The sequence below is a fragment of the Streptococcus sp. 2021WUSS109 genome (genome assembly GCF_044427305.1).
In the GTDB taxonomy this organism is placed as follows: domain Bacteria; phylum Bacillota; class Bacilli; order Lactobacillales; family Streptococcaceae; genus Streptococcus; species Streptococcus suis.
In genome coordinates this window covers 57672-115342 of sequence record NZ_JAOTGF010000003.1, presented here as the reverse complement: position 1 = coordinate 115342, position 57671 = coordinate 57672, and the positions used below count along the sequence as shown (strand labels likewise).

54 protein-coding genes and 2 pseudogenes (2 of these 56 cut by a window edge) are annotated in these 57671 nt (G+C 38.9%); 48 read left to right on the top strand and 8 right to left on the bottom strand.

Annotated features, from left to right (window positions below; translation table 11 throughout):
• From glmS to ODU37_RS02075, 5 genes and pseudogenes are all read left to right on the top strand, one after another.
• A protein-coding gene (glmS, locus tag ODU37_RS02095; RefSeq protein ID WP_105105926.1) for a glutamine--fructose-6-phosphate transaminase (isomerizing) crosses the window boundary here: on the top strand, positions 1–488 show its end. Its footprint begins 1324 nt before the window's first position; only the last 488 of its 1812 coding nucleotides appear in the window; its start codon lies beyond the left edge, outside the window; its stop codon occupies positions 486–488.
• 160 nt (positions 489–648) lie between these two features.
• Complete coding sequence (locus ODU37_RS02090; protein ID WP_002940990.1) at positions 649–1290, top strand: amino acid ABC transporter permease; 642 nt, start codon at positions 649–651, stop codon at positions 1288–1290.
• A gap of 9 nt (positions 1291–1299) precedes the next feature.
• Positions 1300–1932, top strand: a complete 633-nt coding sequence (locus ODU37_RS02085) for an amino acid ABC transporter ATP-binding protein (protein WP_009909533.1) — start codon at positions 1300–1302, stop codon at positions 1930–1932.
• A 26-nt stretch (positions 1933–1958) separates the two neighbouring features.
• Positions 1959–2789 carry an amino acid ABC transporter substrate-binding protein gene (locus tag ODU37_RS02080; protein ID WP_044759813.1) on the top strand — a complete coding sequence of 277 codons (831 nt, stop codon included), beginning with the start codon at positions 1959–1961 and terminating at the stop codon, positions 2787–2789.
• A 442-nt stretch (positions 2790–3231) separates the two neighbouring features.
• Positions 3232–3516: pseudogene (locus tag ODU37_RS02075) on the top strand (ISL3 family transposase); the annotation flags it as partial.
• A gap of 528 nt (positions 3517–4044) precedes the next feature.
• Here the strand turns inward: ODU37_RS02075 and ODU37_RS02070 are convergent.
• On the bottom strand, positions 4045–4680 hold the full coding sequence (locus ODU37_RS02070; RefSeq protein ID WP_024383062.1) for an MBL fold metallo-hydrolase: 636 nt from the start codon (positions 4678–4680) through the stop codon (positions 4045–4047).
• A gap of 107 nt (positions 4681–4787) precedes the next feature.
• On the opposite strand from ODU37_RS02070, the gene ODU37_RS02065 reads away from it, so the two are divergent.
• The 4 genes from ODU37_RS02065 (at position 4788) to proC (ending at position 10592) form a co-directional block, all read left to right on the top strand.
• A complete protein-coding gene (locus ODU37_RS02065; RefSeq protein ID WP_105242708.1) occupies positions 4788–7256 on the top strand; it encodes a bifunctional DnaQ family exonuclease/ATP-dependent helicase in 2469 nt (822 codons plus the stop codon).
• A gap of 161 nt (positions 7257–7417) precedes the next feature.
• Positions 7418–8494 carry a glutamate 5-kinase gene (gene proB / locus ODU37_RS02060; RefSeq protein ID WP_105135138.1) on the top strand — a complete coding sequence of 359 codons (1077 nt, stop codon included), beginning with the start codon at positions 7418–7420 and terminating at the stop codon, positions 8492–8494.
• A gap of 64 nt (positions 8495–8558) precedes the next feature.
• A complete protein-coding gene (locus ODU37_RS02055) occupies positions 8559–9797 on the top strand; it encodes a glutamate-5-semialdehyde dehydrogenase (protein ID WP_105242707.1) in 1239 nt (412 codons plus the stop codon).
• 9 nt (positions 9798–9806) lie between these two features.
• Complete coding sequence (gene proC, locus ODU37_RS02050) at positions 9807–10592, top strand: pyrroline-5-carboxylate reductase (RefSeq protein WP_105242706.1); 786 nt, start codon at positions 9807–9809, stop codon at positions 10590–10592.
• Positions 10593–10614: 22 nt separating this feature from the next.
• Here proC and ODU37_RS02045 read toward each other — a convergent pair whose 3' ends face one another.
• Entirely contained in the window at positions 10615–11019 is a 405-nt protein-coding gene (locus ODU37_RS02045; protein WP_011922106.1) for a TetR/AcrR family transcriptional regulator, read from the bottom strand.
• 126 nt (positions 11020–11145) lie between these two features.
• Here ODU37_RS02045 and ODU37_RS02040 point away from each other — a divergent pair, with 126 nt between their 5' ends.
• Entirely contained in the window at positions 11146–11997 is an 852-nt protein-coding gene (locus ODU37_RS02040; protein ID WP_014636868.1) for a DegV family protein, read from the top strand.
• Between the two features lie 98 nt (positions 11998–12095).
• On the opposite strand, the gene ODU37_RS02035 is transcribed toward ODU37_RS02040, so the two are convergent.
• Positions 12096–13355, bottom strand: coding sequence for a PLP-dependent aminotransferase family protein (locus tag ODU37_RS02035; RefSeq protein WP_105242705.1), 1260 nt, complete (start codon positions 13353–13355; stop codon positions 12096–12098).
• A gap of 128 nt (positions 13356–13483) precedes the next feature.
• Here ODU37_RS02035 and yaaA point away from each other — a divergent pair, with 128 nt between their 5' ends.
• The 17 genes from yaaA (at position 13484) to ODU37_RS01950 (ending at position 31010) form a co-directional block, all read left to right on the top strand.
• Positions 13484–14218, top strand: a complete 735-nt coding sequence (yaaA, locus tag ODU37_RS02030; protein WP_105242704.1) for a peroxide stress protein YaaA — start codon at positions 13484–13486, stop codon at positions 14216–14218.
• A 101-nt stretch (positions 14219–14319) separates the two neighbouring features.
• A complete protein-coding gene (locus ODU37_RS02025) occupies positions 14320–15759 on the top strand; it encodes an LCP family protein (protein ID WP_398580410.1) in 1440 nt (479 codons plus the stop codon).
• 16 nt (positions 15760–15775) lie between these two features.
• Entirely contained in the window at positions 15776–16465 is a 690-nt protein-coding gene (locus ODU37_RS02020) for a YveK family protein (protein WP_024393626.1), read from the top strand.
• Between the two features lie 9 nt (positions 16466–16474).
• Positions 16475–17170, top strand: a complete 696-nt coding sequence (locus tag ODU37_RS02015; RefSeq protein WP_172055320.1) for a tyrosine-protein kinase — start codon at positions 16475–16477, stop codon at positions 17168–17170.
• Positions 17171–17207: 37 nt separating this feature from the next.
• Positions 17208–17939: a capsular polysaccharide biosynthesis protein Cps4B gene (gene cps4B / locus ODU37_RS02010; protein ID WP_172062406.1), complete on the top strand. Its 732-nt coding sequence runs from the start codon at positions 17208–17210 to the stop codon at positions 17937–17939.
• A 29-nt stretch (positions 17940–17968) separates the two neighbouring features.
• The gene (locus ODU37_RS02005) at positions 17969–19795 is read left to right on the top strand and encodes a nucleoside-diphosphate sugar epimerase/dehydratase (RefSeq protein WP_172055324.1); all 1827 of its coding nucleotides are present in this window, start codon (positions 17969–17971) and stop codon (positions 19793–19795) included.
• Between the two features lie 204 nt (positions 19796–19999).
• Positions 20000–20602 carry a sugar transferase gene (locus ODU37_RS02000; protein ID WP_105139283.1) on the top strand — a complete coding sequence of 201 codons (603 nt, stop codon included), beginning with the start codon at positions 20000–20002 and terminating at the stop codon, positions 20600–20602.
• Positions 20599–21453 carry an NAD-dependent epimerase/dehydratase family protein gene (locus ODU37_RS01995; RefSeq protein WP_105140340.1) on the top strand — a complete coding sequence of 285 codons (855 nt, stop codon included), beginning with the start codon at positions 20599–20601 and terminating at the stop codon, positions 21451–21453. Before ODU37_RS02000 ends, ODU37_RS01995 begins: the two co-directional genes overlap by 4 nt.
• Complete coding sequence (locus ODU37_RS01990; RefSeq protein WP_172055326.1) at positions 21450–22454, top strand: hypothetical protein; 1005 nt, start codon at positions 21450–21452, stop codon at positions 22452–22454. Before ODU37_RS01995 ends, ODU37_RS01990 begins: the two co-directional genes overlap by 4 nt.
• A gap of 16 nt (positions 22455–22470) precedes the next feature.
• Positions 22471–23022 (top strand): DapH/DapD/GlmU-related protein, encoded by a 552-nt coding sequence (locus ODU37_RS01985; protein WP_172055328.1) that lies wholly within the window; start codon positions 22471–22473, stop codon positions 23020–23022.
• Entirely contained in the window at positions 23007–23819 is an 813-nt protein-coding gene (locus tag ODU37_RS01980; protein ID WP_172055330.1) for a glycosyltransferase family A protein, read from the top strand. The genes ODU37_RS01985 and ODU37_RS01980 overlap by 16 nt, the downstream gene beginning before the upstream one ends.
• A 153-nt stretch (positions 23820–23972) precedes the next feature.
• A complete protein-coding gene (locus ODU37_RS01975; RefSeq protein WP_248026108.1) occupies positions 23973–25061 on the top strand; it encodes a glycosyltransferase family 4 protein in 1089 nt (362 codons plus the stop codon).
• A gap of 21 nt (positions 25062–25082) precedes the next feature.
• Positions 25083–26222, top strand: a complete 1140-nt coding sequence (locus ODU37_RS01970; protein WP_248026110.1) for a glycoside hydrolase family 99-like domain-containing protein — start codon at positions 25083–25085, stop codon at positions 26220–26222.
• Between the two features lies 1 nt (position 26223).
• Complete coding sequence (locus ODU37_RS01965; protein ID WP_248026112.1) at positions 26224–27072, top strand: NAD(P)-dependent oxidoreductase; 849 nt, start codon at positions 26224–26226, stop codon at positions 27070–27072.
• Positions 27062–28177: an EpsG family protein gene (locus tag ODU37_RS01960; RefSeq protein WP_248026114.1), complete on the top strand. Its 1116-nt coding sequence runs from the start codon at positions 27062–27064 to the stop codon at positions 28175–28177. Before ODU37_RS01965 ends, ODU37_RS01960 begins: the two co-directional genes overlap by 11 nt.
• Before the next feature lie 39 nt (positions 28178–28216).
• On the top strand, positions 28217–29275 hold the full coding sequence (locus tag ODU37_RS01955; protein ID WP_248026116.1) for a glycosyltransferase family 4 protein: 1059 nt from the start codon (positions 28217–28219) through the stop codon (positions 29273–29275).
• 298 nt (positions 29276–29573) lie between these two features.
• Complete coding sequence (locus ODU37_RS01950; protein WP_248026118.1) at positions 29574–31010, top strand: flippase; 1437 nt, start codon at positions 29574–29576, stop codon at positions 31008–31010.
• A gap of 717 nt (positions 31011–31727) precedes the next feature.
• Here ODU37_RS01950 and ODU37_RS01945 read toward each other — a convergent pair.
• Positions 31728–32624, bottom strand: coding sequence for a tyrosine-type recombinase/integrase (locus ODU37_RS01945; protein WP_248026121.1), 897 nt, complete (start codon positions 32622–32624; stop codon positions 31728–31730).
• Between the two features lie 95 nt (positions 32625–32719).
• Here ODU37_RS01945 and ODU37_RS01940 point away from each other — a divergent pair, with 95 nt between their 5' ends.
• A complete protein-coding gene (locus ODU37_RS01940) occupies positions 32720–33049 on the top strand; it encodes a toll/interleukin-1 receptor domain-containing protein (protein WP_105135149.1) in 330 nt (109 codons plus the stop codon).
• Positions 33050–33554: 505 nt separating this feature from the next.
• On the opposite strand, the gene ODU37_RS01935 is transcribed toward ODU37_RS01940, so the two are convergent.
• Positions 33555–35006 carry an SIR2 family protein gene (locus ODU37_RS01935; protein ID WP_105135151.1) on the bottom strand — a complete coding sequence of 484 codons (1452 nt, stop codon included), beginning with the start codon at positions 35004–35006 and terminating at the stop codon, positions 33555–33557.
• Between the two features lie 217 nt (positions 35007–35223).
• On the opposite strand from ODU37_RS01935, the gene aroA reads away from it, so the two are divergent.
• The 5 genes from aroA (at position 35224) to rlmD (ending at position 40581) form a co-directional block, all read left to right on the top strand.
• Complete coding sequence (gene aroA, locus ODU37_RS01930; RefSeq protein ID WP_398580409.1) at positions 35224–36504, top strand: 3-phosphoshikimate 1-carboxyvinyltransferase; 1281 nt, start codon at positions 35224–35226, stop codon at positions 36502–36504.
• Positions 36505–36512: 8 nt separating this feature from the next.
• Positions 36513–37004, top strand: a complete 492-nt coding sequence (locus tag ODU37_RS01925; protein ID WP_024393608.1) for a shikimate kinase — start codon at positions 36513–36515, stop codon at positions 37002–37004.
• Entirely contained in the window at positions 36995–37822 is an 828-nt protein-coding gene (gene pheA, locus ODU37_RS01920; protein ID WP_105242702.1) for a prephenate dehydratase, read from the top strand. The genes ODU37_RS01925 and pheA overlap by 10 nt, the downstream gene beginning before the upstream one ends.
• Before the next feature lie 11 nt (positions 37823–37833).
• Positions 37834–39156, top strand: a complete 1323-nt coding sequence (locus tag ODU37_RS01915; RefSeq protein ID WP_105242701.1) for an LCP family protein — start codon at positions 37834–37836, stop codon at positions 39154–39156.
• A 66-nt stretch (positions 39157–39222) separates the two neighbouring features.
• Entirely contained in the window at positions 39223–40581 is a 1359-nt protein-coding gene (gene rlmD / locus ODU37_RS01910) for a 23S rRNA (uracil(1939)-C(5))-methyltransferase RlmD (RefSeq protein ID WP_105135154.1), read from the top strand.
• A gap of 80 nt (positions 40582–40661) precedes the next feature.
• Here the strand turns inward: rlmD and ODU37_RS01905 are convergent.
• Positions 40662–40917, bottom strand: a pseudogene (locus tag ODU37_RS01905) (transposase family protein); the annotation flags it as partial.
• Between the two features lie 225 nt (positions 40918–41142).
• Here ODU37_RS01905 and glf point away from each other — a divergent pair.
• Positions 41143–42255, top strand: a complete 1113-nt coding sequence (gene glf, locus ODU37_RS01900) for a UDP-galactopyranose mutase (protein ID WP_105242700.1) — start codon at positions 41143–41145, stop codon at positions 42253–42255.
• A 96-nt stretch (positions 42256–42351) separates the two neighbouring features.
• On the opposite strand, the gene ODU37_RS01895 is transcribed toward glf, so the two are convergent.
• Positions 42352–42897 carry an NADPH-dependent FMN reductase gene (locus ODU37_RS01895; protein WP_105242699.1) on the bottom strand — a complete coding sequence of 182 codons (546 nt, stop codon included), beginning with the start codon at positions 42895–42897 and terminating at the stop codon, positions 42352–42354.
• 62 nt (positions 42898–42959) lie between these two features.
• Entirely contained in the window at positions 42960–43409 is a 450-nt protein-coding gene (locus tag ODU37_RS01890) for a MarR family winged helix-turn-helix transcriptional regulator (RefSeq protein WP_105242698.1), read from the bottom strand.
• 301 nt (positions 43410–43710) lie between these two features.
• Here ODU37_RS01890 and ODU37_RS01885 point away from each other — a divergent pair, with 301 nt between their 5' ends.
• The 14 genes from ODU37_RS01885 to ODU37_RS01820 all read left to right on the top strand — a co-directional run.
• Complete coding sequence (locus tag ODU37_RS01885) at positions 43711–44208, top strand: DUF5590 domain-containing protein (RefSeq protein WP_029752458.1); 498 nt, start codon at positions 43711–43713, stop codon at positions 44206–44208.
• Positions 44205–45386 (top strand): pyridoxal phosphate-dependent aminotransferase, encoded by a 1182-nt coding sequence (locus ODU37_RS01880; protein WP_248019142.1) that lies wholly within the window; start codon positions 44205–44207, stop codon positions 45384–45386. Before ODU37_RS01885 ends, ODU37_RS01880 begins: the two co-directional genes overlap by 4 nt.
• A gap of 14 nt (positions 45387–45400) precedes the next feature.
• Positions 45401–46747, top strand: a complete 1347-nt coding sequence (asnS, locus tag ODU37_RS01875) for an asparagine--tRNA ligase (RefSeq protein ID WP_024377171.1) — start codon at positions 45401–45403, stop codon at positions 46745–46747.
• A 207-nt stretch (positions 46748–46954) separates the two neighbouring features.
• Positions 46955–48274, top strand: a complete 1320-nt coding sequence (locus ODU37_RS01870; protein WP_248019141.1) for an MATE family efflux transporter — start codon at positions 46955–46957, stop codon at positions 48272–48274.
• Positions 48275–48324: 50 nt separating this feature from the next.
• Entirely contained in the window at positions 48325–48702 is a 378-nt protein-coding gene (locus ODU37_RS01865; protein WP_002937263.1) for a RidA family protein, read from the top strand.
• A gap of 21 nt (positions 48703–48723) precedes the next feature.
• Positions 48724–49611 carry an RNase adapter RapZ gene (gene rapZ / locus ODU37_RS01860; protein WP_014736013.1) on the top strand — a complete coding sequence of 296 codons (888 nt, stop codon included), beginning with the start codon at positions 48724–48726 and terminating at the stop codon, positions 49609–49611.
• On the top strand, positions 49608–50582 hold the full coding sequence (locus ODU37_RS01855; RefSeq protein ID WP_024400159.1) for a YvcK family protein: 975 nt from the start codon (positions 49608–49610) through the stop codon (positions 50580–50582). Before rapZ ends, ODU37_RS01855 begins: the two co-directional genes overlap by 4 nt.
• A complete protein-coding gene (gene whiA / locus ODU37_RS01850; RefSeq protein ID WP_002937252.1) occupies positions 50579–51496 on the top strand; it encodes a DNA-binding protein WhiA in 918 nt (305 codons plus the stop codon). Before ODU37_RS01855 ends, whiA begins: the two co-directional genes overlap by 4 nt.
• A 286-nt stretch (positions 51497–51782) precedes the next feature.
• Positions 51783–52478 (top strand): Crp/Fnr family transcriptional regulator, encoded by a 696-nt coding sequence (locus ODU37_RS01845; protein WP_024400157.1) that lies wholly within the window; start codon positions 51783–51785, stop codon positions 52476–52478.
• Between the two features lie 261 nt (positions 52479–52739).
• The gene (gene arcA / locus ODU37_RS01840) at positions 52740–53969 is read left to right on the top strand and encodes an arginine deiminase (RefSeq protein WP_014736009.1); all 1230 of its coding nucleotides are present in this window, start codon (positions 52740–52742) and stop codon (positions 53967–53969) included.
• Positions 53969–54409 (top strand): GNAT family N-acetyltransferase, encoded by a 441-nt coding sequence (locus ODU37_RS01835; protein WP_002941721.1) that lies wholly within the window; start codon positions 53969–53971, stop codon positions 54407–54409. The genes arcA and ODU37_RS01835 overlap by 1 nt, the downstream gene beginning before the upstream one ends.
• Before the next feature lie 18 nt (positions 54410–54427).
• The gene (gene argF, locus ODU37_RS01830) at positions 54428–55441 is read left to right on the top strand and encodes an ornithine carbamoyltransferase (protein ID WP_172013456.1); all 1014 of its coding nucleotides are present in this window, start codon (positions 54428–54430) and stop codon (positions 55439–55441) included.
• 117 nt (positions 55442–55558) lie between these two features.
• Positions 55559–56506 carry a carbamate kinase gene (arcC, locus tag ODU37_RS01825; protein WP_172013457.1) on the top strand — a complete coding sequence of 316 codons (948 nt, stop codon included), beginning with the start codon at positions 55559–55561 and terminating at the stop codon, positions 56504–56506.
• A gap of 428 nt (positions 56507–56934) precedes the next feature.
• Positions 56935–57671, top strand: the beginning of a protein-coding gene (locus ODU37_RS01820; protein ID WP_024413009.1) for a YfcC family protein. Its footprint extends 766 nt past the window's final position; the window shows 737 of its 1503 coding nt (coding positions 1–737); it begins with the start codon at positions 56935–56937; its stop codon lies beyond the right edge, outside the window.

Sequence of the window (57671 nt, the reverse complement as noted above, 5' to 3'; positions counted from 1 at the left end):
AGGCCAGCTTGTCAGAAAAAGATGTGATTGCTGAAAAAGTTGAAAAACTCTTATCAACCACTCGCAACGCATTCTATATCGGTCGTGGTAGTGACTACTACGTTTCTATGGAAGCCAGCTTGAAATTGAAAGAAATTTCATACATCCAATGTGAAGGCTTTGCGGCTGGTGAATTGAAACACGGTACCATTTCATTGATTGAAGATGGTGTTCCAGTCTTGGCCTTGATTTCAAATCATCCACACCTTGCAAGCCATACTCGAGGCAATATTCAGGAAGTAGTGGCGCGTGGTGCCAATGTCTTGACAATTGTAGATGAAGCAGTAGCTAAGGAAGAAGATGACATCACTGTTACAACTGTTCATCCATTCTTGTCAGCGATTGCTATGGTCGTTCCGACACAGTTGATTGCATACTATGCGACATTGCAACGCGGTTTGGATGTTGATAAACCACGTAACTTGGCTAAGTCTGTTACTGTTGAATAAGAAGAAAAGGTTCGAATTTCGGACCTTTTTTCAAATCAATGAAAAAATATACAAAATTTTATTAAATTTTATTAAATTTATTAAAAATTCTGAAAAATTCTTTGAAATTAAGGATATTTTTTGATATACTAGAACCTAATAATTCTTTTAGGAGAGCTCTATGGATTATGTTTTGGAAGTTCTGCCCAGTCTACTAAATGGTGCAGCAGTCTCCTTGCAAGTATTTTTTCTAGTATTGATATTATCCTTGCCATTAGGAGCTGTTTTCGCTTTTTTAATGCAGATTAAATTTAAACCCTTACAATGGTTATTGCATTTCTATGTATTAATTATGCGAGGAACCCCCTTGCTTTTACAATTAATTTTTGTTTATTACGTTTTACCAAGTGTGGGTATTACATTTGACCGAATGCCTGCTGTGATTCTGGCCTTTACGCTCAACTATGCGGCCTATTTCTCTGAAATTTTCCGTGGTGGTATTGAAGCTATTCCAAAAGGTCAGTATGAAGCGGCTAAGGTATTGAAATTTACCCCTGTTCAGACCATTCGCTACATTGTCTTACCACAGGTCGTGAAAATTGTCCTACCAAGTGTTTTCAATGAAGTCATGACTTTGGTAAAGGATACTTCTTTGGTCTATGCACTTGGGGTTAGCGATTTGTTGTTGGCTAGTCGTACTGCTGCCAATCGTGATGCCAGCTTGGCGCCTATGTTTATCGCAGGTGCAATCTACCTATTGATGATCGGTGCGGTAACACTGATTTCGAAACAAGTAGAAAAGAAATTTGATTATTATAGATAGGAGGAAGTCATGTTAGAGTTACGCAATTTGTCAAAACGCTTTGAAGATAAACAGATTTTCTCCAACTATGATTTGGTCATTCCCGAAGGGAAAATTGTTGCCATCGTTGGTCAATCTGGCGGTGGTAAGACAACTCTTTTACGGATGTTGGCTGGTTTAGAGACTATTGATTCAGGAACTTTGATGTACAATGGTCAAGAACTGCCATTAGAGGAGTTGGGAAAACGACATTTGCTGGGCTTTGTCTTCCAGGACTTCCAGCTTTTCCCGCACCTATCCGTATTGGAAAACTTGGTTCTCTCTCCTATGAAAACGCAAAATATGTCGCGTTCAGAGGCGGAAGACAAGGCCCTTAAACTCTTGGATACTCTTGGACTTGCTAACCACGCAACTGCCTACCCGTTTTCATTATCGGGCGGACAGAAACAACGTGTGGCTTTGGCGCGTGCGATGATGATTGATCCTGAGATTATCGGCTATGATGAACCAACTTCGGCCCTAGACCCTGAATTAAGAAAAGAAGTTGAGAAACTGATTCTTGAAAATAGGGCTACTGGAATCACGCAAATTGTGGTCACCCATGATATGCAGTTTGCTGAGAATATCGCAGATGAAATCATCAAAATTGAACCGAAACACTAAGAAAAGGAACAAATATGATGATGAATATTAAAAAAATGATGCTTGGAGCTCTTGCTCTTGTAACTTCTTTAACTCTTGTTGCTTGTGGCTCCAATGATTCGGCTACTAAGTCTGATAATTGGACAGCCTACGAGTCTGAAAAATCCGTTACGATTGGCTTTGATAAGACCTTTGTTCCAATGGGATTTGAACAGACAGATGGTTCTTACACAGGTTTCGATATTGACTTGGCTAATGTAGTCTTTGAAAAATATGGAATTACTGTAAAATGGCAACCAATTGACTGGGACTTGAAAGAAACCGAATTGAATAACGGGAATATTGATTTAATTTGGAATGGTTATTCTATTACAGATGAGCGTAAGGAAAAAGTTCTCTTCACAAATCCCTACATGGATAACCAACAAGTTCTTGTAACCAAAAAATCTTCCAATATTAGCCAAGTATCTGATATGAAGGATAAGATTTTAGGTGCGCAAGCAGGTTCATCTGGCTATTCAGTATTTGAATCACAACCAGCTATTTTGAAAGATATTGTTCAAAATAACGATGCAAGTCAGTATGCGACCTTCAATGAAGCCTTGATTGACTTGAAAAACGATCGTATTGATGGCCTCTTGATTGACCGTGTGTATGCAAATTATTACTTGCAACAAGAGGGAATTATTGCAGATTACAACATCATTGATGCAGGTTTTGAAAATGAAGCCTTCGCAGTCGGTGCTCGTAAATCAGATACTACACTCGTAGAAAACATTAATAAGGCATTTGCTGAATTATATAAAGAAGGTAAATTCCAAGAAATTTCCCAAAAATGGTTTGGTGAGGATGTTGCAACCGATGCAGTAAAAAACTAATAATGTAGGCAAAAGTGACTGAACAAGACATCCATGATGGTTGCGCCCTCATCCACAGAATCAATGAAAAGAACTCGTGAAAACGGTGGGGGGCTACCCCAATATCATTAACTTAAGATTCTACTCCAATATTTGTTGGATAGGATCTTTTTATTATATGATTTTTAGTCCGTCATGATCCGTAAAGTATGTGACAAATAAGCCGAGGATGGGCAAAAAATGGTCCTATAATTTCTGTAGCGGGTAAAACCACTATGGAGCCTTTTAAATGTAAAAGTCCCATATGACCTATAATGAAAAGCGACAAAACTTACATTAGAAAGAGGCCATATGGAATAAATCAAGAGTTAGGAGAGTGACTCTTGATTCCTGAGCCTAGAAATAGAAAAGCGAAGATCTTATTACAAATTTTCTTGGAATAGAAGACAAAAATATCGCTATCATGACTGAATATGATGTGGAAACTCACTTAGATTGTGTGTCCCCAATGTCCTGCCTGAAAGGGACAAATAGTGAAATACGACTTCCAAAGAGCATCTAAAATCCTTTGCTTAGAAGCAGCTGATAATCCTCTCTCCTTATCCATCTTAGAAAGCGTCGGTTCAAGTGTAAAGAATGCGGGAAAATGGCTGTCGCTGAAATTCACTTATTAAAAAACGACCAAATCTCTGTTGCTATTAACCAGAAAAACACCCAATTACTACTCGTTGAGAATCAAGCAATGAGTAAGCAATGTTCACCTGATACTATTGTCATCAAGGATAGCTTTTCCATCCTGTTCGAAACTATAAAGTAAGAGTTTTTGAAGGAAGGCAGATATTGGTTGCAATGTATTGAAACACTTGTGGTTCCATGGTTTCGAAGGTTACTCTATCTGGCTATATTCTGAACTATGTTATTACACCAGTTTCTGATTATGTAGTGAATTGCTTGTTGGAAAGCTATCAGTAATCTGTGATTTTAGCAGATTTAGTCAGGAGTTTAAAGACAACTTGGAACAGAAGGATAGAACATGGAAGGAGTTAATTAGTATAACAAATGGAGATTATTAGCCATGAGGCGAACCATTGAAACTCGTTTTTTTGAATCATAAGCTTTGTTTGATATAGAACAACTCTTTGCCAGAGGACTGATCGGATTACAGCTACGGATTGCACAAATCCTACTGACTTATAATCTAAGCTATTTTGATTTTAACTAGTAGCACGGGTAAAAAACCTGCCTGGTTCAATCAGAACTAGGCAGGTTTTCTTTGTCATCTAAAGAATGGATTGAAATTTTTCTCATGTCCAACGCTGGTATTTTGACCGTGACCTGGATGGACAGTGTAGTGGTTTGGCAGGGTGAAGATATGCTCTCTGATGCCAGTAATCAGGTCATCAAAGTTGCTGGTTGGCAGGTCTGTACGTCCCACAGTTTCGCGGAAAAGTGCGTCTCCAGTGATGACACATTCATCCTCTGGGAAGATAAAGGAAACACCACCAATAGAGTGACCTGGTGTTGGAACTACCTTGAAATGAAAACCGTCAAACTGGTAGTCTTCTTGGTATTGGAAGATTTTTTCAGCAGGTCGGCAGACTACATTCTCCATATCATCATGACGAGGTAGACCTGATAGATTCATCTCTGGTGTATAGAGCCAGCTGGCTTCGCTTTCAGCCACATAGACAGGCGGGAAATTGTAGGTCTCACGCAGAATGTCCAAACTCATAATATGGTCATAGTGAGTGTGAGTCAGGAGAATAGCCGAAATTGGTTTTCCGATTTTTTCGATAGTTGCTTGAATTTTTGTCCAGTCACTCCCAGGGTCAATGATAATCAGATGGGTATCATTTTCAAGGTAGTAGGTATTTTGAAAAGCGACAGGATTGACAGATTTGTGAATAATCATTCTTTTTCCTTCTTCTAACAGTTACTGATGTTACTAGTCTAACAAAAAAACACGCCTTCTTCATGGAATTTGTTTGGAGCTTTTTCCATGAGAGGGAATATGCTATAATGAACAGTATGAAAGACACAAGAACAAGCAATCGGTATGCCGTTGTAGATTTGGAAGCAACTGGTACAGGTACCGATGCAAAAATCATTCAAATCGGGATTGTTCTCGTTGAAAATGGAGAAATCATTGACAGTTACGCAACGGACATCAATCCCTATGAGCTACTGGATGACCATATCAAGAATCTGACAGGGATCACAGACCAACAGCTAAGTCAGGCTCCGGATTTTGGTCAGGTAGCAAGTACCATTTATGACATGATTGGAGATGCTATTTTTGTAGCCCATAATGTCAAGTTTGATGCTAATCTCTTGGCAGAAGCACTCTTTTTTGAAGGCTATGAACTGTTGACACCGCGTGTAGATACGGTAGAATTATCACAGCTATTTTTTCCGACTTTTGAAAAATATAGCTTGGGAAACCTTGCAGAGCATTTGGAACTTGGTTTGGACCAGGCACACACGGCCATATCAGATGCCATGGCTACGGCGCGCTTGCTCATCAAAATTCAAGAGAAAATAAAGAGCTTACCCAGGTCTATCGTTGAAAAGATTCTTGATTTGGCGGACAATCTGCTCTTTGAATCCCGTCTGGTCATTGATGAGATGGTGCCTGTTCTGTCAGAAAATCTATCATACGATTTAGAATCTATTCATGACTTGGTCTTGAAAAAGCCAGAAGAAATCAAGTCAGCCTACCGATTATCTGAAGATTTTTCGACCAATATTGCCCTTCTCGGCTTGCATGAACGAAAAAAACAAACTGCTTTTGCTCAAGTAGTAGAAAAACGCTTGGTTGACGAAGAAAAAGTGCATTTTATCCAAGCGCAGGCAGGTTTGGGGAAGACTTACGGTTATCTCTTGCCTTTACTTGCTAAGTCAGACCAACCTTTATTGGTCACCGTACCGACCAAGCTCCTTCAAGAGCAGATTATGGAAAAGGAAGGGAGCAAGCTTAAAGAGATATTTCGTATTCCTATAGTCTCTCTAAAATCGCCCAAGCATTTTATCAAGTTAGACAACTACTGGAAAACCCTGCAGAGGCAGGATGATAATCGCCTGGTCAATCAATTCAAAATGCAGGTGCTTGTCTGGTTATGCGAAACTACGACAGGCGATTTGGATGAGCTTAAGCAAAAACAACGCTATCAAGTTTACTTTGATGAGATTGCCCACGATGGGAAATTGGAGCCTGAAAGTCTTTTCTGGGGCTTGGATTTTTGGCAACGATTGAACCAACAAGCTCTCTCTAGTAGACTGCTCATTACCAACCACGCTTACTTTCTCAGCCATCTTAAGGATCAAGATCCTCTCATGGATAAGCGTCTGGTGGTGATTGATGAAGCTCAAAAGTTTCTCTTGGCTGCTGAAAATCTAGCGACGGCTTCGCAAGATTTGACAAGTATGTTACAAGTATTGCAAAGTAAAAAGGACAGAGCGATGACTATTTTGGACCAACGTTTGTATGAGTCGTGCCAGTTTGAACTCAACCACTTTTTGAGTCGTTTTCGTCAGCATGGTCAACGAGAGGTTCAAAAGGCTGAACTTCATCAACTTGGTCAGAACCTGGAGGAGCTTGGAGATGTTGATTTGAACGACTTGCATCAGCTCATAGACTATTACGATACCTTTTGGTTGGAGGAGAAAAATTTAGAAGAAAAGCGGCTTGCCTATTTGCGGGGCTCCAAGGACAGCCTCCTAAATGCGACCAACTACCTGCCAGATACTAAGATTTTCTGCATCAGCGCAACCTTGACCATCAGCAAAAAGGTCAGTCTGGCGGATTTGCTGGGCTTTGAGCGGGTCACCTTGGATTTGATACCGACTCAAACTGTGACCGACCAGCAGCTGCTTTTTCCGACTCATCTCCCCGATATCCTCGCTTGGACCAAGGAGGAGCATGCAGCTTATTTGGCTACTACTTTAGGAGAAATAGCAGAGCTGGGACGACCGATTTTGGTCATGTTCACATCGATTTCTCTGCTCTTGCAGGTGTCGGATTTGTTAGAAGACAATAACATTCCCCACCTAGCCCAGCACAAGCATGGACAGGAAATGACTCTCAAACGTAAATTTGAACGAGGGGAATGCCAAATTTTACTCGGCACAGGTGTATTCTGGGAGGGCGTTGACTTTGCCAGTCAGAATCAATTGATTCAGGTTATTACAAGGCTCCCATTTGACAATCCAAAGGACCGGTTTGTACAAAAAATCAATCACCATCTGCGTGAAGAAGGGAAAAATCCATTTTATGATTACAGCCTGCCTATGATGATGATTAAGCTCAAACAAGCCATCGGTCGTACCAATCGCCATGACAAACAAGATTCACTAGTCTTGGTTTTGGACCCGCGTGTTTACACCAAACGCTATGGACAGCAAATTCTGTCCTTCTTTGAGAAAGATTATTCAATGTTAAGTGTGGATGCGAAAGAAATAGAAGGAGCTATTCAAGATTTTTTTGAATAAGTTGAAAGGGAGCCACAAGGCTTCCTTTTGTTTCCAGCGTTTTTTTAATGCTACTCATGATTAGGAATCTATTCCCTCTCTCCTTGCCGAATAACAGTGATTTTCTTTATGATTAAAATATGGTATAATTTTCCAAATATTAGTTTTTGTGAGAAGAGATTATGACAGAAAAAACAATTGTATTTAAGGTCGGGACAAGTTCTCTGACGCAAGAAAATGGGAGTTTGGACCGTATCAAAATCGCTCGGATTACCAATCAGCTGGCACAGTTGCACCAGAAGGGTTATCAGATTGTACTAGTAACATCTGGTTCGATCGCTGCTGGTTTTCGGAGATTGGGCTTTGACAAGCGGCCGACTAAGATTGCGGAGAAACAGGCTTCTGCGGCCGTTGGTCAAGGCTTGCTGATTGAGGAATACACGCAGAACCTGATGAAAGACGGCATTGTGTCAGCTCAGATCTTGTTGACTCAGGATGATTTTGCGGATGCCAGAAGGTATCAGAATGCCTCTCAAGCCTTGCAGGTCTTGCTCAAACAACGTGCTATTCCTATTATCAACGAAAATGATACCATTGCCATTGAGGAGATTAAGGTGGGGGATAACGATACTTTATCTGCCCAGGTGGCTTCACTCTTGAAAGCTGACCTCTTGGTGCTCTTGACGGATGTGGATGGACTTTACACTGCCAATCCCAACAGCGCTCCGACTGCCCAGCACTTGCCTGAAATCAAGGAAATTACGGAAGATTTATTTGCCATGGCAGCAGGAGCTGGCTCGTCCAACGGAACAGGTGGCATGACCACCAAATTGCAGGCGGCCCAGATTGCGACCAAGTCAGGCGTGCCCGTCTTTATCTGCTCTTCAAAAGAGGATACCGCCCTCTTACAGGCGGTCACCCAAGCCAATCGTGGAACGCTCTTTTTAGCAGATGACCATGCCATGAACCAACGCAAGCAGTGGATGGCCTTCTATGCTCGGACAGACGCGGCGGTTGAAGTGGATGCAGGAGCGGTTGATGCCATGTTGCACCAGGGCCGCAGTTTGTTAGCTACTGGTGTCAAAGCCCTCGAAGGAGACTTTGAAGTGGGCCAGGTCGTAGAAGTTTACAGCCAAGCAGACCATCGTTTGATTGGTAAAGGTCGGGTCAAACTGTCCTCCAAGGACTTGCAGGACCAGTTGGCAAATGGCAGAGCAGAGGGCGTGTTGATTCACCGCAACGATTGGGTTAGTTTATAGTCATTCAGTTTATCTCGATTATGTTGACGAACGAGTAAACTGAATGACTAAATAGGAGAAATTTATGACAACAACACAAGTATTATTAGATAGTTTATTGGTCCACAAGGCTTCTATCAACCTAGCGACAACAGAACAGAAAAACCAGGCCTTATCAGCAATGGCAGACCAGTTGGTTGCTCAGACTGAGGCAATCCTAGAAGGCAATGCCATCGATATGGAAAATGCCCAAGGCAAGATTAGCCAGGTGATGCAGGACCGTTTGCTGCTGACAGAGGAACGGATTGAAGCCATGGCAGATGGTATTCGGGCCTTGATTGGCTTGCCAGATCCTGTCGGATTAGTCTTGGAAGAATCTACTCGGGCAGACGGCTTGAACATTTGCAAGAAATCCATTCCCTTTGGTTTGGTGGGAATGATTTACGAAAGCCGACCAAACGTGACTTCAGATGCCGCTGCCTTGGCCATCAAGAGCGGAAATGCAGTCATCTTGCGTGGTGGCAAGGAAGCTTTTCATTCGGCCCAGGCTATTGTCACAGCCCTCAAAGCTGGTTTGGAGCAGGTTGGCCTATCACCTAAGGTCATCGAGCTAGTCCAAGATACCAGTCGTGCCTCTGCGACCGAGTTGATGACTGCCCAAGGCAAGATTGACCTCTTGGTGCCACGTGGCGGTGCAGGACTCATTCAAGCCATAGTAGAAAATGCGACTGTGCCAGTTATTGAAACAGGAACAGGTATCTGCCATGTCTATGTGGACAAGGATGCGGACTTGGACAAGGCTTTGCGGATTGTGGTCAATGCCAAAACCAGTCGTCCCTCAGTCTGCAATGCGGCGGAAGTCTTGTTGGTCCATGAGGAAATTGCCAGCCAATTCCTACCTCGCTTGGAAGAAGCTCTGGCTGGTCAGGTGGAATTACGTGCTGACAGTCAGGCTCAGGCTCTTCTCAACCAATCTACACCGGCAGGTGAGCAGGATTTTGATACAGAATTTCTGGACTTTATCTTGGCGGTCAAGGTCGTTTCAAGTGTAGAAGAGGCTATCAGCCACATCGCTCAACACTCGACAGGGCACAGCGAGGCGATTGTGACGGAAAACAGCCAGACAGCAGAGTGTTTCACACTTTATGTCGATTCAGCAGCAGTCTATGTCAATGCCTCGACCCGCTTCACAGACGGTGGCGAGTTCGGTCTGGGCTGCGAGTTGGGCATTTCCACCCAGAAGATGCACGCCCGTGGTCCAATGGGAATGCGTGAAATGACCACCTACAAGTACATCATCACAGGCGACGGCCACATTCGTTAGGAGGACAAGATGAAGATTGGATTTATCGGACTGGGCAATATGGGAGCGGCTCTGGCCCAAGCGGTCAGCCAGCAGCCAGATACCCAGCTCCTCCTCAGCAACCACAACCCAGAAAAAGCCCAGGCTCTTCAAGAGAAGGTAGGCGGTCAGCTTTTTTCTAATGGACAAATAGCAGAGCAGGCCGAGATTATTTTCCTTGGGGTCAAGCCTCACCTGATTCAGACAGTCTTGTCAGGCTTGCAGGACCAGATTAGCCAGAATCCATCAGCTATCTGGATTTCCATGGCAGCAGGAGTGCCCCTTGACAGCCTGGCAGCATTTGTGTCGGCAGATAAAGTCATCCGTATCATGCCCAACACACCAGTCGCTATCGGCCAAGGCATGACAACCTATAGCTTGGTCAATCAAGAGCTCGCTCCGCTATTGGAACAAATCCTAGAAAAATCAGGCAAGGTCCAGCAGGTGCCAGAGAGCCTGATCGACGCAGCAACGGCTATCGCAGGTTGCGGACCAGCCTTTGTCTATCAGATGATTGAGGCTTTGACCGATGCCGGTGTGCAAAACGGGCTCACAGCTCAAGATGCCAAGGTTTTGGCGGCCCAAACCCTAGCAGGAACTGCTCAGATGGTCTTAACCAGCGACAAGCACCCAGCCCAGCTGAGACAGGAAGTGACGTCGCCAGGCGGCTCGACTATCGCAGGCGTGGTAGCTCTTGAAAAAGAAGGCTTCCGTTACGCCATTATCAAGGCAGTCGCCGCCGCCCTCAAAAAGACTAGAAAATTAGGCAAAAAATAGAAGACAGCAAAAAACGGGACTTTTAATCCCGTTTTGTTTTTTCCTTGATCCATTGACTGACGTTGGACAGGGCCTTGCTTTGCTCTGCCTTGCGTTTTTGTTCCTGGACAAAATCTGCAAAGCTTTGCTTGACGCCGTCCTTTTGAACCTTGTCCTGCAAATCATGCCATTTCTTTTTAAGGTTGCTAGAAGTCCGTTCGTAGTAGTCTTCAAGGATTTCTTCCTTGGACTTGTAATTGCGGTAGAAGGCATTGCGTGACACACCAGCTTTTCGGACCAATTCAGATACCGAAATTTGCTTGAGCTCCTTTTTCTCTAGGAGAAATAGCAGAGCAGTTTCTATTGATTCCTTAGTCAGTTGATTTGCTTCTTTATTTGATTGATAGAGGTTTTTCAAAGATTGGGGTGAAATTTTACGACCTGCCATAGTTTTCCTTTTCCGAGTGTCACATCTGAAAGAAAATGCTTTCAGATAGGGTAGTTTAATGATATAATTGTAAGTAAATAGAGATTTATTGTCAAATAAAAAAGTAAAATTGGAAATGAGAATATTATGACAAAATGGAAAATCGTTGCAGATTCGGGCTGCGACTATCGTCAATTAGCTAATCTAGCTCCGGACACTGAATTTATTAGTGTGCCACTTACCATCCAAGTTGGAGAACAAGCATTTGTTGATGATGCAAGCTTGGATATTGATCACATGATGGAGGTGATGGAAGCATCTAAGTCTGCAGCGGGGTCTGCGTGCCCAAGTCCGCAGGCTTATCAGGCAGCTTTTGAGGGAGCTGAGAACATTATCGTTGTGACGATTACAGGAGGGCTATCAGGTAGTTTTAATGCGGCACGAGTAGCTAGGGATATGTATATCGAAGAGCATCCGAATGTCAATATCCATTTGATAGATAGTTTGTCAGCCAGTGGGGAAATGGATTTACTTGTTGACGAAATCAATCGCTTAATTGGTGCAGGACTAGATTTTCCACAAGTAGTAGAAGCGATAACTCACTATCGGGAACACAGTAAGCTCCTCTTTGTTTTAGCGAAGGTTGATAATCTTGTTAAGAATGGAAGACTGAGCAAATTGGTAGGCACTGTCGTTGGTCTTCTCAATATCCGTATGGTTGGTGAGGCAAGCGCTGAAGGAAAATTAGAGTTGCTTCAAAAGGCGCGTGGTCATAAGAAATCTGTGACAGCAGCCTTTGAAGAAATGAAAAAAGCAGGTTATGATGGTGGTCGAATTGTCATGGCCCACCGCAACAATGCTAAGTTCTTCCAACAATTCTCAGAGTTGGTAAAAGCAAGTTTTCCAACGGCTGTTATTGATGAAGTTGCAACATCAGGGCTATGCAGTTTTTATGCTGAAGAAGGTGGACTTTTGATGGGCTATGAAGTGAAAGCGTGATTCACAGAGTAACAATTTTGGGATGTAATTTCCACTATAGAATAATCCCCCTCGTCTTTTAAGTTCGAGGGGGATTGTTTGTATGAGGTTATTAAATTTCATTCATTCAAATATCTTATGAATTGCTCCAGTTTATCTGCAAAATCTTGTTCAAAGAAGATCTGTAAGAAATCAGCTTTCTGTCCGCTGAAATAATAACATTTTCCAAACTTGTGTTGGATGCTAGGAGAAAGAATCCCCTTGCTTAGCTGAAAGGTCACGCTCCCTTTGGAAATTTGATACGGGATGTTCAAAGCGTATTTCTCTAAACAATCTTTTATTTTATTCCACTGAGCGTGATAAATATGATGAAGATGCTGTGTGTTCCGTGCAAACATACCGTTATCAATATAGAGCGAGAGAGCTTTTTGCATAATAAGATTGGTATCGTAGTCGATTAGACTCTTATGTTTGATGAAGGTATCACGTAGCTGATTAGGAAGGCTGATTGCACCGATTCGGAGGGCAGGAAAGAGTGTCGGTGTAAAAGATTTTATATAGATGACATGATTATCTGTATCAAGATAGTGTAAAGGTAGGCTATGACTAGAGTCGAAATCTGCTAAATAGTCATCCTCAATGATGTAGACATCGTATTGCTTTGCTAATTTTACGATGGCTGTTTTTGTTGCTATATCATAAGTTGAACCGAGAGGGTTGTGCAAGCGAGGAATTGTGTAGAAAAACTTAATTTTTCCAGTTTGGAAGATACTTTCCAATTCTTCTAGGTCAATTCCATCTAAATCCCGTTCAATTGTTTGATAGGGGATTCCTTGATGTCGAATGAGCTCTATCATTCGTGAATAGGTAGGGTTCTCTATCAAGATTTCCGTTTTTCCAGCCAAGGTTTCCATTTGTGTGAGAATATATAGAGCTTGTTGACTACCAGCTGTGATAACCAGCTGGTCTTTTTTTGTATAGACATGATAGTCCATTAACAGACTTTGAACGGAGGAAATCAATTCTGCCAATCCCTCTTGCTGGTGATAGTAGTTGAATAGGTAATTTTCCCGGCCAATAAGACTTTCGTTTAGACAAATCCGAAAATCTTCATAGGGTAATTCTTGAAAGTCTGCAGGATTGAGCTCTACAGTATGGTCTTGGAAATCTCTATCTTCTAAGATATAATAACCGCTTTTTTCGACAGCGTAGATCTTATTTTGGTATTTTAATTCCAACATAGCCTTTTGGACAGTGTCTTTGCTACAATGATATTGCTCGCTGAGTTGACGGATAGAAGGTAATTTCTCTCCACGTTTGAATCGATGTTCCTCTATTCCAGCCAAAATATCTTGGATGATAACTTGATATTTTTTCATCTAGGCCCCCTTTTTTATAGACTATGTTACTAGCTAGTATATAGGAAAAGTTGCAGAAAGACAATATATGAATGATGGGGTTGAGGTTCAGGTTCAGGAATTAAGCTACTATATGGTATAATTAAGTGATGAAAATAATTATACCTAATGCAAAAGAAGTAAATACAAATCTAGAGAATGCCTCGTTTTATCCCTTGTCTGATCGAAGCAAGCCAGTGCTGGCTGCCATAAGTCAATTTGATGTAAAAAAGCTGGCTGCCTTCTATAAGTTGAATGAAGTAAAGGCTGAGTTAGAAGCTGACCGTTGGTATCGAATCAGGACAGGTCAAGCAAAAACCTATCCAGCCTGGCAGTTATATGATGGTCTCATGTATCGTTATATGGATAGGCGAGATATAGATTCGAAAGAAGAAAAATACCTACGTGACCATGTTCGTGTAGCGACAGCCTTATACGGATTGATTCATCCTTTTGAATTCATTTCACCTCACCGCTTAGATTTTCAAGGGAGCTTAAAGATAGGCAATCAGTCTTTGAAACAGTACTGGCGACCGTATTATGACCAAGAAGTTGGTGATGATGAACTGATTCTCTCACTGGCTTCGTCAGAATTTGAGCAGGTGTTTTCTCCACAGATTCAGAAAAGATTAGTTAAAATTCTTTTCATGGAAGAAAAAGCAGGTCAGCTAAAAGTTCACTCAACTATATCAAAAAAAGGCAGAGGAAGATTGCTGTCCTGGTTGGCTAAGAACAATATTCAGAAATTATCGGACATTCAAGATTTTAAGGTGGATGGCTTTGAATATTGTGCTTCCGAATCAACGGCAAACCAACTTACCTTCATACGATCAATCAAAATGTGAAATTATGAACAAGATAACGTTTTCTGATGTCAAGCGTATCTAGAAAAATCTTGATTTCTATGGTATAATGGGTAAGTTATAAGTAAAAAGGAAGGTTGTTTATGAAAAAGAGAAGCGGACGGAGAAAATCGTCTAAGCTTAAGTCGGTAAATTTTGCGCTTTGGGTGTTATATGCCATTATTCTATGTCTGTTCTTAGTGACTATGTATCGCTATAACATCCTAGATTTTCGGTATTTGAACTATATTGTAACAATCCTGTTGATAGGGGTTGCAGTATTGACTGGCTTGTTGATGTGGCGTAAGAAAGCACGCATATTTACAGCACTCGTACTTATTTTTTCACTGGTCATCACTTCTGTCGGAATCTATGGAATGCAAGAAGTTGTTAAGTTTTCGACACGACTAAATTCAAATTCGACATTTTCAGAATATGAAATGAGCATCCTCGTCCCAGCAAATAGTGATATTACAGATGTTCAACAGGTCACTAATGTACTTGCTCCGGCTGAATACGATCAAGACAACATCACTGCTTTATTAAATGATATTTCCAAAATGGAGTCTACTCAATTAACTACAAGTCCGACGACCTCTTATCTAACAGCCTACCAAGCTATGCTAAATGGTGAGAGTCAAGCAATGATTTTCAATGGAGTTTTTACCAATATTTTAGAAAATGAGGATCCAGACTTCTCTTCAAAAGTGAGGAAAATATATAGTTTCAAAGTGACTCAGACTGTTGATACAGCTACTAAGCAGGTGAGTGGAGACAGTTTTAATATCTATATTAGCGGCATTGATACATATGGCCCAATTTCGTCTGTTTCGCGTTCAGATGTTAATATTATTATGACTATTAATCGTGCTACACATAAGATTTTATTGACAACTACTCCACGAGATTCTTATGTTGCTATCGCAGATGGTGGGCAAAATCAATACGACAAATTAACTCATGCTGGTATTTATGGTGTCAATGCCTCTGTGCATACCTTGGAAAATCTTTATGGTATCAATATCAGTAATTATATCCGTCTCAACTTTACATCCTTCCTACAGTTGATTGATTTGGTTGGAGGTATCGATGTAGAAAACACCCAAGAGTTCACAAGTGGTGAACACACTTTCCCAGTGGGAACAGTACACTTAAATGCAGAGCAAGCGCTAATCTTTGTTCGTGAGCGGTATTCGTTGGCTAATGGTGATAATGACCGTGGTAAAAACCAAGAAAAAGTCATTGCAGCACTTATAAAAAAATTGAGCTCACCAGAGAATTTACGTAATTATCAAGCTATTTTAAATAGTTTAGAAGGATCTATTCAAACGGATCTAAGTATTGAAACAATTATAGGCTTAGTTAATACGCAATTAGAAGCTGGCACACAATTTACAGTGGAGTCACAAGCGCTAGTTGGAAATGGTCGAACAGACTTGCCTTCTTATGCCATGCCGGATTCACAACTTTATATGTTGGAAATAAACCAAGAAAGTTTGGAACAAACAAAGGCTGCTATTCAGTCAGTATTGGATGGAAATTAAAAAATAGGGAGAAAACATGAATAATCAAGAAATGAATACAATCGAAATTGATATTTTACTCTTACTGAAAACGATTTGGAGAAAAAAAATCATTATCCTTCTGCTGGGACTATTAGGTGCAGGGTTAGCTTTTGCTTATAGTAGTTTTTTGGTAACGCCGCAATATGATTCGACAACTCGTATCTATGTAGTTGGGCAACATGCTGAAGCTGGCGCGGGATTGACAAATCAGGATTTACAAGCTGGGTCTTATTTGGTAAAAGACTATAAGGAAATCATCCTATCACAAGATGTACTGACACAGGTGGCTACAGAGTTGAATTTGAATGGGAACCTAAAAGAAAAGGTTTCGGTTTCTATTCCTGTTGATACTCGTATTGTTTCTATCTCCGTGCGTGATTCGAACCCGAATGAGGCTGCTCGCATCGCAAATAGCCTCCGTAGTTTTGCGGCACAAAAAATCATCGAAGTTACAAAAGTGAGCGATGTTACAACACTCGAGGAGGCTGTCCCAGCAGAGGAGCCATCAACTCCTAATACCAAACGCAATATCTTGCTTGGTTTATTAGCCGGCAGTGTCTTGGCAACAGGTCTCGTGTTGGTTATGGAAATTTTAGATGACCGTGTAAAACGTCCTCAGGATATCGAAGAGGTAATGGGATTGACATTGCTAGGTGTAGTGCCAGATTCGAAGAAATTGAAATAGGAGAAAAATATGGCGACATTAGAAATTGCACGTACGAAGAAAGAATTAGTAAATAAGACGGAAGAATATTTTAACGCTATCCGTACGAATATTCAACTCAGTGGGGAAGATATTAAAGTGGTTGGTATAACTTCTGTCCAATCAAATGAAGGAAAGAGTACAACAGCAGCTAGTCTTGCTATTGCCTATGCTCGTTCTGGCTACAAGACAGTCCTGGTTGATGCCGATATTCGAAACTCAGTGATGTCAGGTTTCTTTAAGCCAATTACGAAAATTACTGGTTTAACTGATTATTTAGCAGGAACTACTGATTTATCTCGAGGGCTATGTGAAACAAATATTCCGAATTTAACAGTTATCGAGTCTGGTAAAATATCACCAAACCCAACTGCCCTTCTACAAAGTAAGAATTTTGAGAACTTATTAGCTACTCTTCGTCGGTATTTTGACTATGTGGTTGTAGATTGTCCACCTCTAGGGATGGTAATTGATGCTGCAATTATTGCTCAGAAGTGTGATGCAATGGTCTTAGTAGCAGAGGCAGGACATGTTAAACGTTCAGCCGTGAAAAAAGTAAAGGAACAGTTGGAGCAAACAGGAACACCGTTCTTAGGCGTTATCTTGAACAAGTATGATATTGCAACTGAGAAATATGGTGATTATGGAAATTATGGTAACTATGGAAATTACGGTAAAAAAGCTTGATTTTTATTATATGAGCTTTGATTAAGTAGGTGTTAGTATGATTGATGTTCATTCGCATATTATATTTGGTGTGGATGATGGTCCAAAGACAATTGAAGAGAGTCTAGATTTGATAGGAGAAGCTTATCGTCAGGGGGTTCGCTTCATAGTTGCTACTTCTCATAGACGAAAAGGGATGTTTGAAACTCCTGAGAAAATTATTATGACTAATTTTGTTCAAGTAAAAGAGAGAGTTAAAGTAGCTTATCCAGAAATGACTTTATGTTATGGAGCGGAACTTTACTATAATAAGGATATACTACGTAAACTCGAAAAAAAGGAAGTTCCAACTCTTAATGGAACGCGCTATATTCTCCTAGAATTTAGTAAGAATACTCCTTGGAAAGAAATCCAAGAGGCTGTGAATGAAGTAATGTTACTTGGACTGACTCCACTACTTGCCCATATAGAGCGTTATGATGCTCTGGCATTTCAGTCAGAGCGAGTAGAAGAGTTAATCGACAAGGGGTGTTATACTCAAATTAATAGCAGCCATGTGTTAAAACCAAGTTTAATTGGTGACCGAGCAAAAGAGTTTAAGAAACGGGCACGGTACTTTTTAGAGCAGGATTTGGTGCACTGTGTGGCTAGTGATATGCATAATTTATCAAATAGACCTCCGTTTATGAGAGAGGCTTATAAGTCAATAACAGAGGAATTTGGGGAAGATAGAGCAAAAGCTTTATTGAAAAAGAACCCTCTTATGTTATTAAAAAACCAGGTGATTTAAGCTGGTTACTCTAGATTTTGGAGAAAAAAATGGATTTAGGAACTGTTACCGATAAACTGTTAGAGCGTAATAGCAAAAGATTGATACTTATATGCATGGATACTTTTCTCATTGTAGTTTCCATGAATTTGAGTAGACTGTTCTTGGATATTATTATTGACATCCCAGATAAACGTTTCATTCTTGCAGTTTTATTTGTATTGATATTCTATCTGATTATTTCAGTTAGATTAAAGATTTTTTCGTTAATTACGAGGTATACCGGTTATCAGAGTTATGTAAAAATAGGGTTGAGCTTGATATCTACTTATTCATTATTTTTAATTATCTCAACGATTTTATGGCAGAGTTTTAGTTATCGCTTCATCTTAGTATCCTTATTTTTGTCATATGTATTGCTCATTACCCCAAGGATTGTTTGGAAAGTCTTGCATGAGACACGAAAAAATGCTATTCGTAAGACGGATAGCTCACTGCGAATTTTGGTGGTAGGTGCTGGAGATGGTGGAAATATTTTTATCAATACCGTCGAAGATCGAAAATTGAATTTTGAAATTGTCGGCATAGTCGATCGTGATCCAAATAAACTTGGAACATTTATCCGTAACACCAAAGTTTTAGGAAATCGCAATGATATTCCACGCTTAGTAGAAGAATTGGCAGTTGATCAAGTAACGATTGCTATCCCTTCCTTAAATGGTAAGGAGCGAGAGAAGATTGTTGAAATCTGTAATACTACAGGAGTGACTGTCAATAATATGCCTAGTATTGAAGATATTATGGCGGGAAACATGTCTGTTAGTGCCTTTCAGGAAATTGACGTAGCAGATCTTCTTGGTCGACCAGAGGTTGTTTTGGATCAGGATGAGTTGAATCAGTTTTTCAAAGGGAAAACAATTCTTGTCACAGGAGCAGGAGGCTCGATTGGTTCAGAGTTATGTCGTCAAATTGCTAAGTTTACGCCTCAACGATTGTTGTTGCTTGGACATGGGGAAAATTCAATTTACCTCATTCATCGAGAGTTACTAGAGAAATATCGAGGTAAGATTGAGTTCGTCCCTCTCATCGCAGATATTCAAGACAGAGAGTTGATTTTTAGTATAATGTCTGAGTATCAACCTAATGTTGTTTATCATGCTGCAGCACATAAGCATGTTCCTTTAATGGAATATAATCCACATGAAGCAGTAAAGAATAATATTTTTGGAACCAAGAATGTGGCTGAAGCAGCTAAAGCAGCTAGGGTTGAAAAATTTGTAATGGTTTCGACCGATAAGGCAGTCAATCCACCAAATGTTATGGGGGCGACTAAACGGGTAGCAGAAATGATTGTTACTGGCTTAAATGAAACAGGACAAACACAATTTGCTGCAGTAAGGTTCGGAAATGTTTTAGGTAGTCGTGGAAGTGTTGTTCCTCTATTTAAGGAACAAATCAAAAAAGGTGGTCCAGTTACCGTTACTGACTTTAGGATGACTCGTTACTTCATGACTATTCCAGAAGCCAGTCGTTTGGTTATCCAAGCAGGACATTTGGCAAAAGGCGGAGAAATCTTTGTCTTGGATATGGGTGAGCCTGTACAAATTTTGGAATTGGCAAGAAAAGTTATTCTGCTGAGTGGTCATACTGAGGAAGAAATTGGAATTGTTGAATCAGGTATTCGTCCTGGGGAAAAACTCTACGAGGAATTACTATCAACAGAAGAACGTATCAGCGAACAGATTTATGAAAAAATATTTGTAGGTCGCGTTACAAATAAACAATCGGATATTGTCAATTCATTTATCAATGGATTACTCCAAAAAGATAGAAATGAATTAAAAGATAAGTTGATTGAATTTGCTAAACAAGAATAAGAAAGTAAAAAAATATTTTTACTTTCCTAGAGTTTAAACGATGTTTAGGCTCTAGGATGGTTGAAATACTTAATGAATATAATATTGGAGAGTCGGTTCCAAGATATTTAAAATTTAGTAAATTTGCTTTACATTATTAGGAGACTATCGGCTTTTATAGATGTGAATGAGTTGATAAGAATAAAATGAAAAATGGAGATGAAAATGTATCCAATTTGTAAGCGCATTTTAGCAATCATTATTTCAGGAAGTGCTATTGTTATTCTAAGTCCAATCTTATTATTGATTGCATTGGCAATTAAATTAGATTCTAGAGGTCCGGTACTATTTAAACAAAAACGAGTTGGTAAGAATAAAAAACACTTCATGATTTATAAATTCCGCTCTATGTATGTAGATGCTCCAAGCGATATGCCAACCCATCTTTTGAAGGATCCTACAGCGATGATTACAAAAGTAGGAGCTTTTCTACGAAAGACTAGTCTCGATGAATTACCTCAGCTATTCAATATTTTCAAAGGAGAAATGGCCATTGTTGGTCCACGTCCAGCCCTATGGAATCAATACGATTTGATTGAGGAACGAGATAAATATAGAGCAAATGACATTCGTCCAGGTCTGACTGGTTGGGCTCAAATTAATGGCCGTGATGAGTTAGAGATTGATGAAAAGTCAAAATTAGATGGCTACTATGTTGAGAATATGGGGCTTCTGCTTGATATTAAGTGTTTTTTTGGAACGTTTATTAGTGTAGCAAAAAGTGAAGGTGTCGTCGAAGGCGGAACGGGGCAGAAAGGGAAGTCATGAAAAGAGTATTGATAACAGGAGCAAACTCATATATTGGAACTTCGTTTGAAGAATACGTAAAAAATAAGGATAGCAATTTTGAAATTGATACCCTTGATTTATTAGATTCAAATTGGGAAGAGTTTGATTTTTCAGGCTATGACTCCTTGTTTCACGTGGCTGGAATCGCACATTTTTCAAAAGATGAAAGTCAGAAACAACTTTACTATGATGTTAATACAGAATTAACCCATAAAGTTGCCTCCAAAGCTAAACTGTCGAATGTACAACAATTTATCTTTATGAGCAGCATCATCGTCTATGGTGATAGTTCAAGTTCAGAAAGGATTATTACTAGAGAAACAGTTCCAAGTCCTTCTGATTTTTATGGAGATAGTAAGTGGCAAGCAGAAAAAAAACTGTCAGGCTTAGCCAATGATGACTTTAAAATTGTTATCGTTCGTCCTCCGATGATTTATGGAAAAGGATCGAAGGGAAATTATCCTAAACTTTCAAAGTTGGCTCAGAAAACACCAGTTTTTCCTAAAATTTTGAATTCTCGAAGTATGCTACATATTGACAATCTTTGTGAATTTATCCTACAGGCTATTGAAAGAAAAATAGAAGGCGTCTATTTTCCACAAAATTCAGAATATGTTACCACATCTGACCTGGTAGGTAAGATTGCTGTGGCACATCATAAAAAAATCTATTTCACCAAATTATTCAATCCAATTATTAGACTATTTTTCGGATTAGATACGGTGAAGAAAGTATTTGGAAATCTTGTTTATGAAAAAGAGATGAGTCGTTATGACTTTGAATATCAGGTAATCGACTTTGAGGAATCAATAAAAAATACAGAATTATGATAGAACAAAAATTAAAGGGGAAAAGAATCTTATTCATTGCACTTCCTGGTTATTCCAAAGGTATGAAGGAAAAAATGGAAGATATGGGTGCGGAGGTTATCCATATTAATGACAAACCGAAGGATACTTTTCTAGGTAAGGCTCTAGGAAGACTAGGTTTGGGTTTCTACGAGAATATTATTAATGATTACTATGCTGCCGAATTGTCAAAAATTCGAGAAAAAAACTTTGACTACATATTAGTTATTCGTGGAGAGTACACCCCTAAAGACAGTTTGGAAAGGATGCGTTCCTATTTTCCAACTGCCAAAATGGTTCTCTATATGTGGGATAGCTTAGTAAATAATAAATTTATTCGTGCAAAGTGGGAATATTATGATAAAGTTTATACTTTTGATAGGATAGACTACCTCAATCATAAAGAATCAATTGATTTTTTACCTTTATTCTATTATGAGGATTATTTGCCAAAAGATACAGGCGTTACAGAATATAAATATGATATGTCCTTTATTGGAACAGGCCATGAAGATCGGGTAAAGATTGTAAAAGCATTAACACATCAGTTAGAAAATAAGCAACGTAACGTATTTTCTTATTTTTTCATCCCACACAAATTAGTGTACTACCTTAATAAAATCAAAAATCCCTATTTCAAATATGTACGGATGGAGGATGTAGAATTCAAGCAATTACCATTTGAAAAATTATATGAAATATACTCTCAATCAAAGTGTGTAGTTGATATTGAAAGCTCAAAACAAAATGGACTGACCATGAGGACAATTGAAATGATCGGTCTGGAGAAAAAACTGATAACGACAAATAAAGATATTGTTCATTATGACTTTTTCAATCCAGATAATATAATGATTCTAGATAGGAAAGACCCTGTTATTGATTTAGAATTCATAGACAAACCTTATATTCCACTAGATGAAAAGATAAGAACTAAATACAGTTTACACGATTGGATACTAAATGTACTTGAAATAACCTAAGGAAAGGTAAGTAAAAATGATAAAAAAAGTTTTTTGGTTTTTGCGATTAGTGTTCTTAAAACCTTTTTTTAAATCTGTCGGAAAAAATTCTTATCTAGGACCAACAGTGGCTACCCATGGTTTAAAGGGAGTTTCCATTGGCAATCGAGTGAGAATTTATCCAGGAGCCAGAATGGAAACTCATAGTAATGGAGAAATTTTGATAGGGGACAATTGTTCTATTGGACAAAATTTTCATGTTACCTCAACCAATGGATCATTATATATAGGTAATAATACAACTATTTCGGGAAATGTATTTATCACAAATATTGATCATGAATATCAAGAGATAGGTAAACCAATTCTTGAGCAACCATTAAAATACAGTAAAACTCGGATTGGAGACAATTGTTTTATTGGTTTTGGTGCCTCAATTCAAGCAGGTACAGTATTGGGAAAACAATGTATCGTTGGTACAAATGCAGTGGTACGTGGGACTTATCCAGACTATTCAGTGATAGTAGGTGTTCCGGCCAAAGCTATCAAGAGATATAATGAGGAGACAGGGGATTGGGAAAAAATATAGAGAAAGCATCTATCTCAGTGATTATTCCTGCTTATAATGCAGAAAAGGTGATAGCTAGAGCATTAGAGTCCGTTCGGTTACAAACTCGCCTAGACTATATCAATGAGATTATTGTGGTTAATGATGGCTCGGTAGATGCAACCGTAGCGGAAGTTGAACGTTATGCACAAAACTATCCAAACCTTACTATTCATCTAATAAATCAAGAAAATGCAGGAGTGTCCAGAGCTAGAAATGTGGGGATGCAAAATGCTTCAGGTACCTGGATTGCTCTATTAGACTCTGATGATGAATGGTTTGAGAATAAAATAGAGAGACAAGTAGCTGAAATTTTACAAAATGATGCTATCGACTTTATTGGTGGTAACCATACACCGTTCCCAGTTAGTATATTAGGACGAAAAATAATTACTCTTCATAGAGCAAGTATCCAAGATATTTGTATAAAAATGTTTCCACAGACATCGACTGTTCTATTCAAAAAGTCAATCTTCGATGAAATCGGTGGCTATGATGAGTCTCGCCATTATGCAGAAGACGGACAGTATTTTTTGAAAATTTGCCATTCCTATGGCTACTATTATTTACCGGAGCAGAATGTGCACTACGACCGTGGAAAACGTGGTTTTGGTGGAAGTGGTTTATCTGGAAATATCAAGGGAATGCAAGAGGGAAATCGATTAAACTTTAAAGAATTATTAGATCAAAGGAAAATAAGTTTACCGTTCTATATTGCTATCACAATTTTTAAGGAATTAAAATATGTGCGAAGAATCCTTTTATCAATGAGAAGTTGATGGCTTGTGCGTTAAAAGCCATTGCTTTATTCTAAGGTCATTTGTTCGTAACCATGAGTTAGACATATTAGGTGAATAAGTAAAGTTGATAATAGGACAGCGGTTTGTTTCTACATTAAGAAGTAACCAGGGGCTAAGTAGGGATTACTAAAGATGAAATTAAAAATATTGATGTATGTTAATAGTTTAAACTATTATGGAGGCATCGAACGTGTCATTGCAAATTTGTCTAATGCACTATCAGAGGACTATCAAATAACAATATTGGTAAAAGATTCTCCAGTGTCAGTTTATAGATTAAATAAGACCATTTCGATTCATTCTATCAATGAGAAATTAGAATTAAATATGAACTCGAAGTTGCATAGAATATTGAATGTCCCTTATAATATGATACGCTCAATCATTGGTTTGAAGAAATATTTCAAATCAAATGATTTTGACTATGTTTATACAGCATTTCCAATAAATGGCTTGGAAGTATATTTGGCTAGTAAAAAGTATAGAAAAAGACTAGTTGCCTCTGAGCATGCTTCTTATTATGCCTATAACTCAATTTATAAAAAAATAAAAGAATATCTATATCCGAAATTAGCATTTATATCTGTTCCTACAAAAATGGATACAGAAATATATAAAAAGCTAGGTTACAATGCTATTTACATACCACATTTAACAACCTATGATAAGATTGAAAACAACTCGCTTCTAGAAAAAACAATCATAAATGTTGGCCGTCTTACATCAGATAAGCAACAAATGATGTTATTGGAAATTTGGCAGATTGTCAATAAGAAGATACCAAATAATGAGTGGAAATTACAGATTATTGGAAGCGGAGAAGAGGAAGATAATTTACAAAGCTTTATTTCATCAAGCGATATAAAGAATGTTGAAATGGTACCACATACCTCGCGAATTGCAGACTATTATTCTGCTAGTTCATTGTTTGTATTCACATCTCGAACGGAGGGATTTGGAATGGTCTTGTTAGAGGCTATGTCTTTTGGTCTCCCATGCATCTCATTTGATTGCCCTAGTGGTCCTAGAGATATTATTGATGATGGTAAAAATGGCTTTTTAATTTCCTGTTATGACAAGGAACTTTTTGCAGAGAAGATTTGCCAATACATAATGAGTAACAGTGATGAAAAGCAAAAACTCGGTCAGGGAGCAACTAGAAAAGTAGAAAATTGGGACAACAGAGCTATACTTGAACAATGGAAGGATATTTTCAAGTAAACCAAATGAAAAGGAGTAATTATGAGACTGATTGCATTTTATTTGCCACAATTTCACGCCATTCCTGAAAATGATGAATGGTGGGGAGAAGGATTCACAGAATGGACAAACATGAAGGCTGCAACACCATTGTTTGATGGTCATTTGCAACCAAGAATTCCGTTAGATAATAATTATTATAATTTACTAGACGAAAAGACAATGGAATGGCAAGTAGAACTTGCAAAGAAATATGGTTTATATGGCTTTTGTTTTTACCACTACTGGTTCCATGGGCATATGCTATTAGAAAAGCCCATGGAAATGATGTTGAACAATCCTAATATTAATTTTCCATATATGATTTGTTGGGCAAATGAGCCTTGGACAAATGCTTGGAAAGCGGATGGGAATGAAAAAACATTGATTGCCCAGCATTATGGAAGAGAGAAGGAATGGAAACAACATTTTGAGTATCTATTACAATTCTTCAAGGATAAAAACTACATAGTTGAAAATAATAAGCCTATGTTGCTAATTTATCGTCCAGAGATTATTGAATGTTTGAATGAGATGCTGGATTATTGGAATGAATTAGCAATTGAAGCAGGTTTCTCTGGCATTGATTTTGCCTACCAACAAGTTTCTTATTATTTGTTGGATAATAAAGATGAGAGTCGATTTAAGTACAGAGTTGAATATCAACCTGGTTATGCCCGATATGATGTTCAAAAGCAATCAGCAGGACTGTCTCAGTACCTTTTACCGATAAAGACAAAAATAAGAAATATTGTATATGGATTTGATAAAAAAGCCAAGACCAATCTGTCTAGTAAACTAACTAGACAAAAGTTAAGCTTTGAAGACTATGATGAATTGTGCCAGTCAATCATCAATCGAAAAGCTGATGATGAGAAATCAGTTGCAGGAATGTTTGTGGATTGGGATAATACACCTCGTCGAGGAGATCGTGGCAGAGTATGCTTAGGATCAACACCTGAAAAATTCCAACATTACATGACTGAACAAATTAAGAACGTCAATGAGAATTACCAGAACGATATGTTATTCATTTTTGCATGGAATGAATGGGCAGAAGGTGGATACTTAGAGCCAGATGAGAGAAATAAATATGGGTATTTGGAGGCTCTAAAAGCGGCATTGATAGAGGGAGAGAGATAGTATGAAAGTGCTTGTGACTGGAGCAAATGGCTATTTAGGAAGCGGCGTTGTAAAGAAGCTTTTAGATATGGGAGTTACCGTAATAGCTACAGATATGGCAACAACGCATATTGATAGCAGGGCAAGAATTTATCAATGCAATCTATTCGAAATCGCTAACCCATTCGAATATTTTGAGGAGCCAGAAGTAATTGTGCATATGGCCTGGAGAGATGGCTTTATTCATAATTCTATTAATCATATTTTGGATTTACATAAACATTATGAATTTTTGCTGAAAATGTGTACAGGTGGAGTCCGTAAAATTTCAGTTCTTGGAAGTATGCATGAGATTGGCTTCCATGAGGGAAGTATTGATGAGGATACACCGACAGATCCGAGAACCCTATATGGAATATCGAAGGATACGTTGAGACAATTAACCAAGTTAATGTGCGCAGAGCAGAATACGGAATATCAATGGTTACGAGGCTATTACATAGTTGGTACTAGCGATAATGGTGCATCTATCTTTTCTAAAATCATTCAATCGGAAAAAGATGGTAAAGAAAAATTTCCATTTACAACCGGTCAAAATCAATTTGATTTTATAGATTACGACATGTTTTGCGATCTATTGTCTAAAGTAGTTCTTCAAGATGATGTTTGTGGCGTAATCAACATTTGCTCTGGCAAGCCAGAAAGATTGTCAGATAGAATTGAGACGTTTTTAAAAGAGAATAATTTAAATATAAGGTTAGAATACGGAGTGTTCCCTGAAAGGCCAAATGAATCAAAAGCGATTTGGGGCAATGATAAAAAATTGAATTTAGCACTTGAAAGTTATTATAGGCGACAAAATGAATCTTAAATTACTTTGGATTGTTACGATTTGGGCGATAAATATTTTTGTAGGTTTTTGTCAAAAAGATATGGATTATGAATTAGTTCTATTCAATAGAGGAAAATTTGGTAGACTGAAGTTATCTACAGTGCTTGCAGCCCTACTATTAATAACAATGGTATGGAATGCGATTGCAACAATTGACTTGCCTGACATGGAGAACTATTTTTGGTTATATCAAGGCCTGATAGGTGGTGTAGAAACTGGATATAGTTTTTTAATGGATTTATTCCGTAGCCATCAGTTTACTTTTTTACAGTTTCGAGCAACAATATTAATTGTTTCGTATGTGTTGATTTGGTTAGTACTCGTAAAAATAAAAGCAAATAAAAACTTGGTGCTAGCCTTATATTTTGTTTTTCCTTATAATTTTGATGTTATTCAATTTCGTAACTTTTTTGCAGCCGCCCTCTTTCTATACGGTTTCACTGATTTTATGCTTGATAACAAAAATGGCACAATCAAATTTGCCATAACTACATGGATTTCTTCCCTCTTTCATTCAATCAGTTATATTTATTTTATTCTGCTCTTAGCGCATAAGAAGATAACGAATTTTAAATTTATGAGACAATTATTTGTTGCCATTTTTGTCTCGTTGTTACTAGTATCTGTTCTCTTTCGAAGTCAACTTCTAGGTCTATTTTCAAGTATTTTTATTGGATTTAATCGCGAGAAAGCAACCTATTACTTGAATGAGGGTACAAGGAATGGATTTTTAGTTTTTTGGTTTTTTGAGATAGTTTTCCTGTATATATCTTATTTGTTACATAACCAGAATAAAAAATTTAACTTTCTTTCTGAGTTTGACTCAAAAGTTGTTGAAAAAATATTCTGGATTAATTTGATACTAACATTCCTATTTCCTATAACAATGATTAATTTTAATTTTTCTAGGATTTTTAGAAATATTTTAATCATCAACTATGGTTTAGGTGCCTATGTATTACTCATGCCTAAAATCAGGGCGCGACAAGTCGCAGCATTGTGCTTCTGTGTTGTATATTTATTTCAATTCTTATACAATCTTCAAATTTCCCCAAATTTAATATTTTTACCATTTTTCAAGTAAAAAGGAATCATTTTTTTCAAACAAGAATAAAGGAGAGTTATGAAAATCGTATTCTGTCTGCCTAATATTAGTAAGCAGCCATCAGGTGGTTACAAGATTGCATTTGAATATGCTAATCGTTTGCAGGAATATGGGCATCAAGTGAGCATAGTATTTTTAACTCATACCCAGTATTCGAGGTACACATCTAGTATTTTTATAAAAAATGCTATTGGTTCTCTCTATAATTGTATTTATCCACGTTGGTTCAAGTTGCATAAAAATATTCAAAAAATAGCTACAGCTTACATTGACGGTAGACACTTTCCTGATGCTGATATTGTTATTGCTACAGCTGTTGAAACAGCAGAAATAGTAAAAAATCTTCCTCTGTCAAAAGGAAGAAAGTTTTACCTAATCCAAGACTTTGAAAGTTGGCAATGTGGTGATGACGAGGTTTTGGCTACCTATAGATATGGTATGAAAAATATTACCGTTTCGAACTGGTTAAATGATCTCGTGTCAAAAGAATCTAAGAATACCTATCTGATAAAGAATCCGATTGATGTGGAAATATTTAAGGTAAATCAGGCAATCGAAGAAAGATCACCTTTTGAGATTGGGATGTTATACCATAAAGCACCCTATAAGGGATGCTCAGTTGCTCTAGAAGCGATTAAATTAGCTCGACAAAAATATCCTCAAATAAAACTAAGTTTATTTGGAACGCCTGCTGAGCCAGACTTTTTGGAAGATTGGATGACCTACACGCATCGAGCAACTGATATTCAGTTACAGCAAATCTATAATAAGGCTTCTATTTTTGTTTGTGCGAGCATAAAGGAGGGATTTGGTTTGACTGGTGCAGAAAGTATGGCTTCAGGCTGTGCTTTTGCAAGTACAAACTATCTAGGTGTTCATGAATATGCAGTTCATGATAGGAATGCTCTTTTATCGGAAGTAAATAATCCTGAGGAATTGGCGAATAATATAGTGAGGTTGATAGAGGACGATGCCTTACGATATCGTCTTGTTAATCAAGCAGTTTCCGATCTTCAGGAGTTTTCTTGGACTAATGCGATAACAAAAATAAATCAATTATTCGAAGAATCAATGTAAGTAAAACTTGTTTCTTTAGGATTGAATTTTGGGAATCGTAGATAAGAGGGAGGTTTTGAAAAACACAATGACGAAGCATGTTGATCTCAATCATATGCTTCGTTTTCAAGTAGATAATCTCAAATTAATTCATCTGATTCGAGTAAGAAGAGAAACGACAAAATCAAATTGTCAATTCATTTACGATTCCTCATTTTCATCATTTGATAAGCAGCCTCCCAAAGAGAGATGTAGATGGCTATTGCAGGATATTTCTCCTTGATAGTTGCTATCAATCAACTTAGGTATATTTATTTCTATGAAAACAATAAAAAATTATATATATAGTTCCCTATACCAAATTTTTTTGGTGATAGTTCCCTTCCTAACGATTCCGTATGTCTCGAGAGTTCTAGGGGCAGAATTGATTGGAATTAATTCCTATACAAATACTATAATGAGTTATTTCGTTCTTTTTGCCAATTTAGGAATAACTATCTATGGGAATAGAACCATAGCTTATTATCGCGAAGATATTAACAAGCGTAGCCAAAAATTTTGGGAAATCATTATTTTAAAATTTTTAGTTTCCGCAATTGTCTACGGAGTATTTCTTGTATTTGTCTATTTTTATCCACAGTATCAGTTTATATTTATGCTTCAATCTATTCAAATAATTGCAACAGCCTTTGATATTTCTTGGTTGTTTAGTGGACTGGAGGATTTCAAGAAGACGGTTGTTAGAAACTTTCTTGTCAAAACTCTATCCGTGTTATTGATTTTTCTGTTTGTGAAGACTGAGAATGATTTGAATAGCTATGTACTAATAACAGTTCTGGCAACACTAGCAGGAAATTTAACCTTGTGGACATATTTAAAGTCCTACATCGTTAAGGTCCCGTTAGATACCCTAAGACATGGGGAGCATTTTCTTCCGGTATTTTTTCTTTTCGTACCCCAAGTAGCATCAACCATATTTGTCTCATTAAATAAAATTTTGTTAGGGACATTGTCTACTATGGAACAAACCGGTTATTTTGACAATGCGGATAGGATTGTTAGGGTCCTGCTTGCTCTCGTGTCCTCTATTAGCGTGGTGATTTTTCCACAAGTTGCAAATGCATTTAAAAACAAGGATAGTCAAAAGGTAACCCAATTAACCAAACTCACTTTTGATGTAGTTAATATTATTATAGTGCCTATGGTATTAGGGATTATTTCGATAAGTGATGTTTTTTCTGACTTATTTTTTGGGCCAGAGTTCCAAGGTATAAATATTGTTCTCTCTGTACTGGTATTGGAATTACTTTTTATGGGCTATTCGTCTGTTTTAGGAAGTCAATACCTAGTTGCTACAGGACAATCTAGATATTTAAGCATAGCAGTCATAGGAGGATTAATTTCTAGTGGTATTCTCTCTGTTTTATTAATTCCAAGTTATGGAGCGGTGGGAGCAGCTATCGCATCGGTTGTAGGAGAAGCTACCATTATGATAATTGAAGTTTATTGCTTAAAAAAACAAATCGATTTTATAAGTCTATGTAGCGATGTTCCAAAATATTTTCTAGCTAGTCTTATTATGTTTATGGCAATCTATCTGTCTGGAGGTTTTATTAGCCAAGTCTACCTAAATTTAGTAATAAGGATATTACTTGGTATCTTAGTGTATGGTGTCTCTTTGTATGTCTTTAAACCTCAGCTACTCAAGGATTCTGCATCAAAGTTTGCAGAGTTTAAAAAACCAAATTCTTTGTAGAATAAAATAAAGAAACTATAGTAAGGCATATGTATTGAGTAACCACCTAATAACGAAGTATATTGAAAGAGGTTCCAAAGTCGTGTCGACTCTGGAACCTTTTTCGGCTCTTTGTCAACTGTAGTGTGTAACCGCCTAATAACAGGGTATCTATCCAATCACTCCCTCCTCCAGTATACTGTTATAAAAAACAAAACTGGAGGATTTTTTATGTCATACTCATACTCAATGAAAATCAAAAGTAGCCTAGGAAACGAAGCCGAAGATAGAACTGGAGTTCATCAAGGCAAGTTGATAACGGATAATTTTGATTTTCGAAGAATATCAATAAAAATCAAAAATAGCAAGTCTAAGCTACTTATAACATGTGAAACCTTAATTTATAAGTTTAAGTTGAGGATTATGGATTTCAAGTAGCTGTTTTCTTCTAAAAAAATAACAAAATCGAAACGCTCCATATCCACTTTGAGTGGTAGTTGGCTATTTTTGATTTTAAATGAGTATCACACCCCATCGTCCCATTGACTGTTCCCCAATCTCGTCGCTTTGAGAAGAAAGGCAGAAATGATATTCTGATGAAAATTCGTCTCGGAAAAGTGGAAGTCACATTCTTTCAATCTATCAACCAAGAAATATTAGAAACAATCTTGGATAAGGTACTGTTCTATGACAATCCGGCTCAGTGATTTAGGACAAGTTTACTTGGTTTGCGGTTACTTATGTATGAAGTAGTGGTGTGATTTGGTTAAGAGGATTATGCTCACTTAGAATTTCTACCTGCTTGCTTTGAGAGACATGAGTGTAGATTTGTGTCACATTGATGTTACTGTGACCCAGTAAATGTTGTATTTGTCGAATATCGACACCATTATCAAGTAACATAGTTGCAAAACTATGTCGAAACATATGTGGAGTGATATGTTTTTTCAGTTGTAGCGAGTGAGAAATATTTTTCAGAATTAAGCGCACACTTTGTTCTTTAAGATGATCATCGTTTCTCACACCGGTAAATAGATAACTAGAGTAACCACAATGATGCGCTATATAGTCCTCAAGTAATGAAAATGTTTCATCGTTTCCAATATAGAGTAATCGCTCTTTCTTTCCTTTTCCGAGTATATGAATGGTTCTATTTTCCAAATTGATATTATCAAGTTTTAAATTACATAATTCAGAGATGCGTAGCCCAGTTGATAAAAGTAGCGAGATAAGGAGTAGATTTCGCATAGCTTTCCGCTTAGAATGCTTATTTTTAGAATTTTCTATTTGTTGGTGGGCGAAACAATATATTTTTTGTAAATCTTTCAAGGAAATCGTTTTAGGAAGCTTTTTCTCTTCCTTGTAGTGGAGTCGAAGCTGATGGAAGGGATTTTTTGAAATTAGTTTTTCTTCTTCCAGAAATTTATAGTATGATTTAAGACTAGCAATCTTCCGTTTTAATGTGCTAGTCTTTTTTATATGTTGGTTGAGAAAAGTAAGATAGGACCTAATATCATTGGTCCCAAAGTTATAATACTGATGTAAATCAGATTTGTATGCTCGGATAGTATGAGAACTAAGTCGCCTTTGAATAGCGCAAAAGTCAAGATATCTCTGGATAGTGTCGTAATTCATAATATAATCTCCTTAATATGTCGTAATAAAGCTATTATATACGATAATTTATCAATTTACTAATGATAATAAATTGTTATCGGTAGGAGAGAGATGTGAGAGAATTTCAATATTTCATAAGTTATTCAAGAGATATTTACTACGAATTTGTAAGCCCCTTGAATAATATATTAAATGAAACTGGATTGAAAACTTGGATTGACAAATTTGAAATTAACATTGGAGATGAAATAATTGATAATCTATATACTGTACTCGATAAAAGTGCTGATTATTATGGAATTATTTTTATATTCGATGAAACATTCTTTAACAAAGCGTGGTGTATAAAAGAGTTAGATTATGCGCTGAAGAAAAGAATTCCTTTTTTTCCAGTACTATATAAAATAAAAAAGAAGATATTCCTAATGAATATACTTTCTTAAAAAAATATAATTTATTAACGGTATCATCGTTAAAAGAGATAGATTATATCGTAGATCGCTTTATATTGCTACATTTGAACAATATTATTTGTAAAAACATTCCTAAGTTTTCAATCAACAGTTATGTTGGTAATTTTTTATTAGAACAAATTCGACACAGTACTGTAAATAGTATTGATGCTATTTTTATCCTAGATAACTTCTCTCAATATTTGAGAAAACAAAAAAAGTCAGGAAATTTTAAACTAACCCATGAAATATTGTTTTGTGTCACAATAACTAAACTATTAAAAGAACGCTTATTTAGGAAAGATTTTCAGGGAGAGTACCATTTTAAAATACTGGAAATTATCCAAGAAATATATATAAAGATGTTTATATAAATACTCAAAATAGCCTTAGTGAACATTAAAACATATAAAACTAAAAACAGAGATTTACCGAATTGAAATTAAACGGTGAGTCTCTGTTTTTATTAAATAAAAAATCTTTATATACCGATTTACTATAAAAGTTTATTCATAATGTAAGAATCTCTGATGTGTTTAATACAGTCAATAATAGTCTGAGATAAAATTTCAGGATCTGTTTCTGTCAGTAACTTATCTAGAAAAGGAATGAGGTAGGAATATTTTTCAATTTCAGATAGAAGCGTTTGGTATACTTCTAAAGAGCTCCAGCCAGTTGAACCTACGGGAATAATAAACCTATTTTGCTTTACAGCCCTGTCAAAATCTTCTAGTACTCCTCTAGAGTTAGATAAAGTTCCATCATAGTATTGATTTCCAAAGACAAATATAACTATACCTGCTTCTGATATCATATTATCTTGGAATCTTTTCTTTGCCGAACTATCAATATGTTTATCGCTACCTTTAATTAATGGGAGAGTTTTAATTTTTAGATATTTCGAAATATCAAGATTTTTATCATTAATCGCTGTCATCACGCCATTAATCACCTGTGGTCCTACACCTTCTATATTACCGTTACCTACTATAATTTCATTAGTAATCAATTTATATCCTAAAAGGTATAGAAACTCAGTAGCACTATCTTCATCCCATTCTCCATAATTTCTACAACTTCCAGCAATAAATACACTATTCGTTAAATATAATTGATAAGATTGATTAAATAGTTCATCAATCTCATTATAATCTTCAATCAAAATAGTATGAATACCATATCTTTTTAAATCATTTATTTCGTGCTCTTGTTTTATCTTTCCGTATTCCAATTCACTTTCAGGGTCTTTGGAATTTTTAAACATATCAATGGTCAAATTTTTCCTAAAACAATAGTGCATCCTAATGTTTTCTCCGATTAATAATCTAATTTTGCTTAGAATTTGCTGAATATCTGGATCATTTAAACTATACCCTACAAATACAAATGTTTTACTAATCAGATCTCCGCGGAGTGTTTGAATAAAAAGTTTGTGACTCTCATCAAAACTCTCGTAATCATCGCGAGTCAATATTGCCTCATATGGTCTAGAAATATCTCCATGAAATTTATAGACAGTAGCATCAATATTTGGAGGGGTAATTGACAAATCGTTATTATCAATCTTGATGTCTACACGTTTTCCAGCTTTCTTCAAATTATCTTCAATTAAGTGGTCATAATTTGTTGTCCAAAAAGTTTCAATAGGCATGTTCGTTAACAGTGTTAGCAAATTATTATCTTTAGAGTCTTTGGTAAATTCTTGTATTAATTTTTGTGAAATCTGATTTTTGGATTGTGCAGAATTTTTATAATATTGTGCAATTGAAATTAAGTCATGCTCTTTATCAATATTTAGTCCAATCGAATCAGAAAATTGCCGTAATAATTCTTTCCAGTTTACATAACCCGAGGGAACAGAAAGTCCTGCACCAGCAAAAATTGCTGCATTATTTTCCAACATCGCTGCACTAAAATCAGAAACAAATTGTTTTTTTAGTTTTTTCATCTCTCTCCTACCGATAACAATTTATTATCATTAGTATACCATAATCTACATTTGTTTTATAGATTTTATTAAAATTTTTATAGTAAATATTTTTAGTTTTTTGTTTCCCAAAATGTAATGTAATGGAGATTGATTTTTTACAAGTAATTGTCATAAAAATCAGAAAATATTTAATAAATATGATAGAATGGAAGTGATACTAGTTTGAGGTAAGGATATGAAATTAAGAAGAAGCGTAGAAAAACTACAGGGAACGATTCGTGTCCCAGGAGATAAATCAATTAGTCATCGCTCTATTATTTTTGGTTCCCTTGCAAAAGGAGTTACTCGTGTCCACGATATTTTGCGTGGAGAAGATGTCTTGTCAACCATGCAGGTCTTTCGTGATTTGGGTGTAAAAATTGAAGACAATGGTGATATTGTTGAAGTACGTGGTGTTGGCTTTGATGGTCTTCAAGCACCCAAAAATGATTTGGATATGGGAAATTCTGGAACCTCGATTCGTTTGATTTCAGGCGTTTTAGCAGGTCAAGATTTTGAGGCAACTATGTTTGGTGATGATTCCTTATCCAAACGTCCTATGGACCGAGTAACTATTCCACTCAGTCAAATGGGAGTAGAGATTTCTGGACAAACTAAACGTGACCTACCTCCGTTGACCATCAAAGGGAATAAGAATTTAAAACCAATTCGCTACCAACTCCCTGTAGCCTCTGCCCAAGTAAAATCAGCTCTGATTTTTGCTGCCTTGCAGGCTGAGGGAGAGTCGGTCATCGTAGAAAAAGAGTTGACTCGAAACCATACAGAAGATATGATTGTCCAGTTTGGTGGACAGTTGGAAGTCAATGGCAAGGAAATCCGCATCCAAGGTGGTCAGGAGTTTATTGCCCAAGAGATTACAGTTCCAGGAGATATTTCAAGTGCTGCCTTTTGGTTGGTTGCTGGCTTAATCGTACCAGGTTCAAAAATTGTCCTTGAAAATGTGGGAATCAATGAAACTCGCACTGGTATTCTAGATGTCATTAAAGCTATGGGAGGAAAAATGACCCTTTCTAACATAGATAAACTTGCAAAATCAGCAACCATTACAGTTGAAACGTCGGAATTGAAGGCTACGGAGATTGCAGGCGAATTGATACCTCGTTTGATTGATGAGTTGCCAATTATTACCTTACTAGCGACTCAAGCACATGGAACAACGATTATTCGTGATGCTGAGGAGTTGAAAGTTAAAGAAACGGATCGTATTCAGGTTGTTGCAGATGCTCTAAATAGTATGGGAGCAACTATTGAACCAACAGAAGATGGTATGATTATTCACGGACCAACTGCTTTACATGGTGCTGAAATCAATACATTTGGTGACCACCGTATCGGTATGATGACTGCCATTGCCGCCTTGTTGGCCAAAGATGGAGAAGTTGTATTGGAAAGAGCAGAAGCTATCAATACTAGCTATCCTGCCTTCTTTGAACACTTAAATAGTTTGATGGATTAGGAGAACGTATGCCAATCGTTTTACTTGGATTTATGGGAGTTGGAAAAACAACAACAGCACATTTGTTAAATCTCCCCGTTTACGATATGGACCATATCATTGAAGAACGGATTGGTATGCCTATTGCTGACTATTTCAGTCTTGAAGGGGAGGCTTCGTTTAGACAACTGGAGACAGAGGTACTGAAAGAATTGCTGGACTTACCTAGTAATTGTATCGTGTCAACTGGTGGTGGGGTGATTAAATCTGAAGTAAACAGGGAATTGCTGTTGGCAAATAGGGAGGACAATGTACTTCTTACTGCCTCCTTTGAAGTTTCCTATCAGAGAATTCGTAAGGATAGACAATCGCAAAGACCTCTCTTTTTACAGTGTAGTAAGGAAGAGTTTGAAGCCCTCTATCGTGAACGAATGGCACTTTATCAAGGTTTAGCCGATACTGTAATCGATACAGATAAACTGAATCCAGAACAAGTAGCAAGGAAAATTTTATGCAAGTAGCCTATCTAGGACCTCGTGGTTCTTTTACACATCAAGTGGCCCAGCAGGCCTTTCCGACTGCGGATTTGCAGGCTTTTGAGACGATTACAGAGGTTATCAAGGCCTACGAAACGGGAGAAGTTACCTATTCCGTTATTCCAGTAGAGAACTCGATTGAAGGTAGTGTTCATGAAACGATTGACTATCTCTTTCATCAGGCGGAGATTCATGCGGTTGCAGAGATTGTTCAACCGATTGCTCAACAACTGTTAGCCACGAGTGCCGATAAGGCTGTAGAGGTTATCTATTCTCATCCGCAGGCAATTGCTCAGGGGAAGAAATATATTCAGGAACATTTTCCTCAGGCTCGTATTGAAATAACAGCTAGTACAGCCTATGCTGCTCGCTTTGTGGCAGAACACCCTGAACAAGCATTCGCAGCAATTGCTCCGCAAGCGGCAGCAGTTGAATATGGACTGGAAGTAATTGCGCAAGACATCCAGGAAATCAGCGAGAATTTTACACGTTTTTGGATTTTGGGGGATAAAGCTCCGTCTATTGCCCTGGAACAAGTAGCTAAAAAAGTCAGTCTTGCACTGACATTGCCAGATAACCTGCCAGGAGCCTTGTATAAGGCCATGTCTGTTTTCTCATGGAGAGGAATCAGCTTAACAAAAATAGAAAGCCGGCCCCTGAAAACGGCTTTGGGTGAGTATTTTTTCATACTGGATCTTGACAATCAGTCTGAGGAATTATTAGCCTATTCTCAAAAAGAATTGACTAGTTTAGATATAACCTATAAAGTACTAGGGAATTACCTGGTCTATATGACCAGCTAGGATGAAGACAGATGAATAAAAACAATAATATCCTAACCCATCATGAACAATTGAGGTTAGATTATTTGCAAAAAAATATCCACTACTTAAATGACAAAGAAAGTCGTGAGTTGGATTATCTATTATATAAAAAAGAGCTGAGAGAACGGCATGGAAGTCCAAGGCAATCTCTACGTAGCTTCACACCAACGGCTTACGAAGATGACTTCGAGGAAGATTATTTTGAAGAGGATGATGAGCAAGAGGAACTGTTGCCTCGCTATCCTGAACGTAAATCCAGAAAAATAAGACAAGCCAAACCTCAACGGTTTCAGTCTCCTCGTATCGAGCCCAAAGTGAAAGTACCTAAACCTAAAAAAGCACGTAAAAAGGGTGGTTTCAAGCGCTTTATTGGTTTCGTATTGCTTGCTATAGCGCTAGTGATTGTAGCGATGGGCTATAGTTTTTTCAAAGGTATGAATAGCGTGAGTGAGAAGCCAGTAGCTGAGGTCTTCAACGGCGTAGATACATCGAATGGGACAAATATTTTAATTTTGGGAACAGACGGTCGTGTTGGCGAAAGCTCAGGTGAAACTCGAACGGATACCATCATGGTTCTAAATGTGAATAACACGGATAACAAAGTCAAACTTGTTAGCTTTATGCGGGATACCTTGGTGGATATTGAGGGATATGAATATAAACTCAATACTGCCTATACTTTGGGAGAACAGGATAATCAGCAAGGGGCTGAAGAAGTTCGGAAGGTGTTGAAGAATAATTTTGACATTGATATCAAGTACTATGCGATGGTGGATTTTGCAACCTTTGCGACAACGATTGATACACTTTTCCCTGAGGGCGTAACGATTGATGCACAGTTTTCAACTATTAATGGTGAAGTCGTTAGCTCAGTAGAAGTGCCGAATGATTTACAGCTGGAAGAAAATGCTCCTGCTTATCAAACGATTCAGGTCGGTGTACAGCAGATGGATGGTAAGACCTTGCTTAACTACGCGCGCTATCGTTCGGATGATGAAGGTGATTTTGGTCGTACGAGACGTCAACAGGAAGTGTTATCTGCTGTTATGACACAGGCTAAAAATCCAATGAAACTATTCTCTGGCTCCGAAGCTATAGGTAAGGTTGTGGCGATGACTCCGACAACAGTGCCACAAAGCTTTATGTGGCTACAGGGACCAGGCCTTCTATTGGATGCGGCAAATGGCATCGAACGTGTTACAATCCCAGAAAATGGAGACTGGATTGACGACTATGATATGTATGGTGGCATGGCTCTTCGTGTTGATTTTGAAAAATACCAGCAGCGCTTGGCTGAGTTGGGCCTGCGTTAAGAAATATGGTATACTAGAAGTGACTTCGGTCACTTTTTTAGTGGTCCAAAAATAGAAAGTAGAATTATGTTAAAGAAAAACGATATTGTCGAAGTAGAAGTTGTAGATTTGACACATGAGGGGCAAGGTGTGGCAAAAATTGATGGTTTTGTCTTCTTTGTAGACAATGCTCTCCCAGGCGAGAAAATTTCCATGCGCATCTTAAAACTTAAGAAAAATATTGGTTTTGGTAAGGTGGAGCAATGGCAGAGCTTCTCACCAGACCGTAATCAGGACTTGGATTTGACCTATCTAAGAACAGGTATTGCTGACTTGGGGCATCTCACTTATCCAGCCCAACTAGCTTTTAAGAAAAAACAAGTTGAGAATAGTCTACGTAAGATTGCAGGCATTTCAGAAATAGCAGTAGCAGATACGTTGGGAATGGACAATCCTCTTGCTTATCGTAATAAGGCAGCTGTTCCAGTTCGTCGTGTGAATGGGCAGTTAGAAACAGGATTTTTCCGAAAAAATTCACATGATTTAGTTCCGATTGAGGATTTTTACATTCAACATAAGGAAATTGATGCCTTGGTTCTAGCGACACGTGACCTCTTGAGAAAATTAGACTTGAAGCCTTACGATGAGAAAGAACAGACAGGACTTGTGAGAAATATTGTTGTTCGTCGTGGTCATTATTCAGGTCAGTTGATGCTAGTTTTAGTTACGACTCGTCCGAAGATTTTCCGTGTTGAAACCCTTATTGAGCGTTTGACAAGTCAATTTCCAAATCTTGTTTCTATCGTTCAGAATATTAATGACCAGAATACCAATGCTATATTCGGTCAAGAATTCCGTCTTTTGCATGGCAGTGAAACTATTGCAGATACCATGTTGGGCAATGAATTTGAAATTTCTGCACCGTCTTTCTATCAAGTCAACACAGAAATGGCAGAAAAACTCTATCAGACCGCCATTGACTTTGCAGAATTGTCGGCAGATGATGTCGTGATTGATGCCTATTCAGGTATTGGGACAATTGGTCTCTCCTTTGCAAAACAAGTTAAGCATGTTTACGGTGTAGAAGTCGTTGAAAAGGCTGTCCTTGATAGTCAGAAGAATGCTGCTCGAAATGGGATTGATAATGTTACCTATGTCTGTGATAGCGCTGAATCCGCTATGCAAAAATGGGTGGCAGATGGAGTCAAACCAACTGTGATTTTTGTCGATCCTCCGAGAAAAGGTTTGACAGAAAGTTTTATCAAAGCAAGTACTTCTGTAGAACCAGAGAAAATCGTCTATATCTCTTGTAATGTGGCAACCATGGCGCGTGATATTAAACTTTATGAGGAATTGGGGTACAAATTGACGAAGGTCCAGCCGACGGATTTATTTCCGAATACACATCATGTTGAAGTTGTGAGTCTGTTAGAAAAACGCAATTAGATTGTCCAGCTTACTCTCTTGTTTTCTGGCAAGCTGCTTCAAAGGTCCGCAGGACCTTTGAACTCTCAAATACGCATCATGTTGACAGTTGCCACATCTACACCAAAATCAAATGCCAACAAGCGTTGAGTCGGGTAATAGCGTAAGTAGCGCAAGGTCATGATAAGCTGCTCTTCCATACTTAGACGGCGTGGATGTCCTCCTTTTCGGTGTTGCTCTTGATAAGCGTCAGTGAGACAATCAAGCATCAGTTGAAACGTCGCTTTTTTTAACAACTATCAACAATTTGAAATTCTCTGAGTTTAATTTTAAGGCTTTTTCGTATGTTGTTTCCATACCTTTAGTATACCACTTTTGAGTTACCGAACAAGTCTATTGCTAAACTTGATGAAGGTTGTATTGTCTGTTATAATATTGGATATTGCAAGCTTTAAGTGAAAGGTTTTAGGGAAGAGATTATCACAACTCATTCTTTATTGGTTATGAGACGATGGTATAAATGATAGTCTAGTAAAAGATTTGGAGAAATGACTTCCCTAGAAGGTTAAATGTAAAAACAATATGAAAAAACACGATTATTTAGTTGTTGGTGCAGGGCTGTTCGGTGCGGTCTTTGCTCATGAGGCAGCTAAAAAGGGTAAAAAAATAAAGGTTATCGAAAAACGAGACCACATTGCAGGTAACATCTATACAAAAGAAGTCGAAGGTATTCAAGTCCATGAATATGGCGCACATATTTTCCATACTTCTGAAAAAGAAATTTGGGATTATGTGAATCAGTTTGCGGAGTTCAACCGCTATACAAACACACCAGTCGCCAACTACAAGGGTGAGATTTACAATCTTCCCTTCAACATGAATACCTTTTACAAGCTTTGGGGCGTGGTGACCCCTGCTGAGGCAGCAGCGAAGATTGCTGAGCAACGGGCTGTATTGGGAGGAAAAACACCTGAGAACTTGGAAGAACAAGCCGTCTCACTAGTTGGTACAGACATCTATGAAAAATTGATCAAGTCCTACACCGAGAAACAATGGGAAAAACCGTGTACGGAGTTACCAGCCTTCATCATCCGTCGCTTGCCCGTGCGTTTGACTTATGATAATAACTACTTTAACGATACTTATCAAGGTATTCCAATCGGCGGTTACACGCAGATTGTTGAAAAAATGTTGGATCATGAAAATATCGATGTTGAGACAAATGTTGATTTCTTTGCCAATAAGGAAGACTATTTAGCTACCTATCCAAAGATTGTATTTACAGGAATGATTGACGAGTTTTTTGATTACCAACTTGGTGAATTGGAGTACCGTAGCCTTCGATTTGAGACAGAAGTATTGGATATGGAAAACTACCAAGGGAATGCGGTTGTCAACTATACAGATAGCGAGACACCATATACTCGAATCATCGAACACAAACATTTTGAATTTGGTACACAACCGAAAACCATTATTACACGTGAGTATTCGAAGACCTGGAAACGAGGCGATGAGCCGTATTATCCAGTAAATAATGACCGCAACAACAAACTCTATACGGCCTACAAGTGCCTTGCAGAGCAGCAAGAAAATGTTATTTTCGGTGGACGTCTGGGTCATTATCGTTACTACGATATGCACCAAGTCATCGGAGCTGCCTTACAGTGTGTGAGAAATGAAGTTGGGGAATGATTTTGAGAAGTCATCAAAGTAGTAATTGATTCTTGGCAGAAGTTGGAATGCTCTCAAAATGTTAATAAAAAAAACCAGAAAGTCTGGTTTTTTTGATTATTGAATTGCTGCCAACAGGTCAGCTGCTTGTTGTTCGAGTTTTGTTAGAGTTTCGTCAGATAACTCCAATACACCTGTTCCCCATGCTTCTGGATTGATGGTTGAACCTGTAAATTCACCAGCAATCTGAGTACGGATAAATGGAAGAAGGTGTTGGAAGTCTTTGAATAGGTGGTCGTGACCACTGTTTGCGACTGCAGAGACAGTTGTGATTTTATCTTGTAGGATAGATGGTCCTTTTGGATTGGATAAATCGAGCGAACGACTGAGCCAATCGAGAGCATTTTTTACGATGCCTGGGATTGCATAGTTATATACTGGTGAGAAAATCCAGATAGCATCCGCAGCGTCTACTTGTGCATGTAGCTCTGCAATTTCAGGAAGGATAGGTGTCTCGATGTCTTGGTTGAATAGGGGAATTTTTGCAAGATCAATGTAAGATACTTGAGCCTTATCAGCCAAGAACGCTTCAGCTTTTTTTGCCATTTGATGGTTAAAAGAACCGTCACGTAGTGAACCAACTAAAAACAATACGTTTGCCATGATGGCCTCCTTTTCATAAAAACATAAATTTAGTATATCGTATTTGTCTTTTGTTGGCAATCCTAGGTCTGCTGGTTCTTGAATTTTTTAAGTATTTCGGCTAATTGGTCTTGTTCTTCTGAACTAAGGACAGAAAAAATCTCTCCAACGTGATCATAATGCTCTGGAAGGATTTTTTCAATGGTTTTGCGTCCAAGTGGAGTGAGAGCAATCAAGGAAGCACGACGGTCATTTGTATCGATAGTCTTGTAGATATAACCATCTCGAATCATGTTTTTTATAACGACAGTCATGTTGCCAGATGTACTTAATAATTTATCAATTAAGTCCTGAATCCGCAGATTTCCTTTGTTGTAGAGTGCCTCCATCACTCCAAACTGACACACTGTCAGTCCGTATTTTTTGATTGTTTCTAATTCTGATTTTGCGATAGTATTAGCTGCTCTGCGAAAGACGACTAGACTGTGAAGTGCATGCTTGTTCTCGTTTAAAGATTGTTCAACAGTTCTCATGAGAATATTTTAGCAATAAATAGTTCGGTTATCAAGCAAAAAAAGTTAAATCCTATATTCATAGGTAAAGTACTTTTATGGAAAAGATAGTTTTTAGTTAATCAAGTTCGTTTTTTGAGGTAATACTAACTGTACTGGAAAAAACGAGCAATGAGCATTTGAGAAATAGTCTTAGATGGAAGTGCAAAACTGTGAATGTAGGTTTTTATATCCTTTTCTTTGTGCGAAGGAAAAGGAAATTTTATTTACAATCACGGAAAGAATGGAAATATACTTTAATTTGTAGTATAATGGGACTACTATGGAAAAAAAGATTTTTCAACTGTTGGAGTGGATGGCTTCCAAGACTGGTCAGTTAGTGTTGGGCTCTTCTATCCTTCTCAGTGTTGTGACTTTTTCAATTTTTACTATTTGGGATATTGCTGCTGCCCCTTTCAACAATGCGCGTAGTCATGCAGTTGCAGTAGCTACAGAATATGCTGATTTGCAAACTGTCAATGATTTTTCTATCTACAATGGTACTGAAACCTATTTTTGTGTATTTGGTGTCACCAGTCAGAGAGAAGAGGTTGCAGTTTTGATTCCAGAGGCTTCTAGCACAGTATATGTCTATCCTTTAGCTCAGGGAATTTCGCAAGAAGAAGCGCAAGCTATTGCCAAGAAAAACGGTGCAAGCCAAGTAGAGCGAACTATTCTAGGTTTAAGAGATGGCAAACCTATTTGGGAAGTCAAGTCAGGTACTGCCTACTATTTAGTTGAATTTGAAACAGGGAACTTTATCAAACGGGAGGGCTTATGAGCAAGTTATCAAGACGAGTCTTAGAGATGGAAGAAAGTGTAACTCTGGCAGCAGGTGCGCGTGCAAAAGCCTTGAAGGCAGAAGGACGTGATATTTTAGAGCTGACCTTGGGTGAGCCAGACTTCGTCACACCGAAAAATATTCAAGAAGCTGCTATTAAGTCTATCGAAGATGGTAAGGCGAGTTTTTATACGGTAGCTTCAGGGCTTCCTGAGTTGAAGGACGCAGTCAATACCTACTTTGAAAATTTCTATGGTTACTCTATCGAACGCAATCAAGTCGTTCTTGCCACAGGTGCCAAATTTGTTCTCTATGCTTTCTTTGCGGCGGTCATCAATCCTGGTGATGAGGTGATTATTCCGACACCTTACTGGGTTTCTTATGCAGATCAAATCAAGATGAATGATGGGGTGCCTGTCTTTGTCACTGCAAGTGAAGAGCACAATTTCAAGGTAACGGTTGACCAGCTGGAAGCGGCTCGTACGGATAAGACCAAGGTATTCCTACTCAATACTCCTTCTAATCCGACTGGCATGATTTACAGTCGTGAGGAATTGGAAGCTATTGGAAACTGGGCTGTAGAGCACGATATTCTCATCTTAGCAGACGATATTTACGGTCGTTTGGTCTATAATGGAAATACCTTTACACCGATTTCAAGCATTTCAGAAAGCATTCGTCAGCAGACGATTGTTGTCAATGGGGTGGCCAAGGCCTATGCCATGACAGGTTGGCGGGTTGGATTTGCTGTTGGTAATCCTGAAATCATTGCGGCCATGAGTAAGATTGTCGGACAAACGACGTCAAACTTAACAACCGTTGCTCAGTATGCGGCCATTGAAGCCTTTACAGGCCCGCAAGATACAGTAGCAACCATGCGTCAGGCCTTTGAAGAGCGACTCAATACCATTTATCCCTTGCTGGCAGAAGTACCAGGTTTTGAGGTTATCAAGCCAGAAGGTGCCTTCTATCTCTTCCCAAATGTCAAAAAGGCTATGGAAATGAAGGGCTACACAGATGTGACTGAATTTACCACAGCCATTTTGGAAGAAGTGGGAGTTGCAATGGTGACAGGTGCTGGTTTTGGAGCTCCTGAGAATATCCGCCTCAGCTATGCGACAGATATGGACACGCTCAAAGAAGCAGTGGCTCGACTACACACATTTATGAAAAAATAAAAAGAGGAAAAATAATGTCTAGAAAATTGATTACCATCAACCAAGTAAAAGATTATGTCGGTCAAGAAGTGACCATTGGTGCCTGGGTTGCCAACAAATCAGGCAAGGGCAAGTTAGCCTTCCTGCAATTGCGTGACGGAACAGCCTTCTTCCAAGCAGTGGCTTTCAAGCCAAACTTCATCGAAAAATTCGGTGAAGAAGCTGGTACTGAGAAGTTCGATGTAGCAAAACGCCTCAGCCAAGAAACGTCTGTCTATGTGACAGGGATTGTCAAGGAAGATGAGCGTTCTAAGTTTGGTTATGAGTTGGATGTGACAGACCTTGAAGTGATTGGTGAGTCACAAGATTACCCAATCACACCAAAAGAACACGGTACGGACTTCCTTATGGACAACCGTCACCTCTGGTTGCGTTCTCGTAAACAGGTCGCTATCCAGCAAATCCGTAATGCCATCATCTATGCGACTTATGAATTCTTTGAAAAGAATGGCTTTATCAAGTTTGATAGCCCAATCTTGTCTGGAAATGCGGCAGAAGATTCGACAGAATTGTTTGAAACAGACTACTTTGGTCAGCCTGCCTACCTCAGCCAATCTGGTCAGCTTTACCTGGAAGCTGGTGCTATGGCTCTTGGTCGTGTTTTCGACTTCGGTCCTGTTTTCCGTGCGGAAAAATCAAAAACTCGCCGCCACTTGACTGAGTTCTGGATGATGGATGCCGAGTATTCATTCCTCAGCCATGAAGAGTCACTTGACTTGCAAGAAGCTTATGTCAAAGCCTTGATTCAAGGTGTTATCGACCGTGCTCCACAAGCCTTAGAAACTCTTGAGCGTGATGTGGATGCCCTTAAACGCTACATTGCGGAGCCATTCAAACGTGTGGCTTATGATGATGCCATTACCCTTCTGCAAGAGCATGAAGCTGATGAAGATACAGATTACGAACACATCGAGCATGGTGATGACTTTGGATCGCCACATGAGACTTGGATTTCAAACTACTTTGGTGTCCCGACTTTCGTGGTCAACTATCCAGCAAGCTTCAAGGCCTTCTACATGAAGCCAGTTCCTGGCAATCCAGAGCGCGTGCTTTGTGCGGACCTCTTGGCTCCAGAAGGCTACGGTGAAATCATCGGTGGTTCTATGCGTGAGGACGATTACGATGCCTTGGTAGCCAAGATGGACGAGCTCGGCATGGACAAGTCAGAATACGAATTCTACCTTGACCTTCGTAAATACGGCTCTGTGCCACACGGTGGTTTTGGTATCGGTATTGAGCGTATGGTAACCTTTGTTGCTGGTACAAAACACATCCGTGAAGCCATTCCGTTCCCGAGAATGTTGCACCGCTTGCATCCGTAATACAGTCATTTAGTTTGTCTTTTATTACGTTGTTAACTCGCTTTGCCGTACCTCAGTACAGCCTGCAGCTCCTTGCCTAGTACTAAAAGTAAACTGAAAGACTGCGAAATAAATATTTACTGACAGACTACAAATGTGGTCTGTTTTCTTGATTTTTCACTGAGTTTTATTTATAATTATTCTAAATAATTTGCACAGAGAGAAAAAATGAAGCAAGAAAGTTTAGGAAAACGTATTATCAAACTAGCCTTGCCTGCTACGGTGGAAAATATATTTCAGACCTTAGTTGGTTTTGTGGATACCCTCTTGATTGCACAGCTGGGGCTGGTAGCGGTGACGGCAGTTGGTCTTGCCAATACGATTTTGAATGTCTATTTGGCGGTCTATATGGCTTTGGGAGTTGGGGCAACGGCTTTGATTGCTCGGTCCATTGGTGCGGGAGATAGGGAATCTGTTACCTTTCATGTCCGTCAAGCCTTAGTGCTTTCAGTAGGTGTAGGTCTGCTATTGGGTTTACTATCCCTTATTTTCGGGCGGCAGATGCTGGTCTTAATGGGAGCAGATGCGGAGAGTTTGGCTGGTGCCCAGGCATTTTTCTACTGGGTTGGTGGCCTGACGATTTTCCAAGCCCTGATGACCATTTTGGGAACAATCCTGCGGGCATCTGGGGATACAGTATCTCCTATGAAAATGAGCTTACTGACCAATGGTTTTAATGTGGTCTTGGACTATTTCTTGATTTTTGGTATTGGCTCTTGGTCAGGTTTGGGGATTGTAGGGACGGCCTTGGGAACCGTCTTAGCTCGCTTGCTTGGTACTGTCTTGCTTTACCGAAAGGTACAACAGACTGACTTGGCAGTTGATCTCAAACAATTGTTCCATTTCGGAAGTCCTAAGGAAATGGTGGATTTGACCCTACCTGCAGCAGCCGAACGCTTGGTTATGCGGTTGGGACAGGTGGTCTATTTCAGTTTGATTGTGGGGTTGGGGACGACTGTCTATGCTTCTCACATGATTGCAGGCAATATCGAGAGTTTTACCTATATGCCAGCCTATGGTCTTGCGACAGCGGCAGTGGTTTTGATTGGTCAAGCCTTGGGAAAGGGGGACATCCTCACAGTTAGACGAGTAGCATTTCTCAGCTCTGCCTATGGAGTTACCATCATGTCCCTGCTCGGTACCATCTTATTTTTCGGAGCTCCAAGTTTTGCTCTGCTATTTACCAAAGACCTAGAAGCCGTCAAACAAGTCGTCACAGCCTTACGGATCGATGCTTTCAACCAGCCAGGCCTTGCGGTTTCTTTAATCATGGCTGGCGCTCTGCAGGGCTTGGGGGATACCAAGTCGCCACTCTGCTCCACAATGATAGGGATGTGGGGGCTGCGCGTCGTTGGTGTTATCGTCTTAGGTCAGATGTTCGGTTTAGGAATTGCCGGCGTCTGGCTGTCGATTTTGATTGACCTGCTCTTGCGAGCAATCTTCCTAAGCTGGAGATTTACTATTACAACGCGAAAACTGGCTGATTAGGCTAGTTTTTTGGTATAATATCAGTAGAATGATAAAAAGGAGATAATCAGATGAAAACCATTCACACAGATAAGGCACCTGCAGCAATTGGCCCATACGTTCAAGGGAAGGTTGTTGGAAATTTCCTCTTTGCCTCTGGGCAAGTTCCTTTGTCACCTGAAACTGGTGAAGTGGTTGGTGAAACCATTCAGGAGCAGACTGAGCAAGTCTTGAAAAATATCGCAGCAATTTTATCAGAAGCAGGAACAGACTTTGACCATGTGGTGAAGACGACTTGTTTCCTAAAAGATATGAATGATTTTGTAGCCTTTAATGAAGTTTATAAAACAGCTTTCTCAGCAGATTTTCCAGCTCGTTCAGCGGTGGAAGTTGCACGCTTGCCACGTGATGTTAAGGTTGAGATTGAAGTTATTGCAGTTATTGATTAGAAGAGAAAAGGAGGGAATGTCATGTCGGACAAACTCCATTTAGTGATTGTGACAGGGATGTCGGGAGCTGGTAAGACAGTAGCCATTCAGTCTTTTGAGGACTTGGGTTATTTTACCATTGACAATATGCCACCGACTCTCTTGCCAAAGTTTTTAGAGTTGATTCGTCATAGCCAGGATAACAATAAGATTGCTCTTGTTGTAGATATGCGGAGTCGATCCTTCTTCTCGGAGATTCGAGAGGTGTTGGATGAGATTGAGGGGGCAGAGGATTTAGATTTTAAAGTCCTATTCTTGGATGCGACGGATAGTGAATTGGTTGCTCGCTATAAAGAAACTCGTCGTTCCCATCCTTTGGCGGCTGATGGTCGTGTTTTGGACGGGATTCAGCTAGAGCGTGAACTTTTGGCTCCCTTGAAAAATATGAGTCAAAATGTTATTGACACGACTGAGCTGACACCTCGTAATCTCCGTAAGGCAATCTCGGAGCAGTTTGCTAGTCAAGATAATCAGCCGTCGTTTCGCATAGAAGTGATGTCCTTTGGTTTCAAATATGGACTCCCTCTGGATGCAGACTTGGTTTTTGACGTTCGGTTCTTACCAAATCCCTACTACAAGTTGGAGTTGCGTAATTTGACTGGTCTGGATGCTCCTGTCTTTGACTATGTCATGGAGCATCAAGAATCGGAAGAGTTTTATAGTCATTTGCTCGGCTTGATAGAACCGATTCTTCCTGGTTATCAGAAGGAAGGAAAATCAGTTCTAACGATTGCAGTTGGATGTACGGGTGGTCAGCATAGAAGCGTAGCCTTTGCTAAACGTTTGGCAGACGATTTAGAGAAAAATTGGAATGTTAATCGTAGTCATCGTGATAAGGACAGACGGAAGGAGACGGTCAACCGCTCATGAGAAAACCAAAAATTACAGTTATCGGGGGCGGGACTGGTATTCCAGTCATTTTGAAGAGTTTGCGGGATAAGGATGTAGAGATTACCGCTATCGTGACGGTAGCTGATGACGGAGGATCTTCGGGGGAAATCCGTCAGGCTTTGCAGGTGACCCCTCCAGGTGATTTGCGTAACGTCCTATTGGCTATGTCGGATATGCCCAAACTTTATGAACAAATTTTCCAGTATCGTTTTGCGGATTCAGATGGACCCTTGGCTGGTCATCCGCTAGGGAATCTCATCATTGCTGGTATTTCAGAAATGCAGGGTTCAACCTACAATGCGATGAGGTTGTTGACGCGCTTTTTCCATACGACAGGGCGGATTTATCCATCTAGCGAACAGGCCTTGACCCTTCATGCTATTTTTACAGATGGGACCGAGGTAGCAGGTGAGAGCAAGATTTCCAAGCATAATGGGATGATTGATCATGTCTATGTGACAAATTCTTATAATGATGATGAACCGAAAGCCAGTCGCCAGGTAGTTGAAACGATTATGGAAAGTGACATGATTGTACTTGGACCGGGTTCTCTTTTTACCTCAATCTTGCCGAATCTGATGATTTCTGATATTGGCAAAGCCCTAAAAGAAACCAAGGCTGAAGTGACCTATGTGTGCAACATTATGACCCAACGGGGAGAGACTGAGTTTTTCTCAGATGCAGACCATGTGGCGGTCCTCAATGCTCACCTAGCTGAACAATTCATTGATACAGTTTTGGTCAATATTGAGCCAGTTCCACAAGAGTATATGAATAGCAACCAGTTTGATGAATACTTGGTACAGGTAAAACACGATTTTGCAGGTTTACAAAAACAGGCTAATCGTGTGATTTCTTCGAACTTTCTTCGTTTGGAAAATGGCGGAGCTTTCCATGATGGTGACTTGGTGGTAGAAGAGTTGCTCAAGATTTTGCAGGTGCGGTCATGAGTTTTACAGTACAAGTAAAGGAAGAATTGCTGCTTCAGTCTAGCCAAAATAAGAGCGAGCTATCTGCTATTATCAAATTATCAGGTAGTTTGGGCTTAGCTTCATCAGGTTTGACTCTTTCTATCAGCACGGAAAATGCAAAGATTGCCCGTCACATTTATGAACTGTTACTCCATTTCTACCAGATTAAGGCTGAGATTCGCCATCATCAAAAACCTAATCTCAAAAAGAATCGTGTGTATGCAGTTTTGATAGAAGACGGCGTGAATGAGATATTGAACGATTTGCATTTGGCTGATAGCTTCTTTGGATTAGAGACGGGGATTTCTCCCTTGGTTTTGGAAAATGATTCATGGAGTCAAGCCTATCTTCGTGGAGCATTTTTAGCGGCAGGCTCTGTTAAGGATCCTGAAAAAGGAAAATACCAGCTTGAAATAGCTTCTGTCTATAGTGACCATGCCAATGACCTGGCCAATCTGATGCAGAAATTTCTTTTGGATGCCAAAGTCATTGAGCGAAGTAAGGGAACCATTACCTATCTGCAACGTGCAGAGGACATTATGGATTTTCTTTTGGTGATTGGAGCAGAAGAGACAAAGACAGAATTTGAGAATGTTAAATTGCTTCGTGAAGCTCGCAATGACCTAAATCGAGCTACAAATGCGGAAGCCGCTAATATTGCAAAGACAGTCAATGCTAGTATGAAAACAATCAATAATATTATCAAAATCATGGATACTATCGGTCTAGATCAGTTGTCAGGTGACTTGCAGGAGATTGCCCAGTTGCGAATTCAGCATCCAGACTATTCCATTCAGCAATTGGCAGATAGTCTAACGGTACCGATCACTAAAAGTGGTGTCAACCATCGTTTGCGGAAAATCAATAAGATTGCGGATGAATTGACTGACTAGATAGGTATACATAGAATGTTATAGTCATTTGAATTACCTTTGATATATCATTACTTTCGGCTTGCTGTATTCTAGTATTGCTTGCACCTCAGTTCCTTGTCTAAAAGTTAATTTATTCGACGATACTAAGACTGGTTCGAGAGGACCAGTTTTTTTGTATTAGCTGTAATAGTATTCCTCTTCATAGGAATGATCCTGTTTTATGAATTTTTCAGTAATGATTAGCATAGAACATTAATATATGTTAAAATAGATAGAAGGATACTTTAGCTAGAAAGGAGTTTTGATGATAAGCAACGAACAATATGATTATCTAAGGGGACATCCAACTTTTGAACGTTTGACACGTGATAGCTTTGATCAATTAGCTAAGCATATTCGTTTTCGAAAGATTCCTAAGGGACAAATCTTTTTTTACGCAGAGGATCCTAGAGATTATCTATTTGTATTGTATAAGGGCTATGCTCGGATTGAGCAATATGATGAGACGGATAGTTTTACGTATTTAGACTATATTCGGCAGGGTGGTGCCTTTCCTTTTGGAGATATGTTTCAGGACAAACCTTATCATTATACTGCCATTGCCATAACGGACCTAGAGTATTTTATTGTGCCGATGGTCTTGTTTGAAACCTTGTCGAAGATAAATCCTAGTCAAATGGCTTATATCTGTCAAAAATTATCCAAGGTACTTCGTTTTCAAGAGTTGCGCTTGCGAAATGCGATGCGTTCCAAGGCATCAGATCGAGTCGTTCAAGCCTTGGCTCTTCTTTATTGGGATATGTGCCAGCGCGATCAGTTTGCTACCTTGCCATTTGAAATTCATATTCAGGAGATTTCGCGTTTAGCAGCTACGACACGGGAAACGGTTAGCCATGTTTTGAAGCAACTGAAACAGGATGGTAAAATTGCTTATAGCCATAAACAGTTAACGTATTTAGATATTGATTATTTCTTAGAAAATTTGACAGAAACTCATTGAAGTTTCTGTTTTTTTATAAAAAAATAAAAATTCATATAATGATATAACGGAAGGAATTATGCAGAATATAGGTGATATAATCGATAATTATTTATAAATAAGGTTAAAAATGTGAAGAATTTCTCAAAATAAATGTGAGCGTTTTCAAGTTTTTGTTTTTTTGCTCTGTTAAACTATGGATGTAAAGAGGAAATGAGAGGCAGGAAAGCGTACGGTCCTCCTCGTTTCCCATCATGTATAAATCTACAAGGAGGACAGATCATGTCAAACCATCCAATTCATGTTTTTTCAGAAATTGGTAAGCTGAAAAAAGTTATGTTACACAGACCAGGTAAGGAAATTGAAAACCTTATGCCTGACTACCTAGAACGCCTACTCTTCGATGATATTCCATTCTTAGAAGATGCACAGAAAGAGCATGATGCTTTTGCTCAAGCTCTTCGTGATGAAGGTGTCGAAGTGCTCTACTTGGAAAAATTAGCTGCTGAGTCACTTGTTACACCTGAAATTCGTGAACAATTTATTGATGAATATCTCGAAGAAGCTAACATTCGTGGCCGGGCAACTAAAAAGGCAATTCGTAAGCTGTTGATGTCTATTGAAGATAATCAAGAACTGGTTGAGAAAACGATGGCTGGTGTTCAAAAGGCAGAATTGCCAGAAATCCCTTCTGAAGAAAAAGGTTTGACAGATTTGGTTGAATCCTCTTACCCATTTGCAATAGACCCAATGCCAAACCTTTACTTCACACGGGATCCATTTGCTACGATTGGTAATGCTGTTTCTCTTAACCACATGTATTCAGAAACACGGAACCGTGAAACCTTGTATGGTAAATACATCTTCACTCATCACCCAGAATACGGTGGAAAAGTTCCATTGGTTTACAATCGTGAAGAAACTACTCGTATAGAGGGTGGTGACGAATTGGTTCTTTCAAAAGATGTTTTGGCAGTAGGTATTTCACAACGTACTGACGCTGCATCAATTGAAAAACTATTGGTAAATATTTTTGAACAGCATGTTGGTTTCAAGAAAGTATTGGCATTCGAATTTGCTAACAACCGTAAATTCATGCACTTGGATACAGTATTTACCATGGTTGACTATGATAAGTTTACTATCCACCCAGAAATTGAAGGTGACCTTCGTGTCTTCTCTGTAACCTATGAAAATGATACGCTTCATATTGAAGAAGAACATGGTGACTTGGCAGAACTTTTGGCTGCGAACCTTGGTCTTGAAAAAGTAGAATTGATCCGTTGTGGTGGCGGTGATATGGTTGCTGCTGGTCGTGAGCAATGGAATGATGGTTCAAATACATTGACTATTGCACCAGGTGTGGTAGTTGTTTACAAACGCAATACGATTACCAATGCTATCCTCGAGTCCAAAGGGCTTCGTTTGATTAAGATTGGCGGAAGCGAATTGGTTCGCGGTCGTGGTGGACCTCGTTGTATGTCAATGCCGTTTGAACGGGAAGACATCTAATGCCAAGTATAGAACGAACAACAATCGGTTCGGAAGAATGGCAACGCGCAGCCTCTATCTATGTCCGCTATAAGGTATTTGTCCTTGAGCGTGGTATTGCAAAGGAAGATGAATTTGACCAGAATGATACGGAAGGAAGAGTTTACGCCAATCTCTTTATTGGTGAAGAGCCTGTTTCAACGGGACGTTTTCTTCCTGTCGGTCCTGGTCAAGCTCGTCTAACCCGAATAGCCACTCTACCGAATTTTCGTGGAAAAGGCTATGGAAAAATGATTATCAGCTCTTTGGAAGCTTACGCACGTGAAGCAGGCTTTCATCAGTTGAATATACATTCGGAGTTAACTGCAAAGACTTTTTATGAGTCAGTTGGCTACCAAGCAACTTCTGAAGTTTATCAAGAAGATGGAGAATGGTGCCAGACATTGACAAAATTTATTTAAACATTAGGAGAAGAGACAATGACAAACGTATTTAAAGGTAGACATTTCCTTGCAGAGAAAGATTTCACACGCGCAGAATTGGAATGGTTGATTGATTTCTCAGCTCATTTGAAAGATTTGAAAAAACGCAATATTCCACACCGTTATTTGGAAGGTAAAAATATTGCTCTCTTGTTTGAAAAAACATCAACACGTACTCGTGCTGCCTTCACAGTAGCATCTATTGACCTTGGTGCCCATCCAGAATATCTTGGTGCAAATGACATCCAACTTGGTAAGAAAGAATCTACAGAAGATACTGCTAAAGTTTTGGGACGCATGTTCGACGGTATTGAATTCCGTGGTTTCAGTCAAAAAATGGTGGAAGAATTGGCAGAATTCTCTGGTGTGCCAGTATGGAATGGTTTGACAGATGCATGGCACCCAACTCAAATGTTGGCGGACTACTTGACTGTCAAAGAAAACTTTGGCAAGTTGGAAGGCTTGACTCTGGTTTACTGTGGTGATGGCCGTAACAACGTTGCTAACTCACTTTTGGTAACAGGCGCTATCCTTGGTGTCAATGTCCATATCTTCTCTCCAAAAGAACTCTTCCCAGAAGAAGAAGTAGTTGCCTTGGCTGAAGGTTTTGCGAAAGAAAGTGGAGCACGTGTTCTCATTACTGATAATGCTGACGAAGCAGTCAAAGGTGCAGATGTTCTCTATACAGACGTTTGGGTATCAATGGGTGAAGAAGATAAATTTGCAGAACGCGTTGCCCTCTTGAAACCATACCAAGTGAATATGGAATTGGTGAAAAAAGCAGAAAATGAAAATCTCATCTTCTTGCACTGCTTGCCTGCCTTCCATGATACAAACACTGTTTATGGTAAAGATGTCGCTGAAAAATTCGGCGTAGAAGAAATGGAAGTAACAGACGAAGTATTCCGTAGCAAATATGCTCGTCACTTCGACCAAGCTGAAAACCGTATGCACACTATTAAAGCAGTGATGGCGGCTACTTTAGGGGATCCATTTGTTCCACATGTGTAATAATTAACGATCTAATAACGCATCGCAACCTCCGGGGGCTGGCACCCAGCCCCCATATTTTGAGGATAGATGTGTAAGCGATTACTATTTCGCGAAAGTGAGGAAAAAGCAAGAGATATGGCAAATCGTAAAATTGTAGTAGCCTTGGGTGGCAATGCCATTTTATCGTCCGACCCATCGGCTAAAGCACAAAAAGAGGCCTTGGTACAAACAGCCAAGCACCTTGTAAAATTGATAAAAAATGGGGACGACCTTATTATCACACATGGTAATGGTCCTCAGGTTGGAAACTTACTTCTTCAAAACCTTGCTGCTGATTCGGAAAAGAACCCAGCTTTTCCACTAGACAGTTTGGTAGCCATGACAGAAGGTTCGATTGGTTTCTGGTTGCAAAATGCCTTGGAAAATGAATTGCTCAAGGAAGGCATTGAAAAAGATGTAGCATCTGTTGTGACCCAGGTTATCGTAGATAAGAATGATCCCGCCTTCGAAAATTTGACCAAGCCGATTGGACCATTCTATACAGAAGAAGAAGCGAAATCAGAAGCAGAAAAGACTGGTGCAACCTTCAAAGAAGATGCCGGTCGTGGCTGGCGCAAAGTCGTTGCTTCGCCAAAACCTGTAGGAATCAAAGAAATAGGTACCATTCGTACCCTTCTCAATGCAGGTGAGGTAGTCGTAGCTGCTGGAGGCGGAGGTATTCCAGTTGTCCAAGAAGCAGACGGTACTCTTACCGGTGTGGAAGCAGTTATCGATAAGGACTTTGCTTCTCAATGTTTGGCAGAATTGGTTGATGCAGACTTGTTTATCGTCTTGACAGGTGTAGACTATGTCTTTGTTAACTACAACAAACCAGACCAAGAAAAATTAGAAACAGTTACCGTGGCTGAATTGGAAGAATATATCAAACAAAATCAATTCGCACCAGGTTCCATGCTACCGAAAGTTGAAGCAGCTATTGCTTTTGTAAACAATAAGCCGCAATCAAAAGCGGTCATTACCTCATTAGAAAACTTAGGCGCTTTGATTGAATCCGATAGCGGCACGATCATTGTCAAAGATTAAGCAGCTGTATGTATCGTTGAGGCTTCTCTTTATTGATGTACTCTGCATGCAAATATAGTTTTTAAACTAGATGGGTTATTTATTGATGGAGTCAGGGGAGTGGAAGTGTTGATAGTCCCACAAGGGTTCCCTTTAATCGAAACATGAAGGTCTGGGCTTCTAAGCTTCCTCCCCTCTCATCCATTTCCTATCAAGTATCTATCTATAAGCAATGATTTCAGACTTTATAGTCATTTGGTTTATCTTTAATTACTTCGACGCAAGAAGAAACTCCGTAGCCTTGTACTCAAAGCAAACTAAACGACTATACTCTGAAGGAGATAGACATCTCTTGAAGATAGGTGGATATTTGATTGATACGGTTATTACGGATACAATTTCCCTTAAATAGGGGATAAACTTTTAAAATATTATAGGAGGTTTTTGCGATGAGCGAAAAAGTGAAAAAAGGCTTTAAATTGCCTTCATCTTATACAATATTGATGCTCATTATTGCCTTTATGGCAGTGATGACATGGATTATTCCAGCTGGTCAGTATCAGGTTGATGAAGCCGGACATTTGGTGGCTGGTACCTATGAGAAGGTTGCTCAAAATCCACAAGGGATTTACGATGTTTTTATGGCTCCAGTTCGTGCCATGCTTGGTCACGGTGCGACTGAAGCAGCGATTAACGTAGCATTCTTCATCATCATGGTTGGTGCCTTTCTTGGTGTAGTTAACGAAACAGGTGCACTTGATGTAGGGATTGCTTCTATTGTAAAACGCTTCAAAGGTCGTGAAAAAATGTTGATTTACATCCTCATGCCTTTGTTTGCCTTGGGAGGCTCAACCTATGGTATGGGTGAAGAAACAATGGCTTTCTTCCCGCTCCTTGTTCCTGTTATGATGGCGGTTGGTTTTGATAGTATTACTGGTGTAGCCATCATCTTGCTAGGTTCTCAAATCGGCTGTTTGGCTTCTACTGTAAACCCATTTGCGACAGTTGTAGCCTCTGATGCAGCAGGTGTAAGTGTTGCGGACGGTATGATTTGGCGCTTTGTCTTCTTCGTTGTTATTCTCTTGATGGGGGTTCTCTTTGTAGCCAACTATGCTGAGAAAGTGAAAAATGATCCGACTAAGTCCTTGGTTTATAAACAACGTGAAGCGGACATGCAACACTTTAA

What these genes read in the sequence shown, in the direction of transcription:
- whiA (WP_002937252.1), top strand. Translation starts at nt 50,579, where the DNA reads ATGAGTTTTACAGTACAAGTAAAGGAAGAATTGCTGCTTCAGTCTAGC.
- ODU37_RS02040 (WP_014636868.1), top strand. Translation starts at nt 11,146, where the DNA reads ATGACAAAATGGAAAATCGTTGCAGATTCGGGCTGCGACTATCGTCAA.
- ODU37_RS02025 (WP_398580410.1), top strand. Translation starts at nt 14,320, where the DNA reads ATGAAAAAGAGAAGCGGACGGAGAAAATCGTCTAAGCTTAAGTCGGTA.
- ODU37_RS01835 (WP_002941721.1), top strand. Translation starts at nt 53,969, where the DNA reads ATGCCAAGTATAGAACGAACAACAATCGGTTCGGAAGAATGGCAACGC.
- ODU37_RS01845 (WP_024400157.1), top strand. Translation starts at nt 51,783, where the DNA reads ATGATAAGCAACGAACAATATGATTATCTAAGGGGACATCCAACTTTT.
- ODU37_RS01870 (WP_248019141.1), top strand. Translation starts at nt 46,955, where the DNA reads ATGAAGCAAGAAAGTTTAGGAAAACGTATTATCAAACTAGCCTTGCCT.
- argF (WP_172013456.1), top strand. Translation starts at nt 54,428, where the DNA reads ATGACAAACGTATTTAAAGGTAGACATTTCCTTGCAGAGAAAGATTTC.
- proB (WP_105135138.1), top strand. Translation starts at nt 7,418, where the DNA reads ATGACAGAAAAAACAATTGTATTTAAGGTCGGGACAAGTTCTCTGACG.
- ODU37_RS02015 (WP_172055320.1), top strand. Translation starts at nt 16,475, where the DNA reads ATGGCGACATTAGAAATTGCACGTACGAAGAAAGAATTAGTAAATAAG.
- ODU37_RS01965 (WP_248026112.1), top strand. Translation starts at nt 26,224, where the DNA reads ATGAAAGTGCTTGTGACTGGAGCAAATGGCTATTTAGGAAGCGGCGTT.
- arcC (WP_172013457.1), top strand. Translation starts at nt 55,559, where the DNA reads ATGGCAAATCGTAAAATTGTAGTAGCCTTGGGTGGCAATGCCATTTTA.
- proC (WP_105242706.1), top strand. Translation starts at nt 9,807, where the DNA reads ATGAAGATTGGATTTATCGGACTGGGCAATATGGGAGCGGCTCTGGCC.
- ODU37_RS01990 (WP_172055326.1), top strand. Translation starts at nt 21,450, where the DNA reads ATGATAGAACAAAAATTAAAGGGGAAAAGAATCTTATTCATTGCACTT.
- ODU37_RS02020 (WP_024393626.1), top strand. Translation starts at nt 15,776, where the DNA reads ATGAATAATCAAGAAATGAATACAATCGAAATTGATATTTTACTCTTA.
- yaaA (WP_105242704.1), top strand. Translation starts at nt 13,484, where the DNA reads ATGAAAATAATTATACCTAATGCAAAAGAAGTAAATACAAATCTAGAG.
- ODU37_RS01995 (WP_105140340.1), top strand. Translation starts at nt 20,599, where the DNA reads ATGAAAAGAGTATTGATAACAGGAGCAAACTCATATATTGGAACTTCG.
- ODU37_RS01935 (WP_105135151.1), bottom strand. Translation starts at nt 35,006, where the DNA reads ATGAAAAAACTAAAAAAACAATTTGTTTCTGATTTTAGTGCAGCGATG.
- ODU37_RS01975 (WP_248026108.1), top strand. Translation starts at nt 23,973, where the DNA reads ATGAAATTAAAAATATTGATGTATGTTAATAGTTTAAACTATTATGGA.
- ODU37_RS01925 (WP_024393608.1), top strand. Translation starts at nt 36,513, where the DNA reads ATGCCAATCGTTTTACTTGGATTTATGGGAGTTGGAAAAACAACAACA.
- aroA (WP_398580409.1), top strand. Translation starts at nt 35,224, where the DNA reads ATGAAATTAAGAAGAAGCGTAGAAAAACTACAGGGAACGATTCGTGTC.
- ODU37_RS02090 (WP_002940990.1), top strand. Translation starts at nt 649, where the DNA reads ATGGATTATGTTTTGGAAGTTCTGCCCAGTCTACTAAATGGTGCAGCA.
- glf (WP_105242700.1), top strand. Translation starts at nt 41,143, where the DNA reads ATGAAAAAACACGATTATTTAGTTGTTGGTGCAGGGCTGTTCGGTGCG.
- cps4B (WP_172062406.1), top strand. Translation starts at nt 17,208, where the DNA reads ATGATTGATGTTCATTCGCATATTATATTTGGTGTGGATGATGGTCCA.
- ODU37_RS01880 (WP_248019142.1), top strand. Translation starts at nt 44,205, where the DNA reads ATGAGCAAGTTATCAAGACGAGTCTTAGAGATGGAAGAAAGTGTAACT.
- ODU37_RS01970 (WP_248026110.1), top strand. Translation starts at nt 25,083, where the DNA reads ATGAGACTGATTGCATTTTATTTGCCACAATTTCACGCCATTCCTGAA.
- ODU37_RS01955 (WP_248026116.1), top strand. Translation starts at nt 28,217, where the DNA reads ATGAAAATCGTATTCTGTCTGCCTAATATTAGTAAGCAGCCATCAGGT.
- ODU37_RS01865 (WP_002937263.1), top strand. Translation starts at nt 48,325, where the DNA reads ATGAAAACCATTCACACAGATAAGGCACCTGCAGCAATTGGCCCATAC.
- ODU37_RS01945 (WP_248026121.1), bottom strand. Translation starts at nt 32,624, where the DNA reads ATGAATTACGACACTATCCAGAGATATCTTGACTTTTGCGCTATTCAA.
- ODU37_RS02070 (WP_024383062.1), bottom strand. Translation starts at nt 4,680, where the DNA reads ATGATTATTCACAAATCTGTCAATCCTGTCGCTTTTCAAAATACCTAC.
- ODU37_RS01885 (WP_029752458.1), top strand. Translation starts at nt 43,711, where the DNA reads ATGGAAAAAAAGATTTTTCAACTGTTGGAGTGGATGGCTTCCAAGACT.
- ODU37_RS02035 (WP_105242705.1), bottom strand. Translation starts at nt 13,355, where the DNA reads ATGAAAAAATATCAAGTTATCATCCAAGATATTTTGGCTGGAATAGAG.
- ODU37_RS02045 (WP_011922106.1), bottom strand. Translation starts at nt 11,019, where the DNA reads ATGGCAGGTCGTAAAATTTCACCCCAATCTTTGAAAAACCTCTATCAA.
- rapZ (WP_014736013.1), top strand. Translation starts at nt 48,724, where the DNA reads ATGTCGGACAAACTCCATTTAGTGATTGTGACAGGGATGTCGGGAGCT.
- ODU37_RS02065 (WP_105242708.1), top strand. Translation starts at nt 4,788, where the DNA reads ATGAACAGTATGAAAGACACAAGAACAAGCAATCGGTATGCCGTTGTA.
- pheA (WP_105242702.1), top strand. Translation starts at nt 36,995, where the DNA reads ATGCAAGTAGCCTATCTAGGACCTCGTGGTTCTTTTACACATCAAGTG.
- ODU37_RS01985 (WP_172055328.1), top strand. Translation starts at nt 22,471, where the DNA reads ATGATAAAAAAAGTTTTTTGGTTTTTGCGATTAGTGTTCTTAAAACCT.
- ODU37_RS02005 (WP_172055324.1), top strand. Translation starts at nt 17,969, where the DNA reads ATGGATTTAGGAACTGTTACCGATAAACTGTTAGAGCGTAATAGCAAA.
- ODU37_RS01890 (WP_105242698.1), bottom strand. Translation starts at nt 43,409, where the DNA reads ATGAGAACTGTTGAACAATCTTTAAACGAGAACAAGCATGCACTTCAC.
- ODU37_RS01960 (WP_248026114.1), top strand. Translation starts at nt 27,062, where the DNA reads ATGAATCTTAAATTACTTTGGATTGTTACGATTTGGGCGATAAATATT.
- ODU37_RS01950 (WP_248026118.1), top strand. Translation starts at nt 29,574, where the DNA reads ATGAAAACAATAAAAAATTATATATATAGTTCCCTATACCAAATTTTT.
- ODU37_RS02085 (WP_009909533.1), top strand. Translation starts at nt 1,300, where the DNA reads ATGTTAGAGTTACGCAATTTGTCAAAACGCTTTGAAGATAAACAGATT.
- ODU37_RS02000 (WP_105139283.1), top strand. Translation starts at nt 20,000, where the DNA reads ATGTATCCAATTTGTAAGCGCATTTTAGCAATCATTATTTCAGGAAGT.
- ODU37_RS01915 (WP_105242701.1), top strand. Translation starts at nt 37,834, where the DNA reads ATGAATAAAAACAATAATATCCTAACCCATCATGAACAATTGAGGTTA.
- arcA (WP_014736009.1), top strand. Translation starts at nt 52,740, where the DNA reads ATGTCAAACCATCCAATTCATGTTTTTTCAGAAATTGGTAAGCTGAAA.
- ODU37_RS01895 (WP_105242699.1), bottom strand. Translation starts at nt 42,897, where the DNA reads ATGGCAAACGTATTGTTTTTAGTTGGTTCACTACGTGACGGTTCTTTT.
- ODU37_RS01855 (WP_024400159.1), top strand. Translation starts at nt 49,608, where the DNA reads ATGAGAAAACCAAAAATTACAGTTATCGGGGGCGGGACTGGTATTCCA.
- rlmD (WP_105135154.1), top strand. Translation starts at nt 39,223, where the DNA reads ATGTTAAAGAAAAACGATATTGTCGAAGTAGAAGTTGTAGATTTGACA.
- ODU37_RS02055 (WP_105242707.1), top strand. Translation starts at nt 8,559, where the DNA reads ATGACAACAACACAAGTATTATTAGATAGTTTATTGGTCCACAAGGCT.
- asnS (WP_024377171.1), top strand. Translation starts at nt 45,401, where the DNA reads ATGTCTAGAAAATTGATTACCATCAACCAAGTAAAAGATTATGTCGGT.